Source organism: Streptomyces sp. AHU1 (genome assembly GCF_045343905.1).
GTDB classification, from domain to species: Bacteria; Actinomycetota; Actinomycetes; order Streptomycetales; family Streptomycetaceae; genus Streptomyces; species Streptomyces triticiradicis.
Genome location: NZ_CP174283.1, coordinates 3,650,534 through 3,708,204 on the forward strand (window position 1 = coordinate 3,650,534; position 57,671 = coordinate 3,708,204).

The 57,671-nt window shown below is 72.6% G+C and carries 37 protein-coding genes, 1 other RNA gene and 2 pseudogenes (2 of these 40 running past the window's edge); 23 read left to right on the forward strand and 17 right to left on the reverse strand.

Annotation, left to right across the window (positions count from 1 at the left end; translation table 11 throughout):
- Both ACICHK_RS16425 and ACICHK_RS16430 read right to left on the reverse strand, forming a co-directional pair.
- Positions 1-499: the beginning of a hypothetical protein gene (locus tag ACICHK_RS16425; RefSeq protein WP_406837497.1), read on the reverse strand. It extends 632 nt beyond the left edge of the window; only the first 499 of its 1,131 coding nucleotides appear in the window; it begins with the start codon at positions 497-499; its stop codon lies off the left edge, out of view.
- Positions 500-809: 310 nt separating this feature from the next.
- Positions 810-1,802, reverse strand: coding sequence for a LysR family transcriptional regulator (locus ACICHK_RS16430; RefSeq protein ID WP_406837498.1), 993 nt, complete (start codon positions 1,800-1,802; stop codon positions 810-812).
- A gap of 20 nt (positions 1,803-1,822) precedes the next feature.
- On the opposite strand from ACICHK_RS16430, the pseudogene ACICHK_RS16435 reads away from it, so the two are divergent.
- The 6 genes and pseudogenes from ACICHK_RS16435 to ACICHK_RS16460 form a co-directional block, all read left to right on the forward strand.
- Positions 1,823-3,070 (forward strand): annotated as a pseudogene (locus tag ACICHK_RS16435) (MFS transporter); the annotation flags it as partial.
- Between the two features lie 645 nt (positions 3,071-3,715).
- Positions 3,716-5,011, forward strand: a complete 1,296-nt coding sequence (locus ACICHK_RS16440; RefSeq protein WP_406837499.1) for an extracellular solute-binding protein — start codon at positions 3,716-3,718, stop codon at positions 5,009-5,011.
- The gene (locus tag ACICHK_RS16445) at positions 5,008-5,973 is read left to right on the forward strand and encodes a carbohydrate ABC transporter permease (protein WP_406837500.1); all 966 of its coding nucleotides are present in this window, start codon (positions 5,008-5,010) and stop codon (positions 5,971-5,973) included. The genes ACICHK_RS16440 and ACICHK_RS16445 overlap by 4 nt, the downstream gene beginning before the upstream one ends.
- The gene (locus ACICHK_RS16450) at positions 5,970-6,791 is read left to right on the forward strand and encodes a carbohydrate ABC transporter permease (protein WP_406837501.1); all 822 of its coding nucleotides are present in this window, start codon (positions 5,970-5,972) and stop codon (positions 6,789-6,791) included. The genes ACICHK_RS16445 and ACICHK_RS16450 overlap by 4 nt, the downstream gene beginning before the upstream one ends.
- Positions 6,792-6,802: 11 nt before the next feature.
- The gene (yicI, locus tag ACICHK_RS16455) at positions 6,803-9,058 is read left to right on the forward strand and encodes an alpha-xylosidase (protein WP_406837502.1); all 2,256 of its coding nucleotides are present in this window, start codon (positions 6,803-6,805) and stop codon (positions 9,056-9,058) included.
- Complete coding sequence (locus tag ACICHK_RS16460) at positions 9,058-10,071, forward strand: LacI family DNA-binding transcriptional regulator (RefSeq protein WP_406837503.1); 1,014 nt, start codon at positions 9,058-9,060, stop codon at positions 10,069-10,071. The genes yicI and ACICHK_RS16460 overlap by 1 nt, the downstream gene beginning before the upstream one ends.
- A gap of 101 nt (positions 10,072-10,172) precedes the next feature.
- Here the strand turns inward: ACICHK_RS16460 and ssrA are convergent.
- The 5 genes from ssrA to ftsE form a co-directional block, all read right to left on the reverse strand.
- Positions 10,173-10,561: a transfer-messenger RNA gene (ssrA, locus tag ACICHK_RS16465) on the reverse strand.
- 167 nt (positions 10,562-10,728) lie between these two features.
- On the reverse strand, positions 10,729-11,271 hold the full coding sequence (smpB, locus tag ACICHK_RS16470; protein ID WP_192582842.1) for an SsrA-binding protein SmpB: 543 nt from the start codon (positions 11,269-11,271) through the stop codon (positions 10,729-10,731).
- Positions 11,272-11,352: 81 nt separating this feature from the next.
- Positions 11,353-12,519, reverse strand: a complete 1,167-nt coding sequence (locus tag ACICHK_RS16475; RefSeq protein ID WP_406837504.1) for a S41 family peptidase — start codon at positions 12,517-12,519, stop codon at positions 11,353-11,355.
- Positions 12,520-12,586: 67 nt separating this feature from the next.
- Complete coding sequence (gene ftsX, locus ACICHK_RS16480) at positions 12,587-13,507, reverse strand: permease-like cell division protein FtsX (protein ID WP_151474773.1); 921 nt, start codon at positions 13,505-13,507, stop codon at positions 12,587-12,589.
- A 33-nt stretch (positions 13,508-13,540) separates the two neighbouring features.
- Positions 13,541-14,230 (reverse strand): cell division ATP-binding protein FtsE, encoded by a 690-nt coding sequence (gene ftsE, locus ACICHK_RS16485; protein ID WP_151474774.1) that lies wholly within the window; start codon positions 14,228-14,230, stop codon positions 13,541-13,543.
- 302 nt (positions 14,231-14,532) lie between these two features.
- Between ftsE and ACICHK_RS16490 the strand changes: the two genes are divergently transcribed.
- Positions 14,533-14,724, forward strand: a complete 192-nt coding sequence (locus ACICHK_RS16490) for a hypothetical protein (RefSeq protein WP_151474775.1) — start codon at positions 14,533-14,535, stop codon at positions 14,722-14,724.
- Positions 14,725-14,822: 98 nt separating this feature from the next.
- Here ACICHK_RS16490 and ACICHK_RS16495 read toward each other — a convergent pair whose 3' ends face one another.
- The 4 genes from ACICHK_RS16495 to ACICHK_RS16510 form a co-directional block, all read right to left on the reverse strand.
- Positions 14,823-15,425: a hypothetical protein gene (locus ACICHK_RS16495; protein ID WP_406837505.1), complete on the reverse strand. Its 603-nt coding sequence runs from the start codon at positions 15,423-15,425 to the stop codon at positions 14,823-14,825.
- Between the two features lie 337 nt (positions 15,426-15,762).
- Entirely contained in the window at positions 15,763-16,869 is a 1,107-nt protein-coding gene (gene prfB / locus ACICHK_RS16500; protein ID WP_103549447.1) for a peptide chain release factor 2, read from the reverse strand.
- A 78-nt stretch (positions 16,870-16,947) separates the two neighbouring features.
- Positions 16,948-18,189 (reverse strand): serine/threonine-protein kinase, encoded by a 1,242-nt coding sequence (locus ACICHK_RS16505; RefSeq protein ID WP_406837506.1) that lies wholly within the window; start codon positions 18,187-18,189, stop codon positions 16,948-16,950.
- Positions 18,190-18,316: 127 nt separating this feature from the next.
- On the reverse strand, positions 18,317-20,011 hold the full coding sequence (locus ACICHK_RS16510; RefSeq protein WP_406837507.1) for a serine/threonine-protein kinase: 1,695 nt from the start codon (positions 20,009-20,011) through the stop codon (positions 18,317-18,319).
- A gap of 492 nt (positions 20,012-20,503) precedes the next feature.
- Between ACICHK_RS16510 and ACICHK_RS16515 the strand changes: the two genes are divergently transcribed.
- The 9 genes and pseudogenes from ACICHK_RS16515 (at position 20,504) to ACICHK_RS16555 (ending at position 38,919) form a co-directional block, all read left to right on the forward strand.
- Positions 20,504-24,208 (forward strand): FHA domain-containing protein, encoded by a 3,705-nt coding sequence (locus ACICHK_RS16515; protein ID WP_406837508.1) that lies wholly within the window; start codon positions 20,504-20,506, stop codon positions 24,206-24,208.
- Between the two features lie 288 nt (positions 24,209-24,496).
- Positions 24,497-25,900, forward strand: coding sequence for an ABC transporter substrate-binding protein (locus ACICHK_RS16520; protein ID WP_406837509.1), 1,404 nt, complete (start codon positions 24,497-24,499; stop codon positions 25,898-25,900).
- A gap of 7 nt (positions 25,901-25,907) precedes the next feature.
- Positions 25,908-27,248 (forward strand): carbohydrate ABC transporter permease, encoded by a 1,341-nt coding sequence (locus ACICHK_RS16525; RefSeq protein WP_406837510.1) that lies wholly within the window; start codon positions 25,908-25,910, stop codon positions 27,246-27,248.
- Positions 27,245-28,156 (forward strand): carbohydrate ABC transporter permease, encoded by a 912-nt coding sequence (locus tag ACICHK_RS16530; RefSeq protein ID WP_406837511.1) that lies wholly within the window; start codon positions 27,245-27,247, stop codon positions 28,154-28,156. Before ACICHK_RS16525 ends, ACICHK_RS16530 begins: the two co-directional genes overlap by 4 nt.
- 152 nt (positions 28,157-28,308) lie before the next feature.
- Positions 28,309-30,591, forward strand: a pseudogene (locus ACICHK_RS16535) (CDP-glycerol glycerophosphotransferase family protein); the annotation flags it as partial.
- Between the two features lie 723 nt (positions 30,592-31,314).
- The gene (locus ACICHK_RS16540; RefSeq protein WP_406837512.1) at positions 31,315-33,474 is read left to right on the forward strand and encodes a CDP-glycerol glycerophosphotransferase family protein; all 2,160 of its coding nucleotides are present in this window, start codon (positions 31,315-31,317) and stop codon (positions 33,472-33,474) included.
- Between the two features lies 1 nt (position 33,475).
- Entirely contained in the window at positions 33,476-35,686 is a 2,211-nt protein-coding gene (locus tag ACICHK_RS16545; protein ID WP_406837513.1) for a CDP-glycerol glycerophosphotransferase family protein, read from the forward strand.
- Between the two features lie 206 nt (positions 35,687-35,892).
- Positions 35,893-37,149, forward strand: a complete 1,257-nt coding sequence (locus ACICHK_RS16550; protein ID WP_406841240.1) for a hypothetical protein — start codon at positions 35,893-35,895, stop codon at positions 37,147-37,149.
- An 84-nt stretch (positions 37,150-37,233) separates the two neighbouring features.
- Positions 37,234-38,919, forward strand: coding sequence for a hypothetical protein (locus tag ACICHK_RS16555; protein WP_406837514.1), 1,686 nt, complete (start codon positions 37,234-37,236; stop codon positions 38,917-38,919).
- A gap of 33 nt (positions 38,920-38,952) precedes the next feature.
- On the opposite strand, the gene ACICHK_RS16560 is transcribed toward ACICHK_RS16555, so the two are convergent.
- Positions 38,953-39,366, reverse strand: coding sequence for an organic hydroperoxide resistance protein (locus ACICHK_RS16560; RefSeq protein WP_103549486.1), 414 nt, complete (start codon positions 39,364-39,366; stop codon positions 38,953-38,955).
- A 124-nt stretch (positions 39,367-39,490) separates the two neighbouring features.
- Between ACICHK_RS16560 and ACICHK_RS16565 the strand changes: the two genes are divergently transcribed.
- The 5 genes from ACICHK_RS16565 (at position 39,491) to ACICHK_RS16585 (ending at position 46,779) form a co-directional block, all read left to right on the forward strand.
- A complete protein-coding gene (locus tag ACICHK_RS16565) occupies positions 39,491-40,003 on the forward strand; it encodes a MarR family winged helix-turn-helix transcriptional regulator (RefSeq protein ID WP_406837515.1) in 513 nt (170 codons plus the stop codon).
- 1,678 nt (positions 40,004-41,681) lie between these two features.
- On the forward strand, positions 41,682-42,992 hold the full coding sequence (locus ACICHK_RS16570) for a glycosyltransferase 87 family protein (protein ID WP_406837516.1): 1,311 nt from the start codon (positions 41,682-41,684) through the stop codon (positions 42,990-42,992).
- A gap of 44 nt (positions 42,993-43,036) precedes the next feature.
- Complete coding sequence (locus ACICHK_RS16575; RefSeq protein WP_406841241.1) at positions 43,037-44,632, forward strand: glycosyltransferase family 2 protein; 1,596 nt, start codon at positions 43,037-43,039, stop codon at positions 44,630-44,632.
- Between the two features lie 119 nt (positions 44,633-44,751).
- Positions 44,752-45,732 carry a UDP-glucose 4-epimerase GalE gene (galE, locus tag ACICHK_RS16580; protein ID WP_406837517.1) on the forward strand — a complete coding sequence of 327 codons (981 nt, stop codon included), beginning with the start codon at positions 44,752-44,754 and terminating at the stop codon, positions 45,730-45,732.
- Between the two features lie 51 nt (positions 45,733-45,783).
- Complete coding sequence (locus ACICHK_RS16585; RefSeq protein WP_406837518.1) at positions 45,784-46,779, forward strand: ADP-ribosylglycohydrolase family protein; 996 nt, start codon at positions 45,784-45,786, stop codon at positions 46,777-46,779.
- Between the two features lie 34 nt (positions 46,780-46,813).
- Here the strand turns inward: ACICHK_RS16585 and ACICHK_RS16590 are convergent, their stop codons facing one another.
- Positions 46,814-47,482, reverse strand: coding sequence for a TetR/AcrR family transcriptional regulator (locus ACICHK_RS16590; RefSeq protein ID WP_151474393.1), 669 nt, complete (start codon positions 47,480-47,482; stop codon positions 46,814-46,816).
- A 161-nt stretch (positions 47,483-47,643) separates the two neighbouring features.
- On the opposite strand from ACICHK_RS16590, the gene ACICHK_RS16595 reads away from it, so the two are divergent.
- Positions 47,644-48,564 carry an ABC transporter permease gene (locus tag ACICHK_RS16595; RefSeq protein ID WP_406837519.1) on the forward strand — a complete coding sequence of 307 codons (921 nt, stop codon included), beginning with the start codon at positions 47,644-47,646 and terminating at the stop codon, positions 48,562-48,564.
- A gap of 4 nt (positions 48,565-48,568) precedes the next feature.
- The gene (locus ACICHK_RS16600) at positions 48,569-49,396 is read left to right on the forward strand and encodes an ABC transporter ATP-binding protein (RefSeq protein WP_406841242.1); all 828 of its coding nucleotides are present in this window, start codon (positions 48,569-48,571) and stop codon (positions 49,394-49,396) included.
- An 80-nt stretch (positions 49,397-49,476) separates the two neighbouring features.
- On the opposite strand, the gene ACICHK_RS16605 is transcribed toward ACICHK_RS16600, so the two are convergent.
- The 4 genes from ACICHK_RS16605 to ACICHK_RS16620 all read right to left on the reverse strand — a co-directional run.
- Positions 49,477-50,628 carry a glycosyltransferase gene (locus ACICHK_RS16605; protein WP_406837520.1) on the reverse strand — a complete coding sequence of 384 codons (1,152 nt, stop codon included), beginning with the start codon at positions 50,626-50,628 and terminating at the stop codon, positions 49,477-49,479.
- Positions 50,625-53,555, reverse strand: coding sequence for a CDP-glycerol glycerophosphotransferase family protein (locus tag ACICHK_RS16610; RefSeq protein ID WP_406837521.1), 2,931 nt, complete (start codon positions 53,553-53,555; stop codon positions 50,625-50,627). Before ACICHK_RS16610 ends, ACICHK_RS16605 begins: the two co-directional genes overlap by 4 nt.
- Before the next feature lie 37 nt (positions 53,556-53,592).
- Positions 53,593-54,096: a GtrA family protein gene (locus ACICHK_RS16615; RefSeq protein WP_225861000.1), complete on the reverse strand. Its 504-nt coding sequence runs from the start codon at positions 54,094-54,096 to the stop codon at positions 53,593-53,595.
- A 272-nt stretch (positions 54,097-54,368) separates the two neighbouring features.
- Positions 54,369-57,671: the 3' portion of an NAD-glutamate dehydrogenase gene (locus ACICHK_RS16620; RefSeq protein WP_406837522.1), read on the reverse strand. 1,635 nt of this gene lie beyond the right edge of the window; 3,303 of the gene's 4,938 nt are visible here — the last part of the coding sequence; its start codon lies beyond the right edge, outside the window — the gene reads right to left on this strand; it ends in the stop codon at positions 54,369-54,371.

The window sequence follows — 57,671 nt, forward strand, 5'->3', positions numbered from 1 at the left end:
TCGCGCTGTCGAGCTGGACGGTGACCTCGTGCGGGTCGTGGCCGCCGGCCGGTTCACCGGAGTTCTCCCGAGAGCCCGACAGCGGGCTGCCGAGCAGCGGACGGCCGGACAGCGAACGGCCGGACAGCGAACGGCCCGGCAGTGGACGGCCGGACAGTGAACGGCCCGGCAGTGGACGGCCGGGGGCCGGCGCGGCTCCGGGGAGCGGTCCGGTCGCCGGGCCGTCGCTGAAGAAGGGCCGCGTGCGGACCGCACGACCGAGGGGCGGCGGCCCTGGCGTCTGCGTGTCCCTGGAGCCCTTGGATCCCTTGGCGCCGAACCACGCCCCCGGCTCGCTCTCGGACGACGGTCCCGTCCCGGGCCGGTGGCCGGAGAGCACGTCCGGCTTCGCCTCGCGGCCGACGGGTGGTTCGGCCTCCGGCTCCGGGGTTCGCCCGGGACGTCCGGCGACCGCTCGCCCGGCGCGTTCCCCACGCTCCGGACCGATGCCGACCCCCATATCCGGCCACGAAAGCTTTCTGTCGCCCTTCGCCCGGGCGACCGGCTCCCCGGCTTCCGGCTCCGGTGACGGATCGATTCGGCACTCGTCCCCCGGATCGTTTTCCAGGTCGGCCGGTTGGGCGTCTTTCCGCCAGTCCTCAACGCGCACGCGCATCCCCCACGAGACGGTTCACGGGTGCGCGACGACTCCGGGCAAATGCTGTCTATGCCGTACGGACCGAGCCTCCCGCCCGGTCCGAGCGCTCCCAATACCACACCGCGCCCGGACGAAAAATGTAGCGCACGTGGAGGACTCGTGCGCTTACGTCTCATGTACGGGGCATGAAAATGAGGGCGTCGGTGGCCGGAATCCACCCGTTCCGGGGACTCAGGAGCCACTTTTCTTCGCTCGCGAGTTCGCCGGAAGCTCGCACGAGCGCATCGATCCCGGGATGGACAAGCCCCTTGCGCCACACAAGTGACACGGGGGACAGGGGGACGGGGTCGATCAGGGGCCTCGACACCGACCCGGGCATGGCCGGAAACTCCACCACGGCCAGGACGGGAGTCCGCCACTTCGCCATGATCCGCCGGAACTCCTCGGGTCCGACGGCCACCGGTGCGGGTGACGCGAGTTTGATGCCCCGTCCCTCGAACAGGTGATGTGCCAGATCGGTCCACTCCAGCGTCCGGGGGTTCCCCGCCCCCGCGTACACGGTCTCGCCCGAGAGCGCGGCCAGCGGCACCGCGTCCAGGGCGGCGAGGTGATGGTCCTCGGGCAGGACGACGGCCATCGGCTCGTAGCGCACGAGCCGCTGCTCCAGCCGGGCCCGGACGGCGGGGTCGAGCCCGGCGAAACGGCCGAACGACACGTCCAGGCGCCCGGCCAGCAGGTCCGCCGCCGCGCCGGTGAGCCCGCTCTCGTAACGGGCCATCAGCTCGCTGTCGGGGGCGAGGGCGCGGGCCCGGTCGAGGATGCGGCTGGAGACCAGACCGGGCGTGTTGACGTCGACGAGCAGCGGCCGCTCCTCGCCGCCGGGCCGCGCGAAGGCGTCCAGCAGCGCGTCGTGCGCCTCCAGCACCCGGCGCGCGTACGGCAGCAGCCGCTCGGCGTCCACCGTCGGCGTCACCTGCCGGGTCGTCCGTACGAACAGCTCCGCCCCCAGCTCCCGTTCCAGCCGACGGATGTCACGGCTCAGGGACTGCTGGGCGACGAACAGGCGGGCGGCGGCACGGGTGAAGTGCAGTTCCTCGGCGACCGCGAGGAAGGCACGCAGCAGGCGGGGGTCCAGATGACCGGGAAAGGGGCGTTGACCAGGCATCGCGTGAATCTACAACGCAAGTGCGTCAATGGCGACGGAGTAAGTGTTGGACCGCTCCCCGGGCGCCGGGCGACGGTTCACCCATGTCACCGTTCACCCCGTACCGCCGCCTCTTCGCGCTGCCCGGCACCCGCGCCTTCACCCTCGGGAACCTCGTCGCCCGCCTGCCCATGGGCATGTTCAGCGTGAGCGCGGTCATCATGATCGCCGGCACGCGGGGCTCCTACGCGCTCGCCGGCGCCGTCACGGCGACGGGTCTCGCGACGACGGCCGTGGTAGCCCCCTGGACCGCCCGGCTCGTCGACCGGTACGGGCAGGCCGAGGTGGCCGTGCCCGCCACGGCCTTCGCGCTGCTCGGCGGGACGGGACTGGTGGCGTGCCTGCACTTCGGCGCGCCCGACTGGACCCTCTTCGCCGCGTACGCCGCCACCGCCACGACCCCCAACACGGGCGGGATGTCCCGCGCGCGCTGGGCCCACCTCCTGGAGGGGGACGCGGCGGCGCTGCACACCGCGAACTCCTTCGAGCAGGCCGTGGACGAGCTGTGCTTCATGCTGGGCCCGGTGCTCGCCGCCTTCCTGTGCACGGCGCTCTCCCCGGAGGCGGGCATGCTCGTGGGGTCCGCGCTGCTGATGACGGGCGTCCTGCTCTTCGCCGCGCAGCGTTCGACGCAGCCGCCGCTCCGGCCGGCCGCGGCGTCGGGGTCGCCCGTGCTCGCGCCCGGAATGCCTCCGCTGCTGCTCTCCTTCCTCGCCACCGGCGCGGTGTTCGGCGCGATGGAGGTGGCCACGATCGCGTTCGCGGACGAGCGGGGGCACAAGTCCGCCGCGGGCGTGGTGCTCGCCCTCCAGGCGGCGGGGTCGTGCGTGGCGGGCCTGCTGTTCGGCGCGGTGAAGCGGGGTGCGCCGGTCGACGCCGGGGTGTCCGCCGCGCGGCGGTACGCGGTGTGCGTCGGCGCGATGGCGGTCCTGCTGACGCTGCCCCTCCTCGCGGTCCGGCTCACCGGCTCGCTCCCGGTGCTCGCGGGCGCGCTGCTCGTGGCCGGCATGGCGACCGCTCCGACCATGGTCACCGGTATGACGCTGGTCCAGCGGCGCACGCCCGAGGGCCGGCTGAACGAGGGCATGACGCTCGCGGTGACCGGCCTGCTGGGCGGGATAGCCGGCGGTTCCGCGGCGGGCGGATGGATGGTGGAACACGTCTCGCCGGCCGCGGGCTACACGGTCCCGGTCGCGGCGGCGACGACCGCACTCGTGATCGCCGCGCTGGGCGCGAGCGTGAACGCCGGCGCCGGCACTGACACGGGTGCGGGTGCCGACGCGGGTGCGGGCATGGGCACGGGTGCGGGCGCTGACACGGAGGCGGGTGCCGACGCGGGCGCGGACACGGACACAGGCACGGATGTCGGCACAGGTGCCGGCACGGGCACAGGTGCGGATGTCGGCGCAGGCACGGATGCGGGCACAGGTGCCGACGCAGGCACTGGTGCGGGCGCAGTCACAGGTGTGGGCGCAGGCGCGGCCGCCGACGCCGGTGCGGCCGAGTGCGGAGAGCGCCACGTCGAACGCGTTCCGGCGAACACCCCGTAGTCCGTCCGCTCCCCACCCCCGCGAACACCCCGTAGTCCGCCCCCGCCCCCGCGAACCACTCCGACTCCCCCGCCGCCGGGGCGGACACCGGACACCGGACAGCACCGCTCCGTCCCGGCGCCCCTCTCGGCCCCACCCGTCGAACACCCCACCCTCACCGTCCGACCCGTCGAACCCCTGCCGCGATTCCGGTCCAGCCCATTGACGTGTCCACGGCTCCCACCTACCTTCCCCCGTCGAAGCGCTTCGACGCCCCGCATCGAAACGGTTCGACGAGCGATGCGGGGCGGTCCGGTACCCATCCAGCTCCTCTGGAGGCAGTGGATGTTGACGAAACGACGGCGCACGGCGGCGGCGGTGGCGACGGCCCTGGCGGGTGCCCTGCTGGCGACGGCCTGCGGCGGTTCGGACAGTGGCTCCTCCGACGGCAAGACACTGAGACTGTGGCACTACGAAGCGCCCGACAGCGCGATGGGCGCGGCCTGGAACGAGGCCATCAAGGAATTCGAAGCGCAACACCCGGGCGTGAAGGTGAAGTTCGAGGAGAAGGGCTTCGAACAGATCCAGAAGACCGCGCCCATGGTCCTGAACTCGAACGACGCCCCCGACATCATGGAGTACAACAAGGGCAACGCGACCGCCGGACTCCTGTCCAAGCAGGGGCTGTTGACCGACCTCACGGCCGAGGTGGCCGAGCGCGGCTGGGACAAGAAGCTCAGCGCCGGGGTGAGGACCACGAGCCGGTACGACACCGACGGCGTCATGGGCTCCGGCAAGTGGTACGGCGTGCCCGACTACGCCGAGTACACGATGGTCTTCTACAACAAGGACCTGTTCGAGAAGTACGGGATCACGGAGCCGACCACGTACGACGAACTGGTCTCCGCGATGGACACGTTCGTGGCGAAGGGCGTCACCCCGCTGGCCAACGCGGGCGCCGAGTACATCGCCCAGCAGTACCTCTACCAGCTCGCCCTCTCCAAGGCCGACCGCTCCTGGGTCGACACGTACGAGCTGTACAAGGGCAGGACGGACTTCCACGACACGGCCTGGAGCTACGCGGCGAACACCTTCGCCGACTGGGTGGGGAAGGGCTACATCTCCAAGAAGTCCAGCGGCACGAAGGCCGAGGACGCGGGCCTGTCCTGGATCCAGGGCAAGTCGCCGATCCTCTTCTCCGGAAGCTGGTGGTACGGCCGCTTCACGTCGGAGGTGAAGTTCGACTGGGACTCCGGCCTGTTCCCGGGCTCGAACCTCACCCTGGGCTCCGGCGGCAACCTGTGGGTGGTCCCCCAGGGCGCCGAGAACAAGGAACTGGCCTACGACTTCATCGACATCACCCTGTCGGAGAAGATCCAGAACCTGCTGGGCGACAAGGGCGGTGTCCCGGTGGCCGCGGACGCCTCCGCGATCACCGACGCCAGGACCAAGACCCTGATCGCCGACTACAACACCCTCTCGGGGCGTGACGGGCTCGCCTTCTATCCGGACTGGCCGGTGGCGGGCTTCTACGACACCCTCGTCTCCGAGACGCAGAAGCTGATCACCGGCAGCGAGAAGCCCGACGCCTACCTGGACAACCTCCAGAAGGCGTACGACAAGGGCGTACCGCGGCGATGACGGTGACCGCCGCACGCGGCGGGCGGGTGGCCGGCCTGAAGGCCGAGTCCGGTCACCCCGGCCGCCCACACACCTCGTACGCGCTGTTCCTGCTGCCCGGCGTGCTCGCCTTCACGGCCGTCGTCGTCGTGCCGTTCCTGATGAACACCGGGATCAGCTTCACGAACTGGCAGGGCGTCGGCACCCCTTCGTGGACCGGGCTCGCCAACTACCGCGCCCTGGTGGACGACAGCGAGTTCTGGGCGTCGTTCCGGCACAGTCTGTTCATGGTGCTGGCGATGGCCGTCGTCCCGACGGCGCTCGGACTCGTCCTGGCCTCGGCCCTGTTCGACTACATCGGCAGGCATTTCGGCAGCAGGATCGTGGCGGTGCTGCGCGCCTGCTACTACCTCCCGCAGGTGCTGCCGATCGCGGTCGCGGGCATCGTGTGGAGCTGGATCCTCGCCCCCGACGACGGCTCGCTCAACGCGCTGCTGAAGGCCGTCGGTCTCGGCTCCTGGCAGCGGGACTGGCTCGGCGACCCGGACTTCGCGCTGTACAGCGTGATGGGGGTGATGGTCTGGGTGCAGCTCGGCTTCCCGCTGGTGGTCTTCATGGCGGGACTGCAACGCGTCGACCCGGCCCTGCACGAGGCCGCCGAGCTGGACGGCGCCGGCTGGTGGCGGCGCTTCTGGCACATCACGCTGCCGCAGATCCGCCCGGAGATCTCGGTCGTCCTGCTGTGGTGCACGATCGCCGCGCTGAAGGTGTTCGGGGCGGTCTACGTCCTGACGAAGGGCGGTCCGGGCGGCGCCACGGACGTGCCGTCGTACTTCTCCTTCGCCACCTTCTTCGAGAAGACCCAGGTCGGCTACGGCGCGGCGGTCTCCACCGTCCTGACCGTGATCGTCCTGGCCCTGGCGCTGGTCGGGCTGCGGTTCCAGACCCGCGCCGAGGACGCCGAGGAAGGGGTCCGCGCATGACCGCGCTCCGCCGTTACCCGGTACTCGTGGCGCTCGTCATCGGCGCGCTGTTCATGGTGCTGCCGTTCGCCGTGGTCGCGCTCAACGCGGTCAAGTCGCCCGCCGAGTACTCCGCGCACGGCCCCCTCGGCCTTCCGCACGGCCTCTACCTCGACGGCGTCGAGGACTTCTGGCGGCGGGTCGACTTCGGGCAAAAGCTCCTCAACTCGGTGCTGATCTCCGGTTCGGTGGCGGTCGGGGCCGCGGTGCTGTCCGTGCTCAACGCGTACGCGATCGGCGTCGGCCGGATCAGGGGCCGCGCCTGGGTGCTCGCCTTCTTCGTCCTCGCGAACACGCTGCCGCAGGAGGCGCTGGTCTATCCGCTCTACCACCTCAGCAAGCAGGCCGGCCTCTACGACACCAGGCTCAGCGTGATCATCGTGTTCACGGTGCTCCAGGCGGCCTTCGGTACCTATCTCCTCTCCGCCGTCCTCGGGCGGTTCCCGCGCGAGATCATCGAGGCCGCGCGGATCGACGGGGCGAACCGGTGGCAGGTGCTGTGGCGGATCGTGGTCCCGGTCAGCCGCCCGACGATCGGCGTGCTCCTCGTCTTCTTCTTCATTTGGACGTGGAACGAGTTCCTGCTGCCGCTGGTCATGCTGATCTCCAACGACAACCAGACGGTGTCGGTGGCCCTCGGCGTGCTCCAGGGGCAGCGCCTGATGGACGCCACGATGACGAACGCGGCCGCCCTGCTCGGCGTGCTGCCCGCCATCGTCTTCTTCCTCGTCTTCCAGCGGACCCTCACCCGCGGCATAGCCGTCGGCGCAGTGAAGTAAGGGGTGGGACAGTGAAGTTCACGGACGGCTACTGGCTGCTGCGCGAGGGCGTCACCGCGGCCCACCCGGTCGAGGTCCTCGACGTGACCTCGGACTCCGGCGGCCTGGAGATCCACGCGCCGACGCAGCCCATACGGCACCGCGGCGACCTGCTGAAGGGACCGGTCGTGACGATCAGCGCCCACGCTCCCCTGCCCGACGTCATCGGCGTCACGTTCACCCACTTCCAGGGCGAGGAGCCGCGCGGGCCCCGGTTCGAGCTGCGCGCGGACGAGTTCACCGCGCACGCGGAGCACGACGAGGACCACGCGACCCTGACCTCGGGCACCCTGTCCGTCCGGGTCGCCCGCACCACTCCCTGGCACGTCGACTTTCTCGCGCACGGCCGCGTCCTCACCAGCAGCGGCCCCAAGGGCATGGGCATCATGCGGGACGCGGCCGGCGCCCACTATCTGCGCGAGCAGCTGGACCTCGGCGTCGGCACCCAGGTCTTCGGCCTCGGCGAACGGTTCGGGCCGCTCGTCAAGAACGGCCAGGTCGTGGACATGTGGAACGCGGACGGCGGCACCGCCACCGAACAGGCCTACAAGAACGTGCCGTTCTACCTGACGGACGCGGGCTACGGCGTCTTCGTCGACCATCCGGGCCGGGTCTCCTTCGAGGTCGGCTCGGAGGCGGTGTCCCGGGTCCAGTTCAGCGCCGAGACACAGGAGTTGACGTACTACGTCATCCACGGCCCGGCCCCCAAGGACATCCTGCGCAAGTACACCGCGCTCACCGGGCGTCCGGCCCTGCCGCCCGCGTGGTCCTTCGGCCTGTGGCTGTCGACGTCCTTCACCACCTCCTACGACGAGGACACCGTCACCTCCTTCATCGACGGCATGCGGGAGCGCGAACTCCCCCTGTCGGTCTTCCACTTCGACTGTTTCTGGATGCGCGAGTTCAACTGGTGCGACTTCCGGTGGGACCCCCGGGTGTTCCCCGACCCGGAGGGGATGCTGGCGCGGCTGAAGGACAAGGGGCTGCGGATCTGCGTCTGGATCAACCCGTACATCGCGCAGCGCTCGCCGCTGTTCGCCGAGGGGCGGGCCCTCGGGCACCTGCTGAGACGGCCCGACGGGAGCGTGTGGCAGTGGGACCTGTGGCAGCCGGGCATGGCCCTGGTCGACTTCACCAGCCCGGCGGCCCGGGACTGGTACGCCTCGAAGCTGGAGGCGCTGCTGGACCAGGGCGTCGACTGCTTCAAGACCGACTTCGGCGAGCGGGTCCCGGTGGACGTGGCCTACGCCGACGGCGCCGACCCGGAGCGGATGCACAACCACTACACGTACCTCTACAACCGGACCGTGTTCGACGTGCTGCGCAAACACCGCGGGGAGCACGAGGCCGTCGTCTTCGCCCGGTCGGCGACCGCGGGGAGCCAGCGCTTCCCGGTGCACTGGGGCGGCGACTGCGAGGCGACGTACGCGTCGATGGCCGAGTCGCTGCGCGGCGGGCTCAGCCTCGGCATGTCGGGGTTCGGGTTCTGGAGCCACGACATCGGCGGCTTCGAGGGGACGCCGACGCCCGCGCTGTTCAAACGGTGGATCGCCTTCGGTCTGCTGTCCTCGCACAGCCGGCTGCACGGCTCGTCCTCGTACCGCGTGCCCTGGCTGTTCGACGAGGAGGCCGTGGACGTCCTGCGGCTGTTCACCCGCCTCAAGATGGGACTCATGCCGTATCTGTACGAGGCCGCCCGCACCGCCCACGCGGAGGGGGTGCCGATGATGCGGGCGATGGTCCTGGAGTTCCCGGACGACCCGGGGTGCGCGCATCTGGAGCGGCAGTACATGCTCGGCCCCGATCTGCTGGTCGCGCCCGTCTTCAGCGACGAGGGGGACGTCTCGTACTACGTGCCCGAGGGCACCTGGACCCCCTACCTCGGCGGACCGCCGGTGACCGGACCGCGCTGGGTGCACGAGCGGCACGGCTTCGGCAGCGTGCCGCTGCTGGTGCGGCCGGGCGCGGTGGTCCCGGTCGGCGCGGTGGACGACCGCCCCGAGTACGACTACGCGGACGGGGTCACCCTGCGCGCGTACGGGCTGGAGCGGGGGGCCCGGGTGCCGGTGCGGGCCGGGCGGGTCGCCTTCACCGTCGTGCGCGAGGGGAACACCCTGCGTGCGTCCTGCGACGATCCGTCGGCGCCCTGGGGGCTGGCCGCGGGCGGACGCGAGGTACGGGCGCGGGCCGGGACGGGCTTCCTCTCCCTGGAACTGGAGTCGGAGTGATGGTCAAGATCACCGATGTGGCGCGGCACGCCGGGGTGTCCCCGAGCACCGTCTCCTACGCCCTCAGCGGCAAGCGGCCGATCTCCGCGGAGACCCGGCGGCGCGTCGAGGAGAGCATCCGCCAGCTGGGCTACCGTCCGCACGCGGGGGCCAGGGCGCTGGCCGGCAGACGGTCGAACGTCCTGGCGCTGGTCGTCCCGCTGCGGGCGGGCATCCACGTGCCGGTGGTGATGCAGTTCGCGGTGTCGGTGGTGACGGCGGCCCGGCTGCACGACCACGACGTCCTGCTGCTCACCCAGGAGGAGGGCGAGGAGGGGCTGCGCCGGGTCGCGGACACCGCGCTGGTGGACGCGCTGATCGTGATGGACGTCCAGCTCCACGATCCCCGGCTGCCGTTGCTGCGCGCCCTGGACCGGCCGTCGGTGCTCATCGGCTTCCCGGCCGCCCCGGACGGACTCACCTGCATCGACCTGGACTTCGAGGCGGCCGGTGAGCTGTGCGTGGAGCGGCTCGCGGGGCTCGGGCACCGGGTCGTCGCGCTGGTCGGCTCGCCGCCGGAGGTGTACGTGCGGGGCACGGCGTTCGCGCAGCGGGTGGTGCAGGGGTTCACGGCCGCCGCCGACCGGAACGGCCTGGTCTCGTCCGTCCACCCCTGTGAGGCCTCGCCCGCGGCCGCGCGCCGGATCGCCGAGCGACTCCTGCGCGAGCAGCCCGCGTTGACCGGGGTCGTCGTCCACAACGAGCCGCTCCTGGAACCGCTGATCGACGCCTTCGAGCAGCTCGGCCTGCGGGTCCCGGCCGATCTGTCCGTCACCGCGATCTGCCCGGACGAACTCGCCGAGGGTCTGCGCGTCCCGGTCACCTCGATCGCCGTCCCGGCCGCCGAAGTGGGCGGGCGGGCGGTCGACCTGCTGATGAGGAAGCTGAACGGCACGCCCTGCCCGGAGGCGACCCTGCTCACGCCCACGATGACGGAGCGTGCCAGTACGGCTCCCCGGGCGCTGAATTCCTGAGAGCTGAATTCCTGAGAGGGCAGGACGAAGGCCCCGCTGCCTGAGCCGCGGGGCCTTCGTCACGATATTCAATTGAACTGCACTTGTTCAAAACATGGGATGAGTGGAGATGGCGGGAATCGAACCCGCGTCCAACGGTGCAGAATCAGGGCTTCTCCGTGTGCAGTTCGCTGCGATTTTCTCAGCCCCGGCAATCACGCGAACAAGTCGCCGACGGGCTCAGTCACTGTTTGATTTCCCAGCGAACCCCGTGACCGGGCTCGATGGTTTAGTTCCCTAGATTATGCCAGGGTCCGGGTCGGGAACACCCCCGGGCTGACACCCATTAAGGGTCCTTCACTCACTGCTTATCAGGCAGCGAGGGCGAAGGACTGGGAATCGCTCTTGGAATTGGCGATTATTTTTTGCGACATATGGTTTACGAGATCATTGCCGCTTCCTCGACACGCTTCCCCTGGCTCAACAGCCGCTGTCGAAACCGATCATCCCCATGTTGATTTTTCAAAGCTCGGCCCCTCCGGGGAGGAACCCGCACCCGCTGTGAGGTGCGATGCCATCGTACGTGACCAACGCACGACGGTGCCAGCCTATTCCGGCGGACCCGCCCGCCGTGCCGTCCGGCCCTCCGGAACGTCGTCCGCCGGGCCGTCCGGCACCCTACTCGCCGCGCTGCCTGCGCTTGGCCGCCGCGATGGCACGGTCCGACTCGCGCCGGTCCTGCTTCTCGCGCAGGGTCTGCCGCTTGTCCCACTCCTTCTTGCCCCGGGCGAGCGCGATCTCCGCCTTGGCCCGGCCGTCCTTGAAGTACAGGGCGAGCGGCACGATCGTGTGGCCCGTCTCCTCGGACTTCACGGACAGCTTGTCGATCTCCTCGCGGTGCAGCAGCAGCTTGCGCTTGCGGCGCGCGGAGTGGTTGGTCCAGCTGCCCTGGCTGTACTCCGGGATGTGGGCGTTGTGCAGCCACGCCTCGCCCCCGTCGATCTGGACGAACCCGTCGGCCAGCGAGGTCCGGCCCTGGCGCAGCGACTTGACCTCGGTGCCGGTCAGGACGAGCCCGGCCTCGTAGGTGTCGATGATCGCGTAGTCGTGGCGGGCCTTCTTGTTCTGCGCGACGATCTTGCGCTTGCCGCCCTTCTCGCCGTCCTTGGACTTGGCGGCAGCCCCACCCTGCTTGGGCTGGGACTCCTTCGGTACGTACATTCCCTTGCTCATAGTGCTGGCCATTTTCGCACTACGGAGGGGCTCGGGGGAAAGCCGATTACCGGGCCCGCGGTCCGCGGGTCAGGAAAGGTCCCCGAGACCGCTCAGCACGGTCTCGGCCCGCTTCAGCGGCTCCTTGTCCGCCTCCAGGTCGGGGGTGATGCCCCGGCCGTCGACGGAGCGGCCCGCGGGGGTGCGGTAGTGCCCGACGGTCAGCTCGGCGACGGAGCCGTCGGGCAGCCGGCTCGGCATCTGGACCGAGCCCTTGCCGAAGGTCCTGGACCCCACGACGACCGCGCGCCCGCGGTCCTGGAGGGCCCCGGTGAGCAGCTCGGCCGCGCTCATCGTGCCGCCGTCGACGAGCGCGACCAGGGGTCTGGCGGTGTCGCCGCCCGCGTTCGCGTGCAGGGCGCGCTGGGTGCCGTTCACGTCGTACGTGGCCACCAGGCCGCCGTCGAGGAAGACGGAGGCGGTGGTGACGGCCTCGGCGACCAGGCCGCCGGAGTTGCCGCGCAGGTCGAGGACGATCCCGGCCCGGTCCGACGCCCGGCCGACGGCGGTCCGCACGGTGTCGCCCACGCCCTTGGTGAAGGCGCCGACCTTGATCAGGGTGACCCCGCCGGACAGCCTGCTGACGGTCACGGAGTCCGTGGAGAGCCTGGCGCGGCGCAGGGTCCGGCTCCATGACCTCGGGCCGCGCTCCAGGCCGAGGGAGACCTTCGTGCCGGCGGTCGCGGCGTCCGCGTCGCCGCGCAGTAACGAGACCACCTCGGTGACCGGCCGGCCGTCCACCTTCGCGCCGTCGATGGTGCGCAGCAGGTCGCCCTTGCGGATGCCCGCGGCGGCCGCGGGCGAGCCGGTGCTGACGCGGGTGACCTCGATCCGTCCGTCGCGCTCACGGCGGGCCCACAGGCCGACACCCGTGTACTGGCCGTCGAGGGCTTCCTCGAACTCCTCGTACTCGCCCCGGGAGTAGACGGCGCCCCAGCGGTCCCCGCTGCGGCTGACGGCCCTCTCGGCGGCCTCCATGGGGGACTTGCCGTCGGCCATCGCCTCGGCGGCGGCCCGGGTGACCTCGTCGTGATGGCGTGCCGCGGCCGAACCGGGCGCCTCGGCCGCGGCCTTCCGGGCGGGGTCGGAGAACGATCCGGTCGCCGCGCCGGCGACGAGGACACTCGCGAACACCAATGTCAGGGCCGCCCCGCGGCGGATGCGGCGGGGCTCGCAGAACAGGTCACGGCCTGACATGCCGGTGAGTCTAGGACAACGCGAAGGGCCGCACCGCCGGTTGACGGTACGGCCCTCTTGGGATGCGTCACACCTTCAGATACTTGCGCAACGCGAAGAAAGCGGCCAGCGCGGGCATCAGCAGGCTCGTCGCGAGGATGAGCGGGAGCTTGGTCAACACGGCGTCCCAGCCGATGAAGTTGATCAGGTTGAGCTTCTCGGACAGCGCCAGACCGTGGTCGATGATGAAGTACCGGGCGATCACCAGGAATCCGCAGGCGACACCGCCGCCGATCAGTCCGGCCACCGCGGCCTCGGCGATGAACGGCGCCTGGATGTAGAAACCGGAGGCGCCGACGAGCCGCATGATGCCCGTCTCGCGCCGACGGCTGAACGCCGAGACGCGCACGGTGTTGACGATCAGCATCAGCGCGACGACGAGCATCATCGCCATCACCGCGCGCGCGGCCCAGTTCATGCCGTTCAGGAGCCCGAAGAGGTTGTCCAGGATGCCCTTCTGGTCCTGGACGGACTGCACGCCGTCGCGTCCGTCGAAGGCGGTCGCGATGACCTGGTACTTCTCCGGGTCCTTCAGCTTGATCCGGTACGACTCCTGCATCTGGTCCGGCGTGAGGGAGCTGGCCAGCGGGGAGTCGCCGAACTGCTCCTTGTAGTGCTTGTACGCCTGGTCCGAGGACTCGTAGGTGACCTTCTCGACGACCGAGGACATCTTGTCCAGGTCGGCGACGATCTGCTTCTTCTGGTCGCTGGTCACCGCACCCCTGGCGCAGTGCGGGTCGGACTCGGCGTCGCTCTTGTTGCAGAGGAAGATCGAGACGTTGACCTTGTCGTACCAGTAGCCCTTCATGGTGTTCACCTGGTCGCTCATCAGGAGCGAGCCGCCGAACAGGGCGAGCGAGAGGGCGACCGAGACGACGACCGCGAAGGTCATGGTCAGGTTGCGGCGGAGACCGACACCGATCTCCGACAGAACGAACTGCGCGCGCATGGCGTCTTCCTCAGACCTTTCCGTGGTCGATGATCAGTGCTGGTAGCCGTAGACGCCGCGCGCCTGGTCGCGGACGAGACGGCCCTTCTCCAGCTCGATGACGCGCTTGCGCATCTGGTCCACGATGTTCTGGTCGTGCGTCGCCATCAGGACCGTGGTGCCCGTCCGGTTGATCCGGTCGAGCAGTTTCATGATGCCCACGGAGGTCTGCGGGTCGAGGTTTCCGGTCGGCTCGTCGGCGATGAGGAGCTTGGGCCGGTTCACGAAGGCTCTCGCGATGGCCACGCGCTGCTGCTCACCACCGGAGAGCTCGCCGGGCCTCCGGTCCTCCTTGCCGCCCAGGCCGACGAGGTCGAGCACCTGGGGCACGGACTTGCGGATCTCGCCGCGGGACTTGCCGATGACCTCCTGGGCGAAGGCCACGTTCTCGGCCACCGTCTTGTTGGGCAGGAGGCGGAAGTCCTGGAACACGGTCCCCAGCTGGCGGCGCATCTGCGGCACCTTCCAGTTGGAGAGGCGCGCGAGGTCCTTGCCCAGGACGTGCACCTGGCCCGTGCTGGTCCGCTCCTCGCGGAGGATCAGCCGCAGGAAGGTGGACTTTCCGGAGCCGGAGGACCCCACGAGGAACACGAATTCTCCGCGCTCGACCTCCAGGGAGACATCCCTGAGGGCGGGGTGGGTCTGCTTGGGGTAGACCTTGGAGACATTGTCGAATCGGATCACGGGTGCACCACGGGTCGCCGGGGGTAGGTGTGCGTGACCATACGCGAACCGGGTGCGCGAGCGCAGTCGGCGTACACGGTTCCGCGCGGCTTGCACGATTTGTCATGAATCCGAGACGCGATTCACACCCGGCCCGAAGGGGTCGGCGGTACTCCGGACGGGGCAGGACGAGGGGGGCCGCGCCGAAATCCGCGGAACCTGGCACAGTGGTAGGGGAACGGTTGCGTTCGCCGCAGCGTTATGAGAGCGATGTGTACGCGAGAGCGCTGCGTACGCGGAGATGTCGCAAGGAGGGCCGGCGCATGACGTACGACCGACTGGTATGCGCTAACTGCGCGGCACCCGTCAGCGAGGGCCGTTGCCCCGTCTGCCGCGCGAACCGGGAGCGGCTCCAGCAGGAGAGCCCCTTCGCGGGACTCAACCCCATGGCACTGGTCGCCCTCCTCGCGGTGCTGATCGCGGCGCTGGCGCTGGTGGCCCACCAGACGGTGTGAGAGCCGCCGGGACGGTCGGGCGCGACCGCCGCCGCCGCCCATGACACGGAAAGGGCCCGGAGCGAGCTGCTCCGGGCCCTTCGTCACGGGTGGGCGCGTCAGGCGGCGGCACCGCCGCGGCCGCCCGCGAGGCGCGGCAGCAGACGGAAGCCGACACCGCCGGCGACCATCGTGGCGGCACCGATGATGAGGAACGTGGTCCGACCGGCACCGGTCTCGGCCAGCGCGCCGTCCTTGCCCTGGGTCCGGGTGTCCGAACCGGTGTCGGTGAGGGCCGAGGAGCCCTCTTCCTGGACGCTGGACCCGCCGTCGGGGTCGGCGTCGTTGCCGCCCGTGCCGTTCTCCGCGGGGGCGGAGCTGCTGCCCGTGGCGGGCTCGTCGGTCGGGTCCGGGTCCTCGGTCGGGTCGGTCGGGTCGGTCGGCTCGGTCGGGTCCGGGTCCTCGGTGGGCTCGGTCACGGTCGGGGCCGGCTCGGTGGGCTCGGTCTCCGTGGGGGCCGGCTCGGTGGGCTCGGTCACGGTCGGGGCCGGCTCGGTGGGCTCGGCGCTGGTGGTGGGAATGCCCGTCGTGGTCGGCGTCGGGGTCGGGTCGTCGGGGCCGCCGGTCGCCGAGGCGACACCCGCCGCGGTCAGTGAGGCCCCGGCCGCGATCAACGCGCCGGCGGCTATTCGTGCCGCGAGGATCCGCGTCTTCCTGGTCATCTGCCTGCTACCCCCAGTAGCTGATCGTCGATGGAGCAGCGCCCGGGGCCACGGCGTCACAGGAGGCTTCGCTCGACCCCCCGGTTCACATGCACCCCGGAGATGCGCATGCCGAACGTCACCCTTCCCAGTTTCTGAAGCAGCGTCAAGGTCGTTGCGTACGCGATGTCCGGAACACCATCGTTTGCCCGGCCTGGGGACATGTGACTGTGACGGAAAACCCATACAGCCCATACAAACGAAGGCAACTGCCACCCGATGGGCGGCAGTTGCCTTGTCGACAAACGGATTTCAGCGGGGGCGGAGCGTGTCCGCCCGTACCGCTCGTGCCGTGTGTTTACTTCTCCTGCTGCTTGCGCCAGCGAATTCCGGCCTCCAGGAAGCCGTCGATCTCGCCGCCGAACACGGCCTCGGGGTTGCCGACCTCGAACTCGGTGCGCAGGTCCTTGACCATCTGGTAGGGGTGCAGGACGTACGAACGCATCTGGTTTCCCCAGGAGTTGCCGCCGTCGCCCTTGAGGGCGTCCATCGCGGCCTGCTCCTCCTGCCGGCGCCGCTCCAGGAGCTTGGCCTGCAGGACGTTCATGGCCGAGGCCTTGTTCTGGATCTGCGAGCGCTCGTTCTGGCAGGAGACGACGATGCCGGTGGGGAGGTGGGTCAGGCGCACCGCGGAGTCCGTGGTGTTGACGCCCTGGCCGCCGGGACCGGACGAGCGGTACACGTCGATCCGCAGCTCGGACTCGTCGATCTCGATGTGGTCGGTCTGCTCGACGACCGGCAGGATCTCGACACCGGCGAAGGAGGTCTGGCGGCGCCCCTGGTTGTCGAACGGCGAGATGCGCACCAGCCGGTGCGTGCCCTGCTCCACGGAGAGCGTGCCGTACGCGTACGGCGAGTGCACGGCGAAGGTGGTGGACTTGATGCCCGCCTCCTCCGCGTACGAGGTCTCGTAGAGCTCGGTCTTGTAGCCGTGGCGCTCGGCCCAGCGCAGGTACATGCGCTGGAGCTTCTCGGCGAAGTCGGAGGCGTCGACGCCGCCGGCCTCGGCACGGATGGTGACGACGGCCTCACGGGAGTCGTACTCGCCGGACAGGAGGGTACGGACCTCCATCTCGTCCAGCGCCTTCCTGACGGCCGCGAGCTCGTTCTCGGCCTCGGCGCGGGTGTCCGGGTCGTCCTCCTCCTCGGCCATCTCGAAGAGCACGCCCAGATCGTCGATGCGCCCGCGGAGCGCCTCGGCCTTCCTGACCTCCGCCTGGAGGTGGCTCAGCTTGCTGGTGATCTTCTGCGCCTCGTCCGGGTCGTCCCACAGGGACGGCGCGGCCGCCTGCTCCTCGAGCACGGCGACATCTGCCCTCAGCTTGTCGAGGTCCAGGACGGCCTCGATCGACTCCATGGTCGAGGAGAGGGACTTGAGCTCTTCGGATACATCGACGACTGCCACGCCTCCAGCGTAACGGTTGCGGCAACCGGGGCTCGCCCCTCGCCCCCGAGGGGGCCGCCCCCGCCCGCGCCCGGCAGGTCAGGGGGAGGCCGGGGCCGAGTCCTTCGTGTCCTGGGGGGCCGCGTCGCCGTCGCCCGAGGTGGCGAGCCAGGTGCCGACGCCCACCGCGGCGACCAGGGCGACGGCCGCCGCCCCCAGGGCGACGCGCCGCCGCCGGGCGGAGGCGCGGTGCCGGGCGGAGCCGGGGCGGGGCGCGCCCGCGGCGCGGGGCACGCGGGCCGTTCCCCGGGCCCCGCCGGCCAGCTCGTCGGGGGCCGGTACCCGCATCGAGGTGTGCGTGTCCCGGTTCGAGTCGGGCGCGGCCCCCGGCACGAGGGGCACGGCCCCGCGCCGCTCGCGCGCCGCGGCGGGCGCGGACGGCTCCGCGCTCTCCTCGCGCTCCTCGTCCCCGTCCGCGGCCTCCGCGTCCGGCGAGTCCACGTCCAGCGGCGGCATCCCGGCCAGCAGGGGCAGCTGCTCCCGCAGCCGTGCCCCCAGCTCGGAGGCCCGCAGCCGGGACGCGGGCGCCTTGGCCAGGCACTGCACGATCAGCTGCCACAGCTCGTCCGGGATGCCCGGGAGCGGGGCCACGGTCTCGGTGACGTGGCGGCGCAGCACCGCGCCGGGGTGTCCGCCCCCGAAGGGCGTGAACCCGGCGAGCAGCTCGTAGAGCACGGTCGCCAGCGCGTAGATGTCGACGGCGGCACGCGGCGGCAGGCCTTCGACGATCTCGGGCGCCAGGTAGTCCGGCGTGCCGATGATCTTCGTGACCCGGGTCCGGCGCGGCGAGTCGATGAGCTTGGCCACGCCGAAGTCGGTCAGGAGGGCCGGGTGGGAGCCGCCGGGGCCGAGCGGGCCCTGCATGTCGAGCAGGACGTTCTCGGGCTTCACGTCGCGGTGGACGACCCCGGCGGCGTGCGCGGCGGCGAGTCCGTCCGCCACATCGGCGACGATCGCGACCGCGGCCTCCGGGGCGAGCCGCCGCTCCCGGTCGAGCCGGGTGCGCAGGTCGGTGCCCCGGACGAGGTCCATGACGAGGGCGAGGTCGTTGCCGTCCACCACCAGGTCGCGCACCGCCACCACATGGGGGTGGTCGAGGCCGAGCAGCGCGGTGCGCTCCTGCACGAAGCGCCCCACCAGCTCCTGGTCGGACGCGAGGTCCTCGCGCAGCAGCTTGATGGCGACGGGCCCCTCGGGCCCCTCGCCCAGCCACACCGTGCCGGCGCTCCCCCGCCCCAGGATCTGGTGCGCGGTGTACCTGCTGCCGATCTTGCGTGCCAAGACTGCTCCTACAGACGCGTGTTGCCGCTTAAAGTACGCGCCTGCGGAGCCAACCTTCACGCCCGGGACCGAAATCACCCGTCGGATGTCGACAAATCCCCAGAGCCGGCTGCCCGGGGGCCGGGGGTCAGTTGCCCGAGGTGCCCGAGGGGTCCTTCGAGCCGAGATCCCCGATCCAGCCGCTGACCTGGTGGTACCAGTGGGTGATCTGGCCCCAGAAGCTCCTGGTCGAGCCGATCCAGTCCTGGAGGGGACTGAACTCCCAGATCAGCCAGCCGGCCACGAAGAGGATGACGATCGTGAACAGGCACCCCTTGAGGCAGCCGAGACCCGGGATCTTCATCGGGTTGGCGCTACCCTGCCGGGGCTCGCGCGGCTGACGGGGCGCGGGCTGCTGGGGCCGCTGCGGCTCGGGCGCGTACCGCTGCGGCTGGGGCTGCTGCTGGGGCGCGGGGGCGTAGCGCTGCTGCTGGGGCCCCGGCGCGTACTGCTGCTGTTGCTGCTGCTGCGGATAGCCGTAGCCGGGCGGCGGCTGCTGGCCCCGCTGCTGACCCCTCTGCGGGCGCTGCGGCTGCTGCGGCTGGGGCTGCTGCTGCGGGTGGGCGACCTGGCGCTGCGGGCGGCGGCGCAGCGGGTCCTCGTTCGGGTCGAGGTACTGGACCTGCGTCTGTTCGTTGCGGTCGCGGGCCGCGCGCATCTGGCTCTGCCAGGGGTGCGGGTCCTCGCCCTGGCCGGGCGCTCCGCCCGGCTGGTTCTGCGGCACCGGCGGCAGCACGGCGGTCGGGTCGGCCGCCCCGGCGGTGTGCGGCAGCACGCTGGTCGCGCCGTACGGGTCGTAGGAGCCCGCGCCCTGCGGGAGCACCTGGGTGGCGTCGGCCGAGCCGGGGGGCAGGTCCGGGACCTGTGCCGGGGCCATGTCGGGCCCGAGCAGGGCGCCCACGCCCTCGGCGGCGGCGATCTGCGCGGGTGACGCGTGCACCCCGATGCCCGCGGCGACGGCACGCAGTGCGCGCGCGAGGTTCTCGGCGCTGGGCCGTTCGTCCGGGTTCTTGCGCAGGCAGCGCTCCATGACGGTCCACAGCGGGTCCGGGACGGTCGAGGGGCGGCGCGGTTCGGCGCTCAGGTGCTGGTGCAGCACTTCGAGGGCGGACTCGCCCCCGAACGGCGGGCGCCCGGTGACCAGCTCGTACATCAGGATGCCGGCGCCGTAGATGTCGACGGCCGACGTCTGCGGGCGTCCCTCGGCGGACTCCGGGGCGACGTACGCGGGCGTGCCGACGAATTCGTGGGTCCGGGTGAGGCCGGGGGAATCGGCGAGCCGCGCGATGCCGAAGTCGGTCAGCATCGGGTGCATCTGGCCGGCGTGCTGCTTGAGCAGGACGTTCGCGGGCTTCAGGTCGCGGTGCACGACGCCGTCGGCGTGGCTGGCGGCGAGCGCGTCGGCGATCTGGGCGGTGAGCAGGGCGGCCGCGACGGGCGAGAACGGTCCGTTCTCGCGCAGGTAGCGGTGCAGGTCGGGGCCGTCGATCAGGTCCATGACGAGGGCGAGGAGCTCGCCCTCGACGACGAGGTCGCGCACCCGCACGATGTTCGGGTGGGTCAGGCGCAGCAGCACCGACCGCTCGCGGAGGAAGCGCATCACGATGTCGGCGTCGCCGGCGAGCTCTTCCTTCAGGACCTTGATCGCCACGGTCTCGCCGGGCTGTCCCGCGACGGCCGCCTCGGCGCCCGCGGTCTCCCGCTGGCGGGCTCGCCAGACCGTGCCTGTGGCGCCGCGCCCCAGCGGCTCCTCAAGGAGGTACTTGCTCCCTACCGGCCGCACGTCATGCGCTCCCTGTTGCTTGCTTGCCTGGTCCGTCCACCGTGATCACCGTGGTACAGGAGTTTTCCGACCCACTGTAGTGCCGCCCCGCCCGGCACAGGGCTGTCCTCCTGGTGTGCTTTCCCATAGATCCCGTGCGTACCGGTGGTCCGCATGAGCGCATACGTAGCCGCTCCTGTCCATGTTCGACGGAAAGCCGTCCGCGTGCGCTCGACGGATAGACGCTCACTTCGGTCACTTGGTTGCCGGGACCGGACGTGACCGATCTCAAGCCGACATCGGACGGGCACTGGTCAGGAACTTTTACGGGCAGAGCCGACCAATCAAGATCACTTACGGCTGGGGAGCGGGCGCGTTGTCGGCGGCAGGTGCGAGGATGCCTCCAGTTACTGGCCGACGTGCCCGTGTGCGGTGGGGGGATCTGCGGTGGGGGACCGCAGCGCAGCCTCGTCCCCGTCGCGGACACCCGCGCGGAAGGGACCCCTGACGGCGATGCAGATCCGGCTGACCGTCGTAGACCCGCTGGGCCCGCCCCCGGAGGCGCGGGGGCGGGCCACGGCCTGCGATGTGCTGGTCACCGCGCCCGCCGGGACGGCGCTGGCCGCGGTCGCGTCGGGGCTGGCCGCGGCGGTCGGGGGAAGCGGGGGCACCTCCCAGGGCGAGCGGGGCCGTGAGTCCGGCGGGGGCCAGACCGTGCTCTACGCGGGCGCGGAGCGGCTCGACGCCCAGCGCTGCACCCTCGGCGAACCGCCGCTGACCGACGGCGCCGTGCTCTGTCTGGGCGCGCCCGCCGAGCCCGGTCCCGACCTGGACGACGTCTCGGCCCAGCTCCACGTGGTCGCGGGACCCGACGCCGGCGGCGTGCACCTGCTGCACGGCGGCCAGATCCGCATCGGCCGCTCCGCGGACGCCGACGTGCCCCTGGACGACCCCGACGTGTCCCGCCTGCACTGCGCGGTCACCGTCACCCCCGATGGCCGCGTCTCGGTCGCCGACATCGGGTCCACGAACGGCACGACGCTCGACGGCTCCCGCGTCGGCAGCCGCCCCGTCCCCTTCGGCGCGGGCGCGCTGCTGCGCGTCGGCGAGTCCGCCCTGCGGCTCACCCTCCCGGGAGGTCCGGGCGCCGTGGAGACGGCTCCGGACGGCGAGGGCCACGTGCGGGTGCGGGCCGGGTCGGCCGGGGACGCTCCCTCCCGGGCCGGCGGACACGGCGGTCCGGCCGCGGGAACCGGCGCCCGGCAGGGCACGGTCCCCGCCGCCCGGGGCGGCTCCCCGGCGGCGGGCTCGCCGGGCGGCTCCGCCACCGGGCCGGACGCGGCCTCCCCCGCACCGCCCGCGCCCCCGCGCGGTGCCGTGCCCCACGCGCGCGGACGGAGCGCCACCCTCGCGCAGGGCGGGGCCCCGCCGCCCGCGGGCGAGACGCACCACGCCTACGGGACCGCGGAGTGGGGGACCTCCGCCGACGGCGTCCCCGGTGCGCTGGAACACGGCCGGGCTGTGCCCCCCGCCGTTCCGGAGCAGGGCGGGGCGCCCCGGATCGAGAACGGACCGCGGGGCTCGGCGGCGGAGAACCCCGGCCCCGGCGGCCGGGACGGGACGGGAGCCACGGGCACGGAGATCTCCGGTCCCGGCGTCGCCGACGCGTCCGGCGCCCTCGGAGCGGACGTCCCGGGCGCGCGCAAGGGCACGCCGGCGCGGGGCACGGACGTCCCGCCGGAGGCACGCAGGCGGGGCGGCATCGGCGCGTGGGCCCGGCGTCTGGCCGGCGGCCGCGGAGGAGCGGAGCGGACCGCGCGGGAGGAGTACGAGGACGGGGCGCTCGCGACGGAGGAGATACTCCCCGCCGTGCGGCGCTCGCCCGAGAGCTGGCCCGACCCGGCCACCCTGCTGCTCACCGCGCTGGGACCCGGTCCCCGGCTGTGGGAGCGGGGCCCCGGACACCCGGAGTCGCTGACGGTACGGCTGGGCACGGCCGACCGGACGGCGCCGGACGGCTCGGGCCTGCTGCCCGCGGTGCCGGTGACCGCCGGGCTGCGGGAGGCCGGCTCGCTGGGCCTGGCCGGCCCGCGGGCGCGCCTGTCGGGGCTGGCCCGCTCGGTCGTCGCGCAGCTCGCCGCGCTGCACTCCCCCGACACCCTGGAGATCGTCCTCATCAGCACCGACCGGGCCCGCCCGGTGGAGGAGCGCACCGCCGAGTGGTCCTGGCTCGGCTGGCTCCCCCATCTGCGTCCCGCCCATGGCCAGGACTGCCGTCTGCTCCTCGCGTACGACCGCGAACAGGCGACGGCGCGCACGGACGAGCTCCTGCGCCGCCTGGAGGACCACCTGACGGAGGCGGAGGGCGCGCCGCGCGCCCGTGGCCCGCTGCCGGCGGGCGCCGGTGCCACGGTCCCGGCCGCCCGGTCCGGGAGGCACGACGACGCCGGGCGCGGCGAACGCCCCGCCCCGTCCGGCGAGGGCGGCTCGCGGGGCACGGCACGAAGGCCGTCCTGGGCGCGGGCCGACGACACGGACGACGGTCACGACGGTCCGTCCACGGTGGTGATCGTGGACGGGGACCCCGGGGGCTCCGACGTGCGGGAGGCCGTGGCCCGCCTCGCGCGGGAGGGCTCCCGGGCCGGGATCCATCTGGTGTGCCTCGCCGAGACCGCGGCCGCCTCCCCCGCGTCACCGGTGACGGAGACCTACGAGGCGGCGTGCGCGGCGTCACCGGCGTTCCGCGAGTGCGGGGCGGTGGCGCTGCTGAGCGGTGACGTGGCCACGGCGCTGCGGCTGATGCGGGTGGCGCCGGGCGGCGACGGCGGGCGCGGTTCCGCGGGGGCGCCGCGGGCCGGTTCCTCCTCCGCCGGGTCCCGGCACGAGGGGAGCGGCCGCACCGGCGTTCCGCACCCCGCGGCCGGACAGCTTCCCCGGGGGCCCGTGGGGCACGGCACGGTCGCCGCCGTGGACGCCGTGTCCCTCGCCTGGGCCGAGCGCTTCGCCCGGTCCCTCGCGCCGCTGCGGACGGACTCCGCGCTCGGGGACCGGCACACGCGCGTGTCGGCACCCCTGCCCCAGACGGCGCGTCTGCTCGACGAGCTGGGACTGGCGCGGGCCACCCCCGCCTCCCTGATGGCGCGCTGGGCGGACGCCGCGGACGACAGCGAGGCGTTCGGCGGACGGACGCGGGCGGTGCTCGGCGCGGGCCCGCGCGGACCCGTCGCCGTCGACCTGTCCGTCGAGGGCCCGCACCTGCTGATCGAGGGCCCGCCGGGCAGCGGCCGTACGGAACTGCTGCGCTCGGTGGCCGCGTCGCTCGCCGCCGCCGAGCGGCCCGACCGGCTCGGGATCGTCCTGATGGACGGACGCGACGCGACGGCGGGCCAGAACGCGGCGGGCGGCGGGGAAGGACTCCAGGTCTGCACCGACCTGCCGCACGTCACCACGCACCTCACGGCCAACGACCCCGTCCGGATGCGGGAGTTCGCGCAGTCGCTGAGCGCCGAACTGAAGCGGCGCTCCGAGCTGCTGGGCCGTCTCGGCTTCGCGGAGTGGCACGCCGGGCGGACGGTCCCCGGCCGGATCGTGGCCCAGCGCACGGGCGGGACCTCGTCCCTGGGCGCCTCGGACCTCGACACACCGCCCAGTTCGACGCTGCGGCTGCGCCCCGCCGCGGCACGGCAGCGGACCGAGCCGGGGCCGCCGTTGGCCCGCCTGGTCGTGGTGGTCGACGATCTGGACGCCCTGCTGGCACCGCCGCTGGGGTCACCGGGCCGCCCGGCGGCCGGTTCGGTCGTACGGGCGCTGGAGGCCGTCGTCCGGGAAGGGGACCGGCTCGGGGTGCACCTCGTGGCGGCGACCGGCGCCGACGGGCGCCCGGCCGCGTCGGAACTGACGCGTTCCGCCGCGTTGCGCGTCACCCTCGACGCCCCCTCGCCCGGACCCGAGGAGCCCGCCCCCGGGCGGGGCCGGCTGCTGCGTCCGGACGACCGGGAGACCCCGTTCCAGGGCGGGCGGGTCACGGGCCGCATTCCCCGGACGGCGACGCTGCGCCCCACGGTCGTTCCCCTGGAGTGGCACCGCATGGGCGACCCGCCGGCCCGCCGGCCGGTCCGCGAGCTGGGCAACGGACCCACGGACCTGGCCCTGCTCGCCAGCGCCCTGGAGCGGGCCGCGCGTTCCGTCTCCGCGGCCGAGATGCCCTCGCTGCTGTAGCCCGTACGTCATGGTGCCGGCGCCGTTCCCGTCCCTCCGCGGCGGAGCGGCGCCGGCACGCGTGCGTCACCGCGCGGGTCCCGGTGCCGTGCGCCCGAACAGGCCCCCGGTGAAGCCCCGTCGGCGGACCCGGCCCGCTCCGGGATTCCTGACCCGACGTCACGACCCAATCACGATCGCGCACTTGACAGCCCCGGCGGTCTTGCAGCCCGTGAACGACCAGGCGTAGACCGGAGTGATCGGGACACTCGCTTTGACGTTCGACGACGAGCGAAGAACGGGGCAGTGATGCGCAGCAATCCTCGTGTACGCAGGTCTCCCAGTCACTCCGAGCGCCGCTCGCGCAGAGCCGCGCGGGCCGCCGCGGCCGCCGTCGTCGCGGGCGCCCTCACCCTCACGGCGTGCGGCGGCGGCAACGACGACAAGGGCAAGGGGAACGACGACGGCAAGGGCACGCCGAGCGGCGGCTCCGTCTCCCTGCCCAAGCTCGACGGCGCCACCCTGGAGGTCGCCGCCGTGTGGACCGGGGCGGAACAGGCCAACTTCAAGAAGGTGCTGGCGGAGTTCGAGAAGCGCACGGGCGCGAAGGTCACCTTCGTACCGGCGCAGGACCCGATCATCAACTTCCTCGGCTCGAAGATCGCGGGCGGCGCGCCCCCGGACGTGGTGCTGCTCCCCCAGGTCGGCGCGGTGAAGCAGGCCGTCGACAAGGGCTGGGCCAAGCCCGTCGGGCCGGACGCGCAGGCTCAGTTGGCGAAGAACTACGCGCAGGGCTGGCAGGACCTCGGCAAGGTCGGCGGCAAGCAGTACGCCGTGTACTACAAGGCCGCCAACAAGTCCCTGGTCTGGTACAACACCAAGGTCTTCGAGAACGCGGGGGCCAAGGAGCCGAAGACCTGGAAGGAATTCCTGGCCACCGCGCACACGGTCTACGACTCCGGGGTCACCCCCGTCTCGGTCGGCGGCGCCGACGGCTGGACGCTCACCGACTGGTTCGAGAACGTCTACCTCTCCCAGGCGGGCCCCGAGAAGTACGACCAGCTCGCCCAGCACAAGATCAAGTGGACGGATCCGTCCGTGAAGGACGCGCTGACCACGCTGGCCCAGCTGTGGGGCGACAAGAACCTCGTCGCGGGCGGCCCGGACGGCGCGCTCCAGACGGAGTTCCCGGCCTCGGTGACCCAGACGTTCACCGGCGGCGACCAGCCGAAGGCGGGCATGGTCTTCGAGGGCGACTTCGTGGGCGTCAACATCGCGGAGACCAAGGCGAGGATCGGGACGGACGCGAAGGTGTTCCCGTTCCCCGCGGTCGGCGACAAGGCGCCGGTGGTCAGCGGCGGCGACGCGGCGGTCGCCCTGAAGGACTCCAAGGCGGCCCAGGCGCTGCTGACCTTCCTCGCCTCGCCGGACGCGGCGACCATCCAGGCGAAGCTCGGCGGCTACCTCTCCCCCAACAAGAACGTGGACGGGTCGGCGTATCCGAACGCCGTGCAGCAGGCCATCGCCAAGGCGCTGATCGCGGCCGGCGACGACTTCCGCTTCGACATGTCCGACCAGGCCCCCCAGGCCTTCGGCGGCACGCCCGGCAAGGGCGAGTGGAAGGACCTGCAGGACTTCCTGAAGAACCCGAAGGACGTGGCGGGGACCCAGGCGAAGCTCGAATCGGACGCCGCAGCGGCCTACAAGGGCTGATCCGGTCATGACGTCGGCGACGGCCGGGGGCACCGCACCGGTGCCCCCGGCGCGTACACGCAAGAGCGTGACCGGGACCCGCAAGGCGGTGGTGGCGCTGTTCCTGCTGCCCGCCCTGGTGCTGCTCGGCGCGCTCGTGGTCTACCCGATCGGGTACTCGGTCGTGCGCAGCTTCTACGACCAACAGGGCGACGGATTCGCCGGGTTCGACAACTACAAGGCGCTGTTCACCGACGACGGCATCCGCACCGCGCTCAAGAACAACGTCATCTGGGTGGTGTTCGCCCCGACGGTCGCGACCGCGCTCGGGCTGGTCTTCGCAGTGCTCACCGAACGGGTGCGCTGGGGAACGGCGTTCAAACTGGTCGTCTTCATGCCGATGGCGATCTCGATGCTCGCGGCCGGCATCATCTTCCGGCTGGTGTACGACCAGGACCCGGACAAGGGCGTCGCGAACGCGGTGTGGGTGGGGGTGCACGACACCTTCGCCCCGTCGTCGGCGTTCCCCAAGGCCCACCCGGGCCGGCGGTCGCCCCTCACCGCGGACGGGGGCGGGTTCATCACCCGGGACGCCGTGCACACCGGGCAGTCCGTCGCCCTGCCGCTGGTGGGCGTCGCCCCGGACCGGATGCCGGACGGCGCGAAGGGGGCGGTGCGGGCGGCCACCGATCCGGGCAGGGTCACCGGCACGGCCTGGCAGGACTTCACCCGCGGCAAGGGGGTGGGCAGGCTCGGCCAGGTCGACCCGGGCGAGCTGGGCTACTCCGGGATGCGGGTCGAGGCGGTCAGGAACGGTGAGGTCGTCGACTCGGCGAAGGTCGGCGCCGACGGCACGTTCACGCTCTCGGGCAAGGCCGACGGGGCCCGGCTGCGGCTCCCGGCGGGCAACTTCAAGGAGCCGTACAACGGGATCGACTGGCTGGGCCCGTCCCTGGTCACCCCGGCGATCATCGGCAGTTACGTCTGGATGTGGGCGGGCTTCGCGATGGTGCTGATCGCGGCGGGGCTGGCGGGCGTGCCGCGCGAGCTCCTGGAGGCCGCCCGGGTCGACGGGGCCAACGAGTGGCAGGTGTTCCGCCGGGTCACCGTGCCACTGCTCGCGCCGGTGCTCGCGGTCGTCGCCGTGACCTTGATGATCAATGTGCTGAAGGTGTTCGACCTGGTGTTCATCATCGCGCCGGGCTCCTCCCAGGACGACGCGAACGTGCTGGCCCTGGAGCTGTACCGCAAGGGCTTCTCGGAGGGACGCCCGGGCGTCGCGAGCGCCATCGCGGTGTTCCTGCTCCTGCTGGTGATCCCGGTGATGGCCTTCAACGTCCGCAGGCTCAGGCGGGAGGTGCGGCGATGAGCACGCATGCCGGACAGTTGGCGAAGACCGCTCCCGCGACGGCCGTGAACAGGGCGCGGCCCTCGCTCGGTGCGCGGATCGCGAGCGGGGTCGGCGGCGGTGTCGTCCGCGTCGTCCTGCTGCTCGTCGGCCTGTTCTGGCTGGTGCCGACGATCGGGCTGCTGCTGTCCTCGCTGCGCAGCCCCGAGGACATGAACGCCGGCGGCTGGTGGAAGGTGTTCACCGCGCCCTCGCAGCTCACCGTGGACAACTACCAGAAGCTGCTGGAGAACGGCGACATCACCAACGCGCTGCTCAACACGGTGCTCATCACGGTCCCGGCGACCGTGCTGGTCGTCGTGATCGGCTCGCTCGCGGGCTACGCCTTCGCCTGGATGGAGTTCCCGGGCCGCGACTGGTGGTTCCTCGGCGTGGTCGGCCTGCTGGTCGTGCCGGTGCAGGTGGCCCTGATCCCGATCGCCGAACTCTTCGGGAAGATCGGCGTCTTCGGGTCGGTCACCGGCGTGGTCCTCTTCCACGTCGGATACGGCCTGCCCTTCGCGGTGTTCCTGCTGCGGAACTTCTTCGCGGAGATCCCCAGGGAACTCCTGGAGGCGGCCCGGCTGGACGGCGCGGGCGAACTGCGCCTGTTCGCCCGGGTCGTGATGCCGCTCGGCGGTCCCGCGATCGCCTCGCTGGGGATCTTCCAGTTCCTGTGGGTGTGGAACGACATGCTGGTCGCCCTGGTGTTCTCCGACTCGGGGAGCCAGCCCGTCACGGTCGCCCTCCAGACGCAGGTACGCCAGTTCGGCAACAACATCGACGTGCTGGCGCCGGGCGCCTTCATCTCGATGGTGGTCCCGCTGGCCGTCTTCTTCGCGTTCCAGCGGCAGTTCGTGTCCGGAGTGATGGCCGGCGCGGTCAAATAGGCCGGTCCCGGGCGCATTTCGAGGGGCGGGCCGGACATCGGCCCGCCCCTCGCCGTTCACCCGGCATCCCCCGGATGCCACATCTGGCGTAACCAAGTCACCCCTTCGGCCGTTTCCGGGCAGGTATGCCCGCGCCGACCCATGGATGTCCCGTGCCCAGGTTCAGTGTCATCGTCCCCGCGTACAAGGTTCAGGCGTACCTGCACGAGTGTTTCGAATCCGTGCTCGGACAGTCCTTCCCGGACCTCGAACTCATCGCGGTCGACGACTGTTCGCCGGACGCCTGCGGGGCGGTCGTCGACGAGTTCGCGGCCCGCGACGCCCGCGTGCTCGCCGTGCACCTCCCCGAGAACGTGGGGCTCGGGCGCGCCCGCAACGCCGGGATCGAGCGCGCCACCGGCGACTACCTGGTCTTCCTGGACGGCGACGACACCCTCACCCCGGGCGCGCTGCGGGCCGTCGCCGACCGGCTGGAGGAGACCGGCGACCCGGACGTCCTGGTCTACGACTACGCCCGCACGTACTGGACGGGCGAGGCCGTCCGCAACCAGGTCGCGGCACAGCTGGCCGAGGAGGGGCCGGCGCCCTTCCGGCTGGAGGAGCGGCCCGGACTGCTGCGGCTGCTGATGGTGGTGTGGAACAAGGCCTACCGCCGGGAGTTCGTCGAGCGCGCGGGCCTGCGCTTCCCGCCCGGCTACTACGAGGACACGCCCTGGACGTATCCGGCGCTGATGTCCGCGGAGACGATCGCGACCCTCGACCGGGTCTGCGTGCACTACCGCCAGCGGCGCCACGGCAGCATCCTCGGCACGAGCGGCCGGGAGCACTTCGACGTCTTCGAGCAGTACGACCGCCTCTTCGCGCACGTCGCCGCGCACCCGGAGCTGGACCGGTGGCGCCCGGTGCTGTTCCGGCGCATGCTCGACCACTTCGCCACGGTGTTCGTGAAGCGGGGCCGGCTGCCGCGCGCCGACCGCGCCGAGTTCCTGCGCCGGGCCCGCGGGCACTACCGCCGTTACCGCGTCCCCGGTGCTCCGGCCACCGCGCGCACCCGGCTGCGGCACCTGCTGGTCGGCCTCGGCACGCACCGCACGTACCGGCTGCTCTCCCTGCTGTCGCGGATCCGCAGAAGAACCGTGCGGCTCGCCGCCCGGCTGCGGCGCGCGCTGCGCGGCGCGGCCCTCCGGTTCCACTACCGCCTGCAACTGTGCCTCCCGCTGCGCGCCGACCGTGCCGTCTTCTCCAGCCACCGGGGCCGGGGTCACGGCTGCAACCCGGGGGCCCTGGAGTCCGCGTTCCGCAGCTTCGCGCCGCACATCCGCACGTCGTGGATCGCCCACCCCGAGCACCACCACACGGTCCCGGACCGGGTCCGGCGCCTGCGCCCCGGCACGGCGGCGTACTGGACGGCGCTCGCCCGCTCCAAGTACCTGGTGAACAACGTCGACTTCGACCGGCGGCTGGTCAAGCGGCGCGGCCAGATCATGATCCAGACGCAGCACGGGACGCCGCTCAAGCGGATGGGCCTCGACCTCCAGGACCGCCCGGCCGCCGCATGCGGCACCGACTTCGCCGAGCTGCTGCGCGGCGCGGACACCTGGGACTACTGCCTGTCCGCCAACCGCCACTCCACCCTGGTCTGGGAGCGCGTCTTCCCCTCCTCGTACACGACGCTGGAGTACGGGCTGCCCCGCAACGACGTGTTCCAGCACGCGACCCCGGCGGACGTGGACCGGCTGCGCGCCTCGCTCGGCATCCCCGGGGACGCGGTCGCCGTGCTGTACGCGCCGACGTACCGGGACTACCGGCGCGCCCAGCCGTACGCCCTGGACCTGGAGCGGGTGCTGGACCGGCTGGGCCCGGGCTTCGTCGTGCTGGTCCGCGCCCATCCCGCCCACGCGGCTCCGCCCGTCCGGACGGCGGGCGGCCGGATCATCGACGTGTCCGACCGCCCGGGCGTCGAGTCGCTGTGCCTCGCCTCGGACGTGCTGGTCACCGACTACTCGTCCCTGATGTTCGACTACGCGGTCCTGGACCGGCCGATCGTCGTCCTCGCGGACGACCGGGAGGCGTACGAGGCGGCCCGCGGCACCTACTTCGACCTGCGTGCCTTCCCGCCGGGCGCGCTCGCGCACAGCGAGGACGAGCTGATCGACGTCTTCGCGACCGGGCACTGGCGCGACGCGCGCTCCTCGCAGCTGCGGGCCGCGTTCCGCGAGCGGTTCTGCCCGTACGACGACGGGCGGGCCGCCGAGCGGGTCGTCCGGCACGTGGTGCTGGGCGAGAGCGACCGCCTGCCGCCGTTCGTCCCGCTCGCCGAGCGCCGCCCGGTCCCCTCGGCCGCGGCGGCACTGCCTGCCCGGCCGGACACCGGCGAGCCGCTCGGCACCGTCCCCGGCACCGGACGCCCGCTCGCCGGCGCCCCGGCCCCGGACCGACCGCTCGCCGGTGTCCCGGCCCCGGACCGACCCCCCATGGATGTCCCGAACCCGAACCGACCACTCGCGGATGTCCCGAACCCGAACCGGCCGCTCGCGGGTGTCCCGAACTCCGGTCAGCCGCTCGCCGGTGCCCCGAACCCGGACCGACCACTCGCCGGTGTGCCGGACTCCGGTCAGCCGCTCGCCGGTGCCCCGAACCCGGACCGACCCCTCATGGATGTCCCGAACCCGGACCGACCACTCGCGGATGTCCCGAACCCGAACCGGCCGCTCGCGGGTGTCCCGAACTCCGGTCAGCCGCTCGCCGGTGCCCCGAACCCGGACCGACCACTCGCCGGTGTGCCGGACTCCGGTCAGCCGCTCGCCGGTGCCCCGAACCCGGACCGACCCCTCATGGATGTCCCGAACCCGAACCGACCGCTCGCCGGTGCCCCGGACCCCGGTCAGCCGCTCGCCGGTGTCCCGGACCCGGACCGACCACTCGCGGATGCCCCAGACCCGGACCGACCGCTCACGGGTGTGCCGGGCTCCGATCAGCCGCTCGGCGGTGTCCCGGCCCCCGGGGCCGTCGTTCCCCGGACCGAGACCCTCTGAACCGGAGTCCGCGTGCCCTCCAGTCCCTCGCGGCCCACACCCACCCGGCCCTCCACCTGGCGGCCGACCGGGCGCCCCGGGCGATGAACCCCCCGTTCGGCGCCCCCTGAGAGAAAGAGCAGAATGCCCCGCTTCAGCGTCATCGTGTCCACCTTCGAAGCCGCCGGGCACCTGGCCCGCGCGCTGGACTCGGTCCTGGCCCAGTCCTTCGGCGACTTCGAACTGATCCCGGTCTGCGACGAGCCCGGCTCCCCGGCCGCGGGGGTCGCCGCCGCGTACGCGGACCGGGACTCCCGGGTGGTCCCGGTCCATTCGCCGCCGTCGGGCGGGCTGAGCGCGGCGCGCAACGCGGGGATCGCGGTGGCGAAGGGCGCGTACCTGCTCTTCCTCGACGGCGGCGACGAGCTGGTGCCGGGCGCGCTGGACGTCCTGGACACGGGGATCCCGGCCGACGCGGACGTCCTCTACTTCGGGCACCAGCGGGTGCACTGGTGGGAGGGCGAACCGAGCACGCCCCCGCTCGACAAGGCCCCCGAGGTGCTGGGCGTGCACGTTCCGGCGTGGAGCGCCGTGTACCGCCGCGGCTTCGTCGCCGAACGGGAACTCGCCTTCCCCGAGGGGCATTTCACGGACGAGGGCTGGGGCGGTCTGGTGACGGTGACGGCCGAACGGCCGGCCGTGCTGCGCACGGCCTGCGTACGGCACCATCTGCGCCGCCAGGGCAGCCGGCTCAACGCGCCGGGCGAGCACCACTTCGAGCTCCTCGACCAGGTCGAACGGGTCCTCGTCCGGGCCTCGCGGCAGACCCTGCCCGCGGCCCGGTCGAAGGCGCTGTTCGGCCAGCTCTTCTCCCTGGTCCTGAAGACGGCCGCGCATCCCGCCCGGGTGCCCGCGGGCCGCCGCCGGGCCTTCTTCCGCCGGGCGGGCAGGCTCTACCGGCGGCACCGCCCGGCCGGGTTCCGGATCCCGGCCGGCAGTCTCGGTGTGCAGCACCGGCTGCTCGCGGCGGGCGCGTACAGCGCGTTCCGCGCGCTGCGCGGCGCGAACCGGGCCGTCTCCGGTGTGCTGCGGCGGGTGCCCCGCGCGAGGGGGCTGCGCACCCGCGCGTTCTACGCCCTCCAGCTGCGCCGCCCCCTCGACGAGAACCTCGCGGTGTACTGCGCCTACTGGGGCCGGGGTTACGCCTGCAATCCGGCGGCGGTCCACGCCAAGGCGCGCGAACTCGCCCCGCACATCCGCTCGGTGTTCCTGGTCGAGCCGGAGGCGGTGGACGCGCTGCCGAAGGACGTCGAGCACGCGGTGATCGGCAGCCGGCGCGCCTGGGAGGTGCTGGCCCGCGCCAAGTACCTCGTCAACAACGCCAACTTCGCGGACGGGGTGGTGAAACGACCCGGCAGCGTGCACCTGCAGACCCAGCACGGCACACCGCTGAAGCGGATGGGCGTCGACCAGTCGACGTTCCCGGTGGTGGCCGCCGCGACCGGCAGCTTCACCAAGCTGCTGGCCCGGGTGGACCGCTGGGACTACAACCTCTCCTCCAACCGGCACTCCACCCAGATGTGGGAACGGGCCTTCCCGGGCGGCTACGAGACCCTGGAGTACGGCTATCCGCGCAACGACGTCTACTGCACGGCGAGCGCGGAGGACGTGGCCCGGATCCGCGAACGGCTCGGGGTGCCCGAGGGCCGGACGGCGCTGCTGTACGCGCCCACGCACCGCGACCACAGCAGCGGCTTCGAGTCCCGGCTCGACCTGGAGGCCTTCTGCGAGGCGATCGGCGAACGGTTCGTCGTCCTGCTGCGCGCCCACTACTTCTACGACGAGGGCCGCGGGCGCGGCAGCGGACGGATCATCGACGTGACCGGGCACCGGTCCTCCGAGGACGTCTGCCTGGCCGCCGACGCGCTGATCACGGACTACTCGTCGATCATGTTCGACTACGCCAACCTCGACCGTCCCGTCGTCGTGTACGCGGACGACTGGGAGGTCTACCGGGAGACCCGGGGCGTCTACTTCGACGTGCTGGAGGAGCCGCCGGGCAAGGTGGTGCGCACCCCGGAGGAGCTGGCCGCGCTCTTCACCGACGGCTCCTGGGCGGACCCGGCCGCAGCCGCGCTGCGGGCCCGCTTCCGTGAGCGCTTCTGCCAGTTCGACGACGGCAGGGCCGCCGAGCGGGTCGTCCGCAGGGTGCTGCTGGGCGAGTCCCCCGAGACGATCCCGCCCGTCCTGCCGCTCGCCGAACGCGTCCCGGCTCCCGCCGCGTCCACCCTCGTAAGGAGCTGACGTGCCCCGCTTCAGCGTCATCGTCCCCGTCTTCAAGGTGCAGGGCTTCCTGCGCGAGTGTCTCGACTCGGTCCTGGAGCAGTCGTACCCGGACATCGAGGTCATCGCCGTCGACGACTGCTCCCCGGACGGCTGCGGGGAGATCCTCGACGAGTACGCGGCCCGCGATCCCCGGGTGCGGGTGCTGCACCTGCCGGAGAACGTGGGGCTCGGCCGGGCCCGCAACGCCGGGATGCCGCTCGCCGGCGGGGACTACCTCCTCTTCCTCGACAGCGACGACACCCTCACCCCGGGCGCGCTGCGCGCCATGGCCGACCGCCTGGAGGAGACGGCCGACCCGGACGTGCTGGTCTTCGACTACGCGCGCACCTATTGGTGGGGCGGCACCCGCAGGAACGTGCTCGCGCGGGTCCTCGCGGAGGCGGGCGAGGGAACCTTCTCGGCGGCCGAGCACCCGGAGATCCTCGACCTGCTGATGGTGGTGTGGAACAAGGCCTACCGCCGCGCGTTCGTCGAACGGGAGGGCTTCGCCTTCCCGCCCGGGTACTACGAGGACACGCCCTGGACGTTCCCGGTGATGCTCAGCGCGGAGCGGATCGCCGCGCTGGACCGGATCTGTCTGGCCTACCGCCAGCGGCGCCAGGGCAACATCCTGTCCACCACCAGCCGCAAGCACTTCGACATCCACGACCAGTACGAGCGGGTCTTCGCGTTCGTCGGCTCCAGACCGGAGCTGTCGCACTGGGGCCCGTACCTGCACCGCAAGATGGGCGAGCACTGCCTCGACATCCTCTCCAAGGAGGACCGGCTGCCCGAGGCGGACAAGGCCGAGTTCTTCCGGCTGACGGCCGCGCTGTTCCGCAAGCACGGGAGCGGTCCCGTGCCGCCCGAACTGCGCGTCCTGGAGGGCGGTTTCACCCGCTACCGGCTGCGGCGGCAGGCCGGCCGCGCGGGCCGGGAACTGGGACGGCGCGGCCGGCAGGTCCGCCGGGCCGCCGCCGCGCGGGTCAAGCACGGCTGGTCCGCGGTCCACGGACACCGGCCGCTGGACCCGCATCTGGCGGTGTACTCGGCGTTCTCGCACCGGGGGGCCCTCGGCGATCCCGCCGCGGTGTATGCCGCGGCACGCGAACTCGCCCCGCACCTGCGCGGGGTGTGGGTGGTGCGCGACGAGGAACAGGCGGCGCTGCTGCCGCCGGAGACCGAGTACGTCCTGCTCGACTCGCTGGCCTACCACCGTGTCACCGCGCGGGCCACGTACTTCGTGAACAACGTCAACTGGCCCGGCTCCCTGGTCAAGCGCCCCGGCAGCGTCCACATCCACACCCATCAGGGCACCCCGCTGAAGTACATGGCCGCGGACCTGCTGCACAAGCCGGGCGCGCGGCACGGCCTCGACGTTCCGCAGATGCTGCGCCGCGCCGACCGCTGGGACTACAGCCTGGTCGCCAACCGGCACTCGGAGCTGGTCTGGGAGCGCGCCTACCCCTGTCACTTCACCTCGCTGCGCAGCGGCAGCCCGCGTAACGACGTCCTGGTGCGGGCCCGGCCCGAGGAGGGGGCGGCGGCCCGCGCCCGCCTCGGGATCCCGGCCGGGAACCGGGTCGTGCTGTACGCGCCGACGCGCCGCGAGTACGTCCGCGGCGGGCACGCCGAGCGTCTGGACCTGGCCGTGTTCGCGGACGGCCTCGGCGCGGGCCACACCCTGGTCGTACGGCTGCACCCCTCGCTCGCGGACGGCCCGGCGCGCGGGATGGGGCTGACCGAGCTGCACCGGCGCGGTGTCGTGGTCGACGCGACCGACGAACCCCGCGTCGAGGACGTGATGCTGGCCTCCGACGCCCTGGTGACCGACTACTCGGCCCTCATGTTCGACTACGCCAACCTCGACCGGCCGATCGTGCTCCTCGCCGACGACTGGGGCGCGTACGCGGCGAGCCGGGGCGCCTACTTCGACATCACGGCCGACGCGCCGGGTCATGTGGCACGGTCCCAGCAGGAGTTGGCGCGGCTGTTCGCCTCGGGGGCCTGGCGGGACGGGGAGTCGGAGCGGCTGCGGGCCGGATTCCGTACGCGGTTCTGCGAGTTCGACGACGGCCGGGCCGCCGAGCGGGTGGTGCGGACGCTGATGCTCGGCGAGCGGCCCGTGTCGCCGGCCACGGTCGTCCCGGTGCCCGCGCAGGCGGGCCACGACGTCCTGGCGGCCTCATGAGCGGCCCCGTGAACGACCCCTCGGACTGGTCCGCGGACGGATCCACGGGCGGATCCACGGACAGGCCCGTGAAGAAGCCCGTGAACGGCACGGCGATCGGCACGACGGCCGGCACGACGGCCGGCTCCGGTGGCGCCCCCGGGTCCGCGCGTTCGCGCCGGTTCCGGCCGCGGGTCCCGCGCGCGCCGCGTTCGGCCCGCGCCCGGGTGATCCTGATCGCCGTCGTCTTCGCCGTCCTCCAGCTCGCCAACCCCGTCAGCCGGGACACCCCCGACACCAAGAACTACCTCTCGTACGCGCTGGACCTGCGCGGTGAGAGCAAGCAGCGGGCCGCCGCCCTGACGATCGACTACGTCTGCGCGGGCAAGGCGTCCGTCGCCCGGCGCAACCAGGCCGTCGACGTGGTGCGTTTCCACCGCGCGAGTCCGACCCGTCGGGTCGTCGCCGAGTGCCGGCGCGAGCAGTGGCGGGGCGTGTCCGCGCGGCTGGCGGCCGGGCGGACGGCGGGGCACATCGTGCCGTTCACGCCGCCCCGTTTCATGCGGATCTTCGAGGTGCGGCCGGGGTATCCGGTGTTCCTGGTGCCGTTCGTCACGCTGCTGGGGGTGACCTGGGGGCTGTGGGCCTCGGCCGTCGTCGTGACGGTGGCCGGGGGCATGCTCGTCTTCCTCCTGCTGCGCACCCTGCGCGCCTCCACCGGCGCGGCCCTGACCGGGCAGGCCCTCTACTACGTCCTGCCGTGCGGTACGACGGCGATGCGCCCGATGACCGAGGGCCTGATGATGGCCGTGACCCTGGCGGCGCTGTGGGGCTGCGCCCTGGTCCTGGAGGGCCGGACGCGCGCGGGGACCTGGCTGGTCGGCGGCTGTCTGGCGGTCCTCTTCACGGTGAAGCACTCGCAGGCGCTGTTCCTCGGGCTGTGCCTGGGCGCCGCCTGCGCGGTGCTCCTGGCGCGCCGGCGCCGGTGGGACGGGCCGCTGCGGACCCTCGGCGTGGTGGCGGGCTGCGGCGTCGCGGCCACCGTGCTGCTCGCGAAGGCGCTGCACTACCCGTCCCAGTCGGAGAGCGTGCAGGACCTGCTCACCGGGCACTACGCACGTCCGGACCGCGTCCATCCGTGGCCGGAGTTCCTCCATCTGGAGGCCGCCTTCTGGATCGAGTGGACCCGCCGCCAGCTGTGGGAGCCGCTGTTCCTCGCCTCGGTGGTGGCGGCCGGGTGGGGAGCGCTGCGCAGGCACCGCGCCTTCGCCGTCTTCCTGATCGCGGCAGCGGGCACCGGGGTGCTCAACCAGGCCGCGCACCCGGACATCACCGTCTGGGGCGGGCGGCTGATCGTGCTGCTGTGGCTGCTGCCGGCGGTGGGCCTCCCGCTGCTCCTCGACGCGGTCGTCCGGCCGGGCGCCCGCGTGCCCGGCGGCCTGGTCCCGGGGCCGTCGCGCGGGGAGAGCGAGGTCGCCCGATGAGGTGATCCCGGGCTAGGCCGCCGATCATGGCGGGGATATAGGGCAAATGCCAGAAACCGCCCGTGTCCCTTTCCCCGCCGCCCGGTGAGCGCCGACGTCGTCACCCGGCGGGGTGCCGTCCGCGGCGCGACCGCGCTGCGCGGCAAAGGCTCCTGGCGTCCGACGCCGTACCAGGTCGCCGGCGGCCTGTTCTGGCTGGTGATGACGCTCGCCCACTGGCGGGTCCCGCTGTGCTGCGACGCGGGCCAGCACGCGGCGGTCGTCGAACGCCTGCGGGCGGACCTGCTGCACCCGCGGCATCCGATGGCGGACCTGCCGGGCGCCGGCAGTCCGTACTACTCGCCGTACGCGGTGGCCCAGGGCGCCTTCTCGCGGCTGACCGGTCTCGGCGGCTGGGCGGTGGTGCGGCTGTCGGGGCCCGTCAACCTGCTGGTGCTGCTGACGGGCATCGGCCGCTTCACCCGCGTGCTGACGCGCCGTCGCTCCGCCCCGGTCCTCTGCCTGTTCGCGATGGTGCTGCTGTGGGGCACCGAGCGGGCCTGGTGGAGCGGCTACCTGGGGCTGATGTCGATGACGGGCGACCTGGGCTATCCCTCGACGTTCGCCATCGGACTGGCCTTCTGGGTCTGGGCGTTCACGGGCCGGCGCGCGGCGGGCCCCGACGGTCCCGTCCGGTTCGTGGGCCCGGGCGGCCTCGGCAGCCGGTGGGGGTACGCGGCCCTCGGGGCCCTGTACGGACTGATCCTGCTCGTGCATCCGATCACGTCGGTCGCGGCGGTGCTCGGCGGGGTGGCCTTCGTGGCGGGCGGGCAGCGCGGATGGCGCCCGGCGGTGGCGGGCCGGTGGCTGCTCACGGGCGCCGTGGCGCTCCTCGTCGCGTACGCGTGGCCGTACTTCGACGTCTTCGCGCTGGCCGGGGACCGCAGCGTGGACGCCATGCACGAGCAGCTCTACGACCGGATGCCCGGACACTTCTGGCTGGCGCTGACCGGGGTGCCCGCGCTGTGGCTGCGGGTCCGGTGCGCCCGGCGGGACGGCGGGCACGGGTGGCGCGATCCGCTGGTGCTGATGTTCGCGCTGGAGTGCGCGGCGGTGACGTACGGCTGGGTGAGCGGGCACTACACCTACGGCAGGATCCTCGGGCTCACGCTGGTGCCGCTGCAGTTCGCGCTCGGGGTGGAGCTGGCCCGGCCGCGGCCGTGGGGACCGTGGCGGCGGGTGCTGGGCGGGGTGGCGGCCGCGGGCGCCCTGACCGGGTTCCTGACCGTGCACGCCGGGGCGGTGGTGCCGCGTTCCCTGGACCCGGTCGGCTTCGACCAGCCGCCGCGCTGGCCGACGTACGACTGGGCCGCGCGGCACATCCGGCCCGGCGAGACGGTCATCGCGGACGGGTACTACTCGGTGCACCTGCTCGCGGGCTACGGCCCGGACCTCGCCGCGCCCGCCTGGCCCGACCCCGCCCTCGCCGAGAGCGAGCGGCTGCGCCGGCTCGCCGCGGTCCGCGCCTACCTCGACCCGTCCTCGACCCGGGCCGAACGCGCCGCCGTCGCCCGCCGGTACCACGCCCGCTGGCTGCTGCTGACGCGCTGGCGGCCGGTGCCCGAGGAGGCGACGGTGGTGGCGTGGAGCCGGGAGACCGGGGAGGTGCTGGCCCGGATCGGCCAGGGGCCCGGCACCCGCGCCGACGCGCCGGCCGGTGCAGGGGCGGGCGCGAGGGCTGGTGCGGGTGCCGGGGCGAAGGCCGGCGCGGGGGTCCGTGCCGTTCGATGACGGACCGTCCCGCACCGGCCCGCTCGGTGCCGGTTACTCGATGACGAGCTCGACGGGGATGTTGCCGCGGGTGGCGTTGGAGTAGGGGCAGACCTGGTGGGCCTGCTCGACCAGCTTGCGGCCGGTGGCCTCGTCCACGGTGTCGGGCAGCTCGACGCGGAGCGTGACGGCCAGGCCGAAGCCCTCGCCCTGCTTGCCGATGCTCACCTCGCCGGTCACGGCGGCCTGCGTGACGTCGACCTTCGCGGCGCGGCCGACCAGGCCGAGGGCGCTCGCGAAACAGGCCGCGTACCCGGCGGCGAACAGCTGCTCGGGGTTGGTGCCCTGACCGCTGCCGCCCATCTGCGCCGGAATGCCCAGCTGGAGGTCGAGCGTGCCGTCGGAACTGACGGCGCGGCCCTCGCGGCCGTGGGTGGCGGTGGCGACAGCGGTGTAGAGCGCGTCCATGGGGACCATCCCTCTCAAGTCGAGATCCTGCGGGGACCGCCGGTCCGGCGGCCCCACGACCAGAATTAGAGCACGCAATTCAGTTGTGCACAACTCAATTGCTCGCCAGGGCTATCCTGGGGGCATGACCGCGACACCCGCTCCGGGCCCCGGGGCCCCCGCCGCCGGAGCCCCCGCCGCCGGGGACTTCCTCCGCCTCGACGAGCAGATCTGCTTCTCCCTGAACGCCGCCTCGCGCGCCTTCGGCGGCGTCTACCGCGTCCTGCTGAAGGACCTCGGACTGACCTACCCGCAGTACCTGGTGATGCTGGTGCTGTGGGAGCACGGCGAACTGCCCGTGAAGAAGGTCGGCGAGCACCTGCGGCTCGACTCGGGGACCCTGTCGCCGCTGCTGAAGCGGCTGGAGGCGGCGGGACTCGTGCGGCGCGAGCGCAGCGCGCGCGACGAGCGGTCCGTGCAGGTGGGGCTCACCGAGGAGGGGTCCGCGTTGCGGGAGCGCGCGCTGGACGTGCCGCGCCGGATCGCGGCGGCCACCGGGGCGGACCTGGAGGAGATCCGAGCGCTCCGGGCCCGGCTCGACCGGCTGACGGCGGCACTGGACGAGGCAGCCCTGACCCAGGCCCCGGGGTGTACGTAGTCCGGCGCACGTAGAGGCGCAGCGTCACGCCCCTGCGCACGACCCGCTCCAGGAGCACGAACTGCTCGTCGATCACGGCGAGTTTGAGGCGCTCGGTCGCCTCGCGCGGACGCCAGGCCCGGCGCGCCGCGAAGGGCGCGGCGACCAGCCACACCCGGTCGAGCGGCTCCAGCCTGCGGCGCAGTTCGGCGGGGCCCGCCTCGCGGCCGTACAGGGTTCCGGAGGCGGGCGCGGGGACGTCCAGCGCGATGTCGCGGATGCCGCGGAAGCCCTCGGGGTACGCCAGGGCCGCGCGCCGCGCGAGCGAGGGCAGGAACAGCACCGGGTCGCCGGGGCGCAGTTCGCGGTGGGCGACGGCGGAGACGGCGGCCAGGTCGTCGGGGCGGCGGTCGGGACGGTGGTCCTCGCGCAGCAGCGGGAGCTGGACGGCGAGGACGAGGGCCACGGCGAGGACACCGGTGGGGACCGCGTGGGGCAGCAGCCGGGGCAGTCTCGTCGCGAGGTGGTCGGCTCCGGCGGCCGCGAGCAGCGGGGCCCCGGCGAGGGCGTACAGGACGTAACGCTCGTCGTAGAGCGGCCGCCAGTGCGAGACCGTCAGCAGCACCCCCGGGGGCACGGCCGCCAGGGGCAGGGCGACGGCCGGCAGCGAGAACTCGCCGCGCGGGGTCCGCTCCGGCCGGAAGGCGAGGGCGACGAGGACCAGGTAGGGCACGATCACGAGCCGGGCCGGGCCGGTGAACAGCCCGAGCAGGCGCTTCACGTTCGCCGGGCCGGTGCGCGGCAGCCAGGCGACCTGCGCCGCCTGGCCGTGGGAGACGAGGACCAGCGGCACCAGCGCCAGGGCCACGGCCCCGGCGGTCAGGATCCAGGCCCGCCACACCCGCCCCGGTACGCGGACGAGCGCCAGCGTCGTGGCGTGGGCGAGGAGCAGGAGCAGGGCCATCTCGTGCAGCAGACAGGTGGCGGCGGCCGTCGCCCCGTACGCGCACCAGGGTCCGGGCCGGGCGGACCGGGCGGCCCGGACCAGGAGCAGGGTCGCCCCGGCCGCGCCGGCCGCGACGAGCGCGTAGGAGCGGCCCTCCTGCGCGAAGTGGCCGGTCATGGGGGTGACGGCGTACAGCAGGCCCGCCCACAGGCCGACGCGCGGGCGGCCGAGGCGGACGCCGAGGGCGGCCACGAGCCCGGCGGTCGCGGCGGCGCCGCAGACGGAGGGCAGCCGCAGGGCGACCTCGCCGGGGTGCGGGGCGAGGACGGCGTGCATGAGGAGGTAGTACAGGCCGTGCACGGCGTCCACGGTGTGCAGCAGGTGCCAGATCTGGGGCACCGAGCGCTGGGCGACCTGGAAGGTCACCGCCTCGTCGCGCCACATGCCGCCGCGGTCGAGCCCCCACAGGCCGATCACGAGCATGGCCAGGACGGGCGCGAGGACGGACAGGATGACGGCCGCCGTCCGCCGGTGCCGGGACTCACCCCGCCGGGCCGGCCGGCGCCGGGCCCGCACCCGGACGGTCTCGCCGCGCCGGGCGGTCGGGGGCCGGGCCGCAGGACGCCTCGCCGTCGGCGGCCTCATCCACGCATACACCATGAGGGCGATTTTTTGCTATTAAACAACCTTGAGGCGGTATTGACGGCGTATCGCACGGTACGACCCATCCATGCGGCTTACGATCCGGGCTTGATGAGCGCCTTCCGGAACCACCGCCCGCCAGGACACGCCCTGTCCCTCGCCGCCGCCTGGCTCGCCACCCGCGCCCTGATGCTGTGGCTCCTCGCCCACGACCAACTCGCCCCGCTCGGCCGGGGCGGGGTGTCCCGCGAGGTGAGGCAGCTGTACTTCCACTGGTACGGCGTCCTGTCCCAGGGCACGTTCCCGGTGGGCGACCGGCTGTGGCAGTACCCGCCGGGCGCCGGCCCGGTGCTGCTGGCGCCCGGACTGCTGCCGGGACTGACGTACTTCACCGCGTTCGTGGCCTGCACGCTCGCCGCCGACGCGGTGATCGCCACCGCCCTCGCGCGCGCGGGGCTGCGGCCCGGCCGCAGCCGGCGCGGCGCCTGGCTGTGGGTCCTGGGCCTGCCCCTCCTGCTGCACGTCCCGCTCGCCCGGTACGACGTGCAGGTCACCGCCTTCGCCGTCGTCTCCCTGCTGTCGCTCTCGCGCCGCCCGCGCGCGTGCGGCGTGTTCGCCGCGGCGGGGACCCTGGTGAAGGTGTGGCCCGCGCTGGCCCTGATCGGCACCCCCCGGGGCCGCACCACCCGTCAGGTGTGGACCTCGGCCGCGGTCACCGCCGCCGCGCTGCTCGCCGTCCTCGCGGCCGTCTTCGGCGGCCCCTTCGACTTCCTGCGCCAGCAGAGCGGCCGGGGCATCCAGATCGAGTCCCTCGGCGGCACGGTCCTGGGCTTCGCGCGCCACGCCGGCTGGCCGGGGACGGCCCGCTACCAGTACGGCGCGATGGAGTTCGTCGGGCCGTACACCGGCGCGGTCGCGGCCTGCTCGCTGGCCCTGACGGCCGCCGCGTTCGCGCTCGTGCTGCTGTGGCGGGTCCGGGCCCGGCACTGGACGAGCGCCACCCCCTACGACGCGGCGCTCACGGCCGTCCTGCTGTTCACCGTGACGAGCCGGGTGATCAGCCCCCAGTACATGGTGTGGCTGCTGGGCCTCGCCGCCGTCTGCCTGACCTCGCGGCACACCACGCAGCGCCCGGTCGCGGTGCTCGTCGTGGCGGCGACGGCGGTCAGTTCGGTGGTGTACCCGGGGATGTACGGCGAAGTGGTGCGCAGCACCTGGACGGGCTGCCTGCTGATGCTCGTGCGCAACGGCCTGCTGGCCGCGGCGGCGGGATGGTCGTTCCTACGGCTGTGGCGGTCGGGCCCGTCCACGGCCGCACCGCACCGCCCCGCGCAACGCCGCCCCGGCCGGGCGGGAGCGGGCCGGGACGGGCACACACCGGATTCCCGTCGGTCTCCGAACGAGACAGTGACCACCTCTTAACGGAGAATTACCCGCAATACTTACGATTCCGGCCCGTGGATCCCATGACTCCTCACCAGGCGAAGGTCAGCGTCGTCGTCATCGGGTACGACGACGCCGCCCATGTGGCGGACGCCGTCCGCTCGGCACTCGCGCAGGGCCCGGCCGTGCGCGAGGTCATCGCCGTGGACGACCGCTCGACGGACGGCAGCGCGGCCCTCCTCGACGCCCTCGCCGACGGGGAGCCACGCCTGAGGGTGATCCACCGGCCGGTCAACAGCGGCGGCTGCGGCAGCCCGCGCAACGACGGAGTCGACGCGGCCGCCGCCCCGTACGTGATGTTCCTGGACAGTGACGACGTCCTGCCGCCCGGCGCGGTGGAGGCGCTGCTCCGCTCCGCCGAGGCCCACCACGTCCAGGTCGCGGCCGGACTGTGCGTACGCCGCGAACTGCCCTCGGGCCGCGAGGTCCCCTGGGAACGCGCGCTCTACGCGCGGCCCGCCCTGATATCCCGCCCCTCGCGCCGCCCGCGGCTCGCCCACGACACCCTCTGCGTCAACAAGCTGTACCGCACCGACTTCCTGCGCGGGCACGGCATCCGCTTCCCCGAGGGCCGCTACCCCTACGAGGACTTCGTGTTCACCGCGCGGGTGCTGGCCGCCGCGCCGCGCATCGCGCTGATCCCCGACACGGTGTACGTCTGGCACGTGCGGCGCGCCGCCGACCGCCTGTCCATCTCGCTCGACCGCGCCGGCATCGGCAACTGGCGGGCGCGGACCGAGGCGAACCGGGCGGCGCACGAGATCCTCCTGGGCGCCGGGGAGAAGCGGCTCGCGCGGGCCGTGCGCGCCAAGTTCCTCGACCACGAGCTGCGGATGTACACGCGCGAGCTGGAACTGCGCCCGCCCGACTACCGGAGCGCCTGGTGGGACCTCACGCGGGCGTACCTGTCGACCTTCGACGCGGCCGACCTCGGCGTCGACCCGGCCGCCCCCGGCCGCCTCGTCGCCCGGGTGATCCTCGCCTGCCCCGCCCCGCGCGACCTGCCCCGCCTCAAGGAACTGGCGGCCCGCCCGGCCCGGCTGCTCCCGCCCTACGCCCGCGACGGCGGCGGCACCCCGGTGTGGTCCACCGACCTCCCCGGGGTGAGCCTGGAGGGCCTCCTGGGCCGGCCGACCCGCCTGCTGCCCGCCGCCGTCGACGCGGAACTGCGCCCCCGCGCGCGGGGGACCCGGCTGCGGCTGCGCCTGCACGAGCTGTACGGACGGATGGCCGAGGCGGGTCCCGCCGCGGTGGACGTGGAGTTCGTCCACCGGGAGGAGGGGAGGGTGGGCCTGAGCGGCACGGCGCCCCTGGTGGCCGACCGCCACGGCGGCTCCTGGTCCGCGGAGACGCCGGTGGAGCTCTCGGCACTGGGCGCGGGCGTCTGGGACCTGCGCCTGTCCGTGCGCTTTCACGACGGCACGAGCCGGGAGATGTCGGCGCACGCTCTCGGCGGCCCCGGCCTGCTGCGCCGCCGCGCGGTTCCGGACGCCCACCACGGCGTTCTCCTCGTACAGCCCTACCGGACGCACTCGGGGGCGCTCGGTCTGCGGACGGCGTCCGGCTGGCGGGGCACGACCGAGGTGGTGTCCCGAAGGCTCCGGCGCCTGCTTCACTGATACGCGGACGCGGGGACGGACGAGGGACGGACGCGGACACCGTCACGCACGCCCTCCCTCCCCGGCCGCGGGCACACGGTCCGGGACCACGGACTCACTCACGAGGGGGACGGCCGCACATGACCTGGCTGATCACCGGCGGCGCCGGCTACATCGGGGCGCACGTCGTCCGCGCGCTGCGCGAGGCGGGCGAGCGGGCCGTGGTGTACGACGACCTGTCCACGGGGATCGCGGAGCGGGTGCCGTCGGACGTTCCGCTGGTGGTCGGCTCGACCCTGGACGGCGACCTGGTGGCCCGCGCCCTCACGGAGCACTCCGTCACCGGTGTCGTCCACCTGGCGGCGAAGAAGCAGGTCGGCGAGTCCGTGGACCTGCCCCTGCACTACTACCGGGAGAACGTCGAGGGCCTGCGCGTCCTGCTGGAGGCCGCGACCGCCGCCTCCGTGACCGCGTTCGTCTTCTCGTCCTCGGCCGCGGTGTACGGCATGCCGGACGTGGACCTGGTGACGGAGGAGACCCCGTGCGCGCCGATGAGCCCGTACGGCGAGACGAAGCTGGCGGGCGAGTGGCTGGTCCGCGCGACCGGCCGTGCGACGGGCCTGTCCACGGCCTGCCTGCGCTACTTCAACGTGGCCGGCGCGGCGGCCCCCGAGCTGGCCGACACGGGCGTCTTCAACCTCGTCCCCATGGTCTTCGAGAAGCTGACCGGGAACGCCCCGCCGCGGATCTTCGGCGACGACTACCCGACGCCGGACGGCACCTGCGTGCGCGACTACATCCACGTGGTCGACCTGGCCGAGGCCCATGTGGCCGCGGCCCGTGCCCTCACCGCCTCCCCCGGAGCCGCCCTGACCCTCAACATCGGCCGCGGCGAGGGGGTCTCGGTGCGCGAGATGATCGACCGCATCAACGCCCTCACCGGCCACGACCGGCCCCCGGTCGTCACACCGCGGCGCCCCGGCGACCCGGCCCGCGTGGTGGCCTCCGCCGACCGCGCCGCCGACGAACTGGGCTGGAAGGCCCGCCACGACGTCGAGGACATGATCACCTCGGCCTGGTCCGGCTGGCTCCACCACCACCCGGGCACCGGCCGCACCTGAACCCGGCCCCCGCGACGGCCGCCCCGCCGCCCCGCCCCGTACGCTCCTGCCATGACCGCCATCGGCACCGTCCTCGGCTCCGCGGTGGGCGACGCGCTCGGCGCGCCGTTCGAGTTCGGCCCGGAAGGCGCGTTCACCCGGCGCTTCCCCGCGCCCGGGCACGACGGGGAGATGTGCGGGGGCGGCGGCTGGGATCCGGGGGAGGCGGCCGACGACACGCAGATGGCCGTCCTGGTCGGCGAGTCACTGGTCCGGCACGGACGCCTCGAACTCCCGGACGTGTTCGACCGGTTCCGGCGGTGGGCGGCGGCCGACCCGAAGGACATCGGCCTCCAGACCGAGGCGGTCCTGACGAGCGGGGACCCCTGGGACCTGGCGTCCGCCCTGCACTTCCAGGCCAGTCAGCGCGGTGCCGGGAACGGCTCGCTGATGCGGGCGTCGACCTCCGCCGTGTTCTTCGCCCCTCACGGCCGGGACGCCACGATGTCCGCCGCCCGCCGCATCGCCGCCCTCACCCACGGCGACCGGGCCGCCTGGGAGGGTACGGCGATCCTCCACGAACTGATCCGCGTCGCCCTGCTCGGACAGGACCCCCTCACCGCACTCCCGGACACCCTCGACGCCGTCCACCCGGGCCACCGCGCCCGCTACGCCACGGTCCTCGCCGACGACTGGCACCCCGACCTGGCGACCGAGTTCAACGGGGCCGTGTGGCCCTGTCTCGGCTCGGCCGTGTGGGCACTGCGGACCACGGACTCCTTCGAGGACGCCGTGCGCGCCGCGGTCGACCTCGGCGGCGACACGGACACCGTCGCGGCGGTGACGGGCGCGCTCGCCGGAGCGGTGTACGGGGACGCGGCCCTGCCCGCCCGCTGGACCGGGCCGCTGCACGTGCCCCTGCCGGGTTCCGGCGGACGGGTGCTGCGGGCGGCCGATCTCGCGGACCTCGCGGACCGGCTGGCCGGACCGCGGCCCTCCGGGGAGCCGGGGCCCGCCGGGGAGCCGGGGTCCGCCGGGGAGCGGCGGGACCGGGAGGAGCGGCGCTGAGCTGGGGTCTGCCGGACCGGGGCGGGGGCCCGGGTCAGAGCGCCTTCAGTGCCGCCGCCGTGGCGCGGGCCAGGCTGGCCAGGTAGCCCTTCGGGACCTTGGGGCCGCGGACGACCACCGCGCGCCAGTACAGCGGCCCGGACATCAGGTCCAGCGCGAGTTCGACGTCGACGCCCTCGCGGATCTCGCCGCGCGCCACGGCCGAGGCGACGATCCCGCTCGACACCGACTGCTGCCCCTCCTTCAGCGCCCGCTGCATGGCGTCCGCGATCTCGGGGTTGCGGGCCGCCTCGGCCTGGAGGTCGGGGATGATCTGGCCGGCCACCGGGTGGCGCAGGGCGCGCGAGGTGACCTCGTACAGCAGCCGCAGGTCGCCCTCCAGGGAGCCGGTGTCCGGCGCGGGAAGTCCCTGGACCGCGACCGCCGAGACCAGGTCGAGCACGAGGTGGAGCTTGGAGCGCCAGCGCCGGTACACCGCGGTCTTGCCGACGCCCGCGCGGCGGGCGATGCCCTCGATGGACATCCTGGCGTAGCCGACGGAGGCGAGTTCCGCGAAGACGGCGGCGCGGATCGCCTCGGTGACGTCCTCGCGGAGGACGGCCGCACCGGCGGGGGCCCGGCGGCGCCTGGCCTTCCCGTCGGCAGGCGCGGGCGTGGCGGCACTCGCGGCCGTATCGGCGTTCGTCGTCATACGCACCAGCATAGGGCGTTACGACGAAACGGTTGCGTTCCGACGTCGACTGGGCCTACTCTCGCGTTACGACGATACGGTCCCGTCCCGACGCAAGAAAACGGCAGGAAACGCCGTCGGAAACGTCCGGGGACCGACCGCGCGCCCCCACCCCCCGAGCGAAAGCAACGGATGTGAGCCAGGTCCTCAACACACCGCCCCCGACGGCGTCATCGGCCTCCCCCACAGGCGACGCCGCGGCCCTCGCCGCCCGGTACGGTCTCACCGTCAGCGGCGCGCGCCCGAGCCTGCCCGCGTATGTCCGCCAGCTGTGGGAGCGACGCCACTTCATCACCGCGTTCGCCACCGCCAAGCTCACCGCGCAGTACAGCCAGGCCAAGCTCGGCCAGGTGTGGCAGGTGATGACCCCGCTGCTGAACGCGGCCGTCTACTACTTCATCTTCGGTGTCCTGCTCGGCACCAAGCACGGCGTGCCGGACTTCGTGCCGTTCCTGGTCACCGGCGTCTTCATCTGGACCTTCACCCAGAGCTCGATCATGGCGGGCACCCGGGCCATCTCCGGCAGCCTCGGCCTGGTGCGCGCCCTGCACTTCCCGCGGGCCGCGCTGCCGGTGTCGTACGCCATCCAGCAGCTCCAGCAGCTGCTGTTCTCGATGGCCGCGCTGGTCGTCATCCTGCTCTGCTTCGGCGTTCCGGTGAGCGCGTCGTGGCTGCTCGTCGTGCCCGTCCTGACGCTGCAGTTCCTCTTCAACGCGGGCGTGGCGATGGTCGTGGCGCGCATGGGCGCCAAGACGCCGGACATCGCGCAGCTCATGCCGTTCCTGCTGCGCACCTGGATGTACGTCTCCGGCGTCATGTGGAGCATCGCCGCGACGGTCAAGAACAGCCACATGCCGCACTGGGCGGAGGTCGCCCTGGAGAGCAACCCGGCCGCCGTCTACATCGACCTGATGCGCTTCGCGCTGATCGACAGCTTCCACGCGCACCAGCTGCCGCACCACGTGTGGGCGCTGGCGATCGGCTGGGCCCTGCTCGCCGGGGTGGGCGGCTTCATCTACTTCTGGAAGGCTGAGGAGACGTACGGCCGTGGCTGACATCATCGCGCAGGACAACCGGCCGCAGGACAGCGCCGCCGAAGCCGCCTCCGCGGCCGAGGCCGAGCGCGTCCCGACCGTCGTCGCGGACCGCGTCGACATCGTGTACCGCGTCAACGGCACCGGCGCCGGGCGCGGCAGCGCCACCGCCGCGCTCAACCGCATCCTGCGCCGCAAGCAGTCCGAGAAGGCGGCGGGCGTCCGCAGGGTCCACGCGGTCAAGTGCGTCTCCTTCACCGCCTACCGGGGCGAGGCCATCGGCCTGATCGGCACCAACGGTTCCGGCAAGTCCACGCTGCTCAAGGCGGTCGCGGGCCTGCTCCCGGTGGAGAGCGGCAAGATCTACACCGACGGCCAGCCCTCGCTGCTCGGGGTGAACGCGGCCCTGATGAACGACCTCACCGGCGAGCGCAACGTCTACCTAGGCGGCCTCGCCATGGGCATGTCCCGCGAGCAGATCAAGGAGCGCTACCAGGAGATCGTCGACTTCTCGGGCATCAACGAGAAGGGCGACTTCATCACCCTGCCGATGCGGACCTACTCCTCCGGCATGTCCGCCCGGCTGCGCTTCTCCATCGCCGCGGCCAAGGACCACGACGTCCTCATGATCGACGAGGCCCTCGCCACCGGCGACCGCTCCTTCCAGAAGCGCTCCGAGGCGCGCATCCGCGAGCTGCGCAAGACCGCGGGCACGGTGTTCCTGGTCAGCCACAACAACAAGTCGATCCGCGACACCTGCGACCGCGTGCTGTGGCTGGAGCGCGGCGAGCTGCGCATGGACGGCCCGACCGAGGACGTCCTCAAGGAGTACGAGAAGTTCACGGGCAAGTAGACGCACCGGGTCCGGCACGCACGTGACCCGCGGGCAGCGGCCTGGGGCGGGAGCCGTCGACGGCTCCCGCCCCAGGCCGTTCAGCGCTCCAGGAACGCGAACAGTTCCTCCCACCGGCGGACGACCTCGTCCGTCGTGAAGCGCTGGATGTTCGCGCGCGCCGCCTCGCCCATGGAGTCCCGCAGGGCCTTGTCGGACATCAGCGTGTCCAGCCGGCGGGCCAGTTCACCGGTGTTGCCGAGGGTGGCCAGCAGGCCGTCCTCGCCGTCCCGGACGATCTCGCGGACGCCGGGCGCGCAGTCGAAGGCGGCGCACGGCAGGCCGGTGGCCATGGCCTCCATGAGGGCGAGCGGGAAGCCCTCGCCGCGCGAGGAGAGCACGAAGACCGAGCCGCCGCGCAGCGCGCCCGGCACGTCGTTCGTCCGCCCCATCCAGTCGACCGACCCGTCGAGCCCGAGAGCGGTGCACTGCTTCCTCAGGATCTCCTCGTCCTCACCGGAACCGTAGATCCGCAGCCGCCAGCCGGGGTGGAGCGGGGAGGTCTCGGCCCAGGCGTCGAGGAGCATGTCGATCCCCTTCTGGTCGCTCAGCCGGCCCACGCTGACGACGGCGTTCCCGGTGCGCGGCGAGGGCACCTCGGGCACGAACGGAAGGGGGTTCGGCATGAAGGACGCGTTGTCCAGTCCCTCCCTGATCCACAGGTCGGCGTCCTCGCGGGTGAGCGCGAGCATCCGGTCGACGTCCCGGTAGTGCTCGAGGACCCGCCTGAAGCGCGAGGTCTTCCGGCAGTACTCGAAGGACTCGTGGCTCATCCCGATGACGGTGAGCCCGCCGGTGTCGGCGAGCTCCACCCATTCCATGGCCCACACCTGGGTGACGATCACGACCGCGCCGGGGCGCGCGGTCCGGAACAGCGCGGTCAGCTCGGCGGCCTTCTCCCGCATGCCCGCCGCCCGTTCGGCGCGCAGCCGCCGTGCGGCGATGTCGAGCCGCCCCCCGAGCCCGCGCGCCGGCCGGACCTTCGGCGGGTGGACGTCGTACAACGTCGTGGTGGGGTACGGGACTTCGCCCAGTTCCTGGGGAACGGCGGGCTCGGTGACGCCTACGACGTGCACGCGGTGGCCGCGTGCGGTGAAGAGCCGGGCCATCTGGTGCGACCAGCTGGTCACCCCGCCCAGTTCGTCGACGCTGTTGGAGACGAAGAAGATGTCCCGTCCCGCGGGGCCCGTCATCCACGCCTCCGGTGTCCGAAGAACTGGTCGACGACCTCCCGGGCCGCCGTCCCCTGGTCGTACTCGCCGAACTCGGCGACGAACTGCTCCCGCCTGGGCGCGTACTTGACGGCCTGTTCCTCCAGCGAGCCGAGCACCGCGTGCAGTTCGTCCTCGGTCCGCAGCACCGGGCCCGGCGCCCGCTCCAGCAGGTCGAAGTAGGTTCCGCGGTCCTCGTGCACATAGGCGTCGTAGTCGTACGCGAAGAAGAACATCGGGCGGTCGAGGAGGGCGTAGTCGAACATCACGGACGAGTAGTCGGTGATCAGCCCGTCGGCGAGGGCGAGCAGCGGGGTCACGTCGTGGTGGGCGGTGACGTCGACGACACGGCCGCGCACGGACGGCGGGAGCACGACGTGGTTCAGGTAGTGGGAACGGACCAGGAGGACGTAGCGGTCGCCGAAGGTGTCGGCGAAGCGCTCGACGTCGAAGGGCAGCTCGAACCGCTTCCGTCCGTCGCCGCGGCTGCGGAAGGTCGGGGCGTACAGGAGGACCTGCCGGTCCTCGGGGATGCCCAGTTCCGCCGCCAGCGGGCCGCGCTCGCGTCCCGCGCCGGCCGCCTCCCGCCGCCTCGCCCGCACGAGCGCGTCGTTGCGCGGGTATCCGACCCGCAGCAGGGTCCGCTCCTGGAGCCGGAACGCCCGCACGAGGGTGCGCACGTCGTGCTCGGAGCGGATGAGGAACCGGTCGAAGCGGTCCAGGACCTTCTGCTGTTCCGCCTGCTCCTCACGGGACTTGAGCTTCCACTCGGCCTCGTCGAAGCCCATCCGCTTGAGGGCGGAGCCGTGCCAGGTCTGGATGTACGTCGTCTCCGGCCGCTTGGTCAGCTTCAGCGGGTAGCTCTGGTTGTCGACCCAGAACTCGGCCTGCGCGAGCGCCCTGAGATAGGGCAGCGACCAGCGGCGCACGAGGGTGGCGTCGTCCGGGAAGCCGGCCGGACCGCCGGTGTACGACCACACCGCCTCGACATCCAGCCCCTGGCGGCGCATCTCCTCGTAGATCGCCCGGGGACTGTCGCTGTACTGGCGGCCCAGGTGGCTCTCGAAGACGACGAGACCCTTCCGGACGGGCAGCCGGCTGAAGACCTCGTGGTACAGGCGGATCTTGGTCTCGCCGGAGGTGAGCCGCTTGCGCAGGGAACGGGACTTGCGGTAGCCGGTCTTGGCGAGCGTGGCGGCCCGGCCGTGCACCCCGCGCCGCACGACGGCGTCCGCCTTCTTGCCGGGCACCAGCCGGAAGGACAGGTGTCCTCGTGAGGAGACGACCGGTTCGATGCGGTCGGCGACCAGCCGGGTGAGCCGGGGCCGGACGGGCAGCCGGCCCGTGGCGAGACCGGGTTCGGCCGCGGTGAGCCTCGTGGTGGTGCGCACGCCGTCGACGTCGAGGTGGAGCCGTACGTCCCACACCGCGTCCACGATGCCCAGCGGCCGCACGGTCGCGAGGTCCGCCGAGCCCTCCCAGGCGACGGTCCCGCCCGCGTGCCACACGTTCGCCACGGGGAAGCGGAAGGTCTGGAAGCGCACTCCGGGGCGGCGGGCGTAGAACTCCAGCTCCCCGGCGAGCCGGGCGCCGGGCGGGATCACACCGAGCGGGTTGGTGATGCTCCCGGCGAGCCGGACGGTGGTGCCGCCGCTCTCGTACGAGGTCAGCTCGTTGCGCAGGAACATCCTGTCGACCGGCTTGACGTGGTGGCCGAGCTCGGTGACGTCCAGGACGTGCCGGCCGAAGGGGTCGTCGAGGTGCTCGGCGCACCAGTACACGCGGCCGTCGCGCTCGACGAGCGGCGAGGAGATCTTGTCGCGGTTGGTGAGCGTGTCCACGGCGGGCAGCAGATTGTCCCAGTCGCTCACCTGGAGGAGGTAGGCGCAGACGGCGTGGATGGGCTCGGTCTCGTCGAAGGCGGTGCGGTCGATCGACTCGAGGTACTCCCGGGCGATCGCCGCGAACTCCTCGCGGTAGGCGGCGTCGCGGAAGGGCAGTTCGCGCAGGTGCAGCACGAGGTCGTGCTTGAGGAACTTGACGTCCTTGGCGAACTTCAGCTCCAGGAGCCCCTTGTCCGCGAGGAGCCGGTCGACCCGGCGGTGGATCTCCATGCGGTGCGTGAAGTTGGCGATCTCGTCACGCCGGTTGCTGATGGACTTCGTCTCCGCCTTGTCCGCGACCCTCCAGTCGTACACCCGGTTGGGGATGAGGGTGATGCGGCGGGCGGTGGCGTACGCCTGGGCGGAGAAGAGCAGGTCCTCGTAGTGGATGCCGACCGGGAAGCGCAGCCCCTCGTCGAGCAGGAACCGCCTGCGGTAGCACTTGTTGGTCGACAGGGTGTCGAAGACCAGCAGGTCGGGCAGCTCGGAGATCGACTCCAGGGTCCGGGTGCGCTCGTACAGCCAGGGGTACCACTTGACCTCCTTGCCGGTGCGCGAGTCGACGTGCACCCGCACGCACAGGCCGGAGACCAGGTCCGCGCCGGTGGCCTCGGCGGCCTCCAGCATGTTGCGGCAGGCATTGCGCTCCAGGACGTCGTCGCTGTCGAGGAAGAGGACGTAGGTGCCGCGGGCCTCGGTGATGCCGCGGTTGCGGGGGGCGCCGCAGCCTCCGCTGTTCTCGGGCAGCCGGCAGGCGCGGACCCGGCCGGGGTGCGCCGCCGCCAGTCCGCGCGCCACCTCGTACGAGCCGTCGGTGCTCCGGTCGTCGACGACGACGACCTCGACGTCGTGCAGCGTCTGGTCCAGGACCGAGCGCACGGCCGTGGGCAGCCGGGCGGCGTCGTTGTAGACGATGACGACCACGGAGACGGCGGGCCTCCCCGGCCCGGACCCGGTGGCCCCGGCCGGGGAGGCGGCCGGCTCGGCCCCGTCCTCGGCGAACGTGCGAGATTGATCCACATTCATCCTATTAATCGTAGACATCGCACCGCGCTTCGGGGAGTTACCGGACGCCCTTCGCGTGTTGGAACACCCACGTCCGGTACACCACGAAACGGAACGCCGAGGCCAGGACGATCGACAGCGCCTTGGCGACGTTCGAGCCGAGCGGGCCGCTCATCCCCAGGCCGTGATAGCCGATGTAGAACAGCAGGCTCTCCATGGCGACGCCGAGCCCGCTGAACGCGAAGAAGAGGGCGATCTGACGCGGGGTCCGCGAGGCCCGGTCCCGGTAGGCGAAATAGCGGAAGCCGAGGTAGTTCGTCCCCATGGCGACACAGCTGGCGGCCACCGTGGCCGCCATCGGGGCCCACTTCAGGCCGTGCAGCGCCAGGTTGAAGAAGAGGATGTTGACGGCGACGCCGCTGCCGCCGACGACGGAGAACCGGACCATTTCCAGGACGAGCCGGCCGGCCTTCCGGCCCTTCGGCGCCTTCGGGGCTCTCCGGGGGCCGATGACGGGCGGCGTCGCCACGGGGGTCCGCCTCTCGGTGAGGTGCACTGTCACGAGTCCGGAACCTCCACGCGTATGTCCGTCGGTAGGGCCGCCGGTCGGGCCGTCGGTTGAGCCAACCATAAGCTAAATGCCCTATTTACCAGGTATAGGTAAATTGCGAGCCGGAGTTTCGCGTGAGACCGGAAAGAAAGAACGCGTGGGGGAAAGGGGCACCGCCGCCCCACGGAAAACGGGGGCGCCCCGGGTCGTGACGACCCGGGGCGCCCCCGTCCGCGTGCCTCCCGGGCCGTGGCGCCCGGGAACCGCCGGTGGACGACCGGCTTCTAGGAATGCGTGCGCAGCAGTGTCCGCATCGTCCGCATCGCCACCGACAGGTTGGCGAGGTCGAACGAGTCCGATCCCTGGATCTCCTCCAGGGTGGTGCGGGCCCGTCCGAGGATCGCCGCGTTCCTCTCCTTCCAGGCCTCGAAGCGCTCCTCGGGAGTGGAGGTCCCGTCGCCCTCCGCCAGGACGTCGGCGGTGAGCCCGGCGTGGGCCGCGTACAGGTCCTCGCGGATCGACGCGCGGGCCATGGACTGCCAGCGGTCGGCCCGCGGCAGCTCGATGATGCGGTCCATGAGCTGGGTGATGCCGAGACGGTCGGCGAGGTCGTAGTAGACCTCGGCGACGGCCATCGGGTCCTGGCCCGTGCGGTCGGCCACCGAGACGATGTCCAGCGCCGGGAAGGCGGAGGAGAACCCGGCCACACGGGTGGCGAGTTCGTCCGGCACGCCGGCGTCCGTCAGCTCGTCGTAGATCTGCTGGTACCACTCCAGGTCCGTGCCGCGGACCAGCTTGGGCAGCTCCGACCACACCTGCTCGACGCCGTCGCCGAAGAAGCTGATCGTTTCGGCGAGCTGGAGCGGCTGCGGCCGGTTGTTGAGCAGCCAGCGCGTGCCGCGCTCGACGAGACGGCGCGAGTGCAGCCGGATCCGGGTCTGGACGTCGGCGGCGACGACATTGTCGAGCGCCTCCACCGCGTCCCACACCGCGCTGGAGTTGAAGATCGCGCGGGCCGCGGTCTGCGCCCGGACGATCTCCTCCAGCGAGGCGCCCGTCTCCTCGCGCAGCCGGTGCAGGAAGCTCGTACCGCCCGTGTTGACCGTGTCGTTGACCAGGACGGTCGTCACGATCTCGCGGCTCAGCGCGTGCCCCTCGATCTGCTCGCGGAACTGGTCGCGCAGCGCCGTCGGGAAGTAGGCGAGCAGCAGGCTGTGCAGGTACGGGTCGTCGGGCAGCGAGGTGGCGAGCAGGTCGACGGAGACCGTGATCTTCGTGTACGCGAGCAGGACCGCCGTCTCGGGACCGGTCAGGCCCATACCGGCGTTGAGCCGCTCGCGGATCTGCCGCTCGCTGGGCAGGAACTCCAGGGCCCGGTCCAGGTGCCCCTCGCGGACCAGGTGGCGCAGGAAGCGCTGCTGGGCGTGGAGCATGCTCGGGGACTGGGCCAGCGCGTTGGCGATCGCCACGTTCTGCGCGTAGTTGTTGCGCAGCACCAGGGCGCCGACCTCGTCGGTCATCTCGGCGAGCAGCTTGTTGCGCTGCTTGACGGTCAGATCGCCGTTGGCCACCACCGCGTTGAGCAGGATCTTGATGTTCACCTCGTGGTCGGAGGTGTCCACGCCCGCGCTGTTGTCGATGGCGTCCGTGTTGATCTTGCCGCCGTGCTGGGCGAACTCGATCCGGCCGAGCTGGGTCAGACCCAGGTTGCCGCCCTCGCCGACGACCTTGACGCGCAGCTCCGCGCCGTCGACGCGGATCGCGTCGTTGGCCTTGTCGCCGACCTCGGCGTTCGACTCGGCGGACGACTTCACGTACGTGCCGATACCGCCGTTCCACAGCAGGTCGACGGGCGCCTGGAGGATCGCCCGCATCAGGTCGGCCGGCGTCATCTTCGCGGTGTTCGACTCGATGCCGAGGGCCTCGCGGATGTGCGCGTTGACCGGGATGGCCTTGGCGCTGCGCGGGAAGACGCCGCCACCGGCCGAGATCAGCTCGGTGTCGTAGTCGGCCCACGAGGAGCGCGGCAGCTCGAAGAGGCGGCGGCGCTCGGCGTAGGAGGTCTCCGCGTCCGGGTTCGGGTCGATGAAGATGTGCCGGTGGTCGAACGCGGCGACCAGGCGGATGTGCTCGGAGAGCAGCATGCCGTTGCCGAACACGTCGCCGGACATGTCGCCGACGCCGACCACGGTGAAGTCCTGCGTCTGGGTGTTGACGCCGAGCTCCCGGAAGTGCCGCTTCACGGACTCCCAGGCACCGCGGGCGGTGATGCCCATCTTCTTGTGGTCGTACCCGGCGGAGCCGCCGGAGGCGAACGCGTCGCCGAGCCAGAAGTCGTAGGACTGGGCGACCTCGTTGGCGATGTCCGAGAACGTCGCCGTGCCCTTGTCGGCGGCGACCACGAGGTAGGTGTCGTCCTCGTCGTGCCGGACGACGTCGGCGGGCGGGACGACCTCGCCGGCCACCATGTTGTCGGTGATGTCGAGCAGCGCGGAGATGAAGGTCCGGTAGCTGCGGATGCCCTCGGCCATCCACGCGTCGCGGTCCACGGCCGGGTCGGGCAGCTGCTTGGCGACGAAGCCGCCCTTGGCGCCGACCGGCACGATGACGGTGTTCTTCACCATCTGCGCCTTGACCAGGCCGAGGATCTCCGTACGGAAGTCCTCACGCCGGTCGGACCAGCGCAGACCACCGCGCGCGACCTTGCCGAAGCGCAGGTGCACGCCTTCGACGCGCGGCGAGTACACCCAGATCTCGAACGCCGGGCGCGGCGCCGGGAGGTCCGGGATGGCCGTCGGGTCGAACTTCATCGAGACGTACTCGTGCGGCGTGCCGTCGGCCGTCCGCTGGAAGAAGTTCGTGCGCAGGGTCGCCTTGATCAGGTGGAGGAAGGACCGCAGGATCCGGTCCTCGTCCAGCGAGGCCACCTGGTCGAGGGCCGCCTCCAGCTCCTCCAGCAGGGCGTCGGTCAGCTCGACACCGGCGCGCTGGCGCTCCGGCGACATCCGCGCCTCGAACAGCGAGACGAGCAGCCGGGTGGTGTGGACGTTGTTGCGGAGGGTGTCCTCCATGTAGTCCTGGCTGAAGGTGGAGCCGGCCTGGCGCAGGTACTTCGCGTAGGCGCGCAGCACCATCGACTGCCGCCAGGTCAGTCCGGCGCTCAGCACGAGGGCGTTGAAGCCGTCGTTCTCGGCCTGCCCGGTCCAGGTGGCGGCGAAGGCCTCCTGGAACCGCTCGCGGCCGTCGTCGCCGAGGTAGTCGCCGTTGCCGTTCAGGGACTTGGGCAGGCGCAGCCCGAAGTCGTAGATCCACGCCGTCGTACGGTCCGAGCAGCGCAGTTCGTAGGGCCGCTCGTCGGTGACCTCGACGCCCATGCGGTTCAGGGCGGGCAGGACCGCGGAGAGCGAGACCTGGTCGCCGCCGCGGTAGATCTTGAAGCGGCGCTCGCCGGAGGCCGTGCCCACCGGCTCGTACAGGCTGAGCGCGAAGTCCTTGCTGGGATCCTGGCTGAGCGCCTGGAGGTGGACCAGGTCGGCGACGGCGGAGCGCGGGGAGTGGTCGGCCTTGTAGCCCTCGGGGAAGGCGTT

Excerpts from the sequence above, each read along its gene's own strand:
- ACICHK_RS16430 (WP_406837498.1), bottom strand. The coding sequence starts at position 1,802 with ATGCCTGGTCAACGCCCCTTTCCCGGTCATCTGGACCCCCGCCTGCTG.
- ACICHK_RS16440 (WP_406837499.1), top strand. The coding sequence starts at position 3,716 with ATGTTGACGAAACGACGGCGCACGGCGGCGGCGGTGGCGACGGCCCTG.
- ACICHK_RS16445 (WP_406837500.1), top strand. The coding sequence starts at position 5,008 with ATGACGGTGACCGCCGCACGCGGCGGGCGGGTGGCCGGCCTGAAGGCC.
- ACICHK_RS16450 (WP_406837501.1), top strand. The coding sequence starts at position 5,970 with ATGACCGCGCTCCGCCGTTACCCGGTACTCGTGGCGCTCGTCATCGGC.
- ACICHK_RS16460 (WP_406837503.1), top strand. The coding sequence starts at position 9,058 with ATGGTCAAGATCACCGATGTGGCGCGGCACGCCGGGGTGTCCCCGAGC.
- smpB (WP_192582842.1), bottom strand. The coding sequence starts at position 11,271 with ATGTACGTACCGAAGGAGTCCCAGCCCAAGCAGGGTGGGGCTGCCGCC.
- ACICHK_RS16475 (WP_406837504.1), bottom strand. The coding sequence starts at position 12,519 with ATGTCAGGCCGTGACCTGTTCTGCGAGCCCCGCCGCATCCGCCGCGGG.
- ftsX (WP_151474773.1), bottom strand. The coding sequence starts at position 13,507 with ATGCGCGCGCAGTTCGTTCTGTCGGAGATCGGTGTCGGTCTCCGCCGC.
- ACICHK_RS16490 (WP_151474775.1), top strand. The coding sequence starts at position 14,533 with ATGACGTACGACCGACTGGTATGCGCTAACTGCGCGGCACCCGTCAGC.
- ACICHK_RS16495 (WP_406837505.1), bottom strand. The coding sequence starts at position 15,425 with ATGACCAGGAAGACGCGGATCCTCGCGGCACGAATAGCCGCCGGCGCG.
- ACICHK_RS16515 (WP_406837508.1), top strand. The coding sequence starts at position 20,504 with ATGCAGATCCGGCTGACCGTCGTAGACCCGCTGGGCCCGCCCCCGGAG.
- ACICHK_RS16520 (WP_406837509.1), top strand. The coding sequence starts at position 24,497 with ATGCGCAGCAATCCTCGTGTACGCAGGTCTCCCAGTCACTCCGAGCGC.
- ACICHK_RS16525 (WP_406837510.1), top strand. The coding sequence starts at position 25,908 with ATGACGTCGGCGACGGCCGGGGGCACCGCACCGGTGCCCCCGGCGCGT.
- ACICHK_RS16530 (WP_406837511.1), top strand. The coding sequence starts at position 27,245 with ATGAGCACGCATGCCGGACAGTTGGCGAAGACCGCTCCCGCGACGGCC.
- ACICHK_RS16540 (WP_406837512.1), top strand. The coding sequence starts at position 31,315 with ATGCCCCGCTTCAGCGTCATCGTGTCCACCTTCGAAGCCGCCGGGCAC.
- ACICHK_RS16560 (WP_103549486.1), bottom strand. The coding sequence starts at position 39,366 with ATGGACGCGCTCTACACCGCTGTCGCCACCGCCACCCACGGCCGCGAG.
- ACICHK_RS16565 (WP_406837515.1), top strand. The coding sequence starts at position 39,491 with ATGACCGCGACACCCGCTCCGGGCCCCGGGGCCCCCGCCGCCGGAGCC.
- ACICHK_RS16570 (WP_406837516.1), top strand. The coding sequence starts at position 41,682 with ATGAGCGCCTTCCGGAACCACCGCCCGCCAGGACACGCCCTGTCCCTC.
- ACICHK_RS16575 (WP_406841241.1), top strand. The coding sequence starts at position 43,037 with ATGACTCCTCACCAGGCGAAGGTCAGCGTCGTCGTCATCGGGTACGAC.
- galE (WP_406837517.1), top strand. The coding sequence starts at position 44,752 with ATGACCTGGCTGATCACCGGCGGCGCCGGCTACATCGGGGCGCACGTC.
- ACICHK_RS16585 (WP_406837518.1), top strand. The coding sequence starts at position 45,784 with ATGACCGCCATCGGCACCGTCCTCGGCTCCGCGGTGGGCGACGCGCTC.
- ACICHK_RS16590 (WP_151474393.1), bottom strand. The coding sequence starts at position 47,482 with ATGCTGGTGCGTATGACGACGAACGCCGATACGGCCGCGAGTGCCGCC.
- ACICHK_RS16605 (WP_406837520.1), bottom strand. The coding sequence starts at position 50,628 with ATGACGGGCCCCGCGGGACGGGACATCTTCTTCGTCTCCAACAGCGTC.
- ACICHK_RS16610 (WP_406837521.1), bottom strand. The coding sequence starts at position 53,555 with ATGAATGTGGATCAATCTCGCACGTTCGCCGAGGACGGGGCCGAGCCG.